Source organism: Streptomyces sp. WZ-12 (genome assembly GCF_028898845.1).
Taxonomy (GTDB): domain Bacteria; phylum Actinomycetota; class Actinomycetes; order Streptomycetales; family Streptomycetaceae; genus Streptomyces.
The window spans coordinates 1199877-1256769 of record NZ_CP118574.1 but is presented as its reverse complement, the minus strand read 5'-3'; the positions used below and the strand labels follow the sequence as shown (position 1 = coordinate 1256769).

50 protein-coding genes and 1 pseudogene (2 of these 51 only partly in view) are annotated in these 56893 nt (G+C 73.4%); 23 read left to right on the top strand and 28 right to left on the bottom strand.

The features are described from left to right. A protein-coding gene (locus tag PV796_RS05135; RefSeq protein WP_274911709.1) for an aminotransferase class V-fold PLP-dependent enzyme crosses the window boundary here: on the top strand, positions 1-809 show its 3' portion. The gene continues 406 nt to the left of window position 1, outside the view; 809 of the gene's 1215 nt are visible here — the last part of the coding sequence; its start codon lies beyond the left edge, outside the window; its stop codon occupies positions 807-809. Positions 810-971: 162 nt separating this feature from the next. Then, positions 972-1748 carry a class I SAM-dependent methyltransferase gene (locus tag PV796_RS05130; RefSeq protein ID WP_274911708.1) on the top strand — a complete coding sequence of 259 codons (777 nt, stop codon included), beginning with the start codon at positions 972-974 and terminating at the stop codon, positions 1746-1748. Between the two features lie 33 nt (positions 1749-1781). Here the strand turns inward: PV796_RS05130 and PV796_RS05125 are convergent, their stop codons facing one another. Then, positions 1782-2603 (bottom strand): COG4705 family protein, encoded by an 822-nt coding sequence (locus PV796_RS05125; RefSeq protein WP_274911707.1) that lies wholly within the window; start codon positions 2601-2603, stop codon positions 1782-1784. A 354-nt stretch (positions 2604-2957) separates the two neighbouring features. Here PV796_RS05125 and PV796_RS05120 point away from each other — a divergent pair, with 354 nt between their 5' ends. From PV796_RS05120 to PV796_RS05105, 4 genes are all read left to right on the top strand, one after another. Beyond that, on the top strand, positions 2958-4166 hold the full coding sequence (locus PV796_RS05120; protein WP_274911706.1) for an EfeM/EfeO family lipoprotein: 1209 nt from the start codon (positions 2958-2960) through the stop codon (positions 4164-4166). Next, positions 4163-5515: an iron uptake transporter deferrochelatase/peroxidase subunit gene (efeB, locus tag PV796_RS05115; RefSeq protein WP_274911705.1), complete on the top strand. Its 1353-nt coding sequence runs from the start codon at positions 4163-4165 to the stop codon at positions 5513-5515. Before PV796_RS05120 ends, efeB (PV796_RS05115) begins: the two co-directional genes overlap by 4 nt. 216 nt (positions 5516-5731) lie before the next feature. Continuing rightward, entirely contained in the window at positions 5732-7576 is a 1845-nt protein-coding gene (locus PV796_RS05110; RefSeq protein ID WP_274911704.1) for a phospholipase C, read from the top strand. Positions 7577-7812: 236 nt separating this feature from the next. After that, entirely contained in the window at positions 7813-8733 is a 921-nt protein-coding gene (locus PV796_RS05105) for a hypothetical protein (protein ID WP_274911703.1), read from the top strand. A gap of 102 nt (positions 8734-8835) precedes the next feature. Here PV796_RS05105 and PV796_RS05100 read toward each other — a convergent pair whose 3' ends face one another. Then, complete coding sequence (locus PV796_RS05100; protein WP_274911702.1) at positions 8836-9897, bottom strand: PucR family transcriptional regulator; 1062 nt, start codon at positions 9895-9897, stop codon at positions 8836-8838. Positions 9898-10223: 326 nt separating this feature from the next. Then, positions 10224-10658, bottom strand: a complete 435-nt coding sequence (locus tag PV796_RS05095; protein WP_274911701.1) for a PepSY domain-containing protein — start codon at positions 10656-10658, stop codon at positions 10224-10226. Between the two features lie 140 nt (positions 10659-10798). Between PV796_RS05095 and PV796_RS05090 the strand changes: the two genes are divergently transcribed. The 3 genes and pseudogenes from PV796_RS05090 to PV796_RS05080 all read left to right on the top strand — a co-directional run. Then, positions 10799-11476, top strand: coding sequence for a response regulator (locus PV796_RS05090; RefSeq protein ID WP_274911700.1), 678 nt, complete (start codon positions 10799-10801; stop codon positions 11474-11476). A gap of 175 nt (positions 11477-11651) precedes the next feature. Continuing rightward, positions 11652-13046: a sensor histidine kinase gene (locus PV796_RS05085; RefSeq protein ID WP_274918869.1), complete on the top strand. Its 1395-nt coding sequence runs from the start codon at positions 11652-11654 to the stop codon at positions 13044-13046. After that, positions 12985-13596: pseudogene (locus tag PV796_RS05080) on the top strand (carbonic anhydrase); the annotation flags it as partial. The gene PV796_RS05085 and the pseudogene PV796_RS05080, both read left to right, overlap by 62 nt. A gap of 117 nt (positions 13597-13713) precedes the next feature. On the opposite strand, the gene PV796_RS05075 reads toward PV796_RS05080, so the two are convergent. Further along, a complete protein-coding gene (locus PV796_RS05075; RefSeq protein WP_274911699.1) occupies positions 13714-15138 on the bottom strand; it encodes an amidase in 1425 nt (474 codons plus the stop codon). A 225-nt stretch (positions 15139-15363) separates the two neighbouring features. Between PV796_RS05075 and PV796_RS05070 the strand changes: the two genes are divergently transcribed. Both PV796_RS05070 and PV796_RS05065 read left to right on the top strand, forming a co-directional pair. Next, positions 15364-15993 (top strand): TetR/AcrR family transcriptional regulator, encoded by a 630-nt coding sequence (locus PV796_RS05070; RefSeq protein ID WP_274911698.1) that lies wholly within the window; start codon positions 15364-15366, stop codon positions 15991-15993. Continuing rightward, the gene (locus PV796_RS05065; RefSeq protein ID WP_274911697.1) at positions 15990-16697 is read left to right on the top strand and encodes a VC0807 family protein; all 708 of its coding nucleotides are present in this window, start codon (positions 15990-15992) and stop codon (positions 16695-16697) included. Before PV796_RS05070 ends, PV796_RS05065 begins: the two co-directional genes overlap by 4 nt. 60 nt (positions 16698-16757) lie before the next feature. Here the strand turns inward: PV796_RS05065 and PV796_RS05060 are convergent, their stop codons facing one another. From PV796_RS05060 to PV796_RS05045, 4 genes are all read right to left on the bottom strand, one after another. Beyond that, positions 16758-17438 (bottom strand): DUF5701 family protein, encoded by a 681-nt coding sequence (locus tag PV796_RS05060; RefSeq protein ID WP_274911696.1) that lies wholly within the window; start codon positions 17436-17438, stop codon positions 16758-16760. Positions 17439-17633: 195 nt separating this feature from the next. Further along, positions 17634-18509: a geranyl diphosphate 2-C-methyltransferase gene (locus PV796_RS05055; protein ID WP_274911695.1), complete on the bottom strand. Its 876-nt coding sequence runs from the start codon at positions 18507-18509 to the stop codon at positions 17634-17636. A 32-nt stretch (positions 18510-18541) separates the two neighbouring features. Continuing rightward, positions 18542-19597: a family 2 encapsulin nanocompartment cargo protein terpene cyclase gene (locus PV796_RS05050; protein WP_274911694.1), complete on the bottom strand. Its 1056-nt coding sequence runs from the start codon at positions 19595-19597 to the stop codon at positions 18542-18544. A 29-nt stretch (positions 19598-19626) separates the two neighbouring features. Continuing rightward, positions 19627-21069, bottom strand: a complete 1443-nt coding sequence (locus tag PV796_RS05045; RefSeq protein ID WP_274911693.1) for a family 2B encapsulin nanocompartment shell protein — start codon at positions 21067-21069, stop codon at positions 19627-19629. A 332-nt stretch (positions 21070-21401) separates the two neighbouring features. Between PV796_RS05045 and PV796_RS05040 the strand changes: the two genes are divergently transcribed. After that, positions 21402-21920: a MarR family winged helix-turn-helix transcriptional regulator gene (locus PV796_RS05040; protein WP_274911692.1), complete on the top strand. Its 519-nt coding sequence runs from the start codon at positions 21402-21404 to the stop codon at positions 21918-21920. Between the two features lie 81 nt (positions 21921-22001). On the opposite strand, the gene PV796_RS05035 is transcribed toward PV796_RS05040, so the two are convergent. Beyond that, positions 22002-23906, bottom strand: coding sequence for a chloride channel protein (locus PV796_RS05035; RefSeq protein ID WP_446750557.1), 1905 nt, complete (start codon positions 23904-23906; stop codon positions 22002-22004). Between the two features lie 278 nt (positions 23907-24184). Here PV796_RS05035 and PV796_RS05030 point away from each other — a divergent pair, with 278 nt between their 5' ends. Further along, complete coding sequence (locus PV796_RS05030) at positions 24185-24874, top strand: GntR family transcriptional regulator (protein ID WP_274911691.1); 690 nt, start codon at positions 24185-24187, stop codon at positions 24872-24874. 23 nt (positions 24875-24897) lie between these two features. On the opposite strand, the gene PV796_RS05025 is transcribed toward PV796_RS05030, so the two are convergent. From PV796_RS05025 to PV796_RS05000, 6 genes are all read right to left on the bottom strand, one after another. Beyond that, positions 24898-25608, bottom strand: coding sequence for a molybdate ABC transporter substrate-binding protein (locus tag PV796_RS05025; protein ID WP_274911690.1), 711 nt, complete (start codon positions 25606-25608; stop codon positions 24898-24900). Further along, positions 25605-26879, bottom strand: a complete 1275-nt coding sequence (otnK, locus tag PV796_RS05020; RefSeq protein WP_342456884.1) for a 3-oxo-tetronate kinase — start codon at positions 26877-26879, stop codon at positions 25605-25607. Before otnK ends, PV796_RS05025 begins: the two co-directional genes overlap by 4 nt. 78 nt (positions 26880-26957) lie before the next feature. After that, positions 26958-28349 (bottom strand): GntT/GntP/DsdX family permease, encoded by a 1392-nt coding sequence (locus PV796_RS05015; protein WP_274911689.1) that lies wholly within the window; start codon positions 28347-28349, stop codon positions 26958-26960. A gap of 85 nt (positions 28350-28434) precedes the next feature. Next, positions 28435-29097, bottom strand: coding sequence for a hypothetical protein (locus tag PV796_RS05010; protein WP_274911688.1), 663 nt, complete (start codon positions 29095-29097; stop codon positions 28435-28437). Then, entirely contained in the window at positions 29094-29882 is a 789-nt protein-coding gene (locus PV796_RS05005) for a hydroxypyruvate isomerase family protein (RefSeq protein ID WP_274911687.1), read from the bottom strand. The genes PV796_RS05010 and PV796_RS05005 overlap by 4 nt, the downstream gene beginning before the upstream one ends. Beyond that, complete coding sequence (locus PV796_RS05000) at positions 29879-30886, bottom strand: phosphoglycerate dehydrogenase (protein ID WP_274911686.1); 1008 nt, start codon at positions 30884-30886, stop codon at positions 29879-29881. The genes PV796_RS05005 and PV796_RS05000 overlap by 4 nt, the downstream gene beginning before the upstream one ends. 480 nt (positions 30887-31366) lie before the next feature. On the opposite strand from PV796_RS05000, the gene PV796_RS04995 reads away from it, so the two are divergent. From PV796_RS04995 to PV796_RS04980, 4 genes are all read left to right on the top strand, one after another. Further along, the gene (locus tag PV796_RS04995) at positions 31367-32140 is read left to right on the top strand and encodes a hypothetical protein (RefSeq protein ID WP_274911685.1); all 774 of its coding nucleotides are present in this window, start codon (positions 31367-31369) and stop codon (positions 32138-32140) included. Positions 32141-32254: 114 nt separating this feature from the next. Beyond that, complete coding sequence (locus PV796_RS04990; RefSeq protein ID WP_274911684.1) at positions 32255-32872, top strand: class F sortase; 618 nt, start codon at positions 32255-32257, stop codon at positions 32870-32872. 25 nt (positions 32873-32897) lie between these two features. Continuing rightward, complete coding sequence (locus tag PV796_RS04985; RefSeq protein WP_274911683.1) at positions 32898-33623, top strand: hypothetical protein; 726 nt, start codon at positions 32898-32900, stop codon at positions 33621-33623. Next, a complete protein-coding gene (locus tag PV796_RS04980) occupies positions 33620-34912 on the top strand; it encodes a sensor histidine kinase (RefSeq protein WP_274911682.1) in 1293 nt (430 codons plus the stop codon). The genes PV796_RS04985 and PV796_RS04980 overlap by 4 nt, the downstream gene beginning before the upstream one ends. Positions 34913-35133: 221 nt before the next feature. Here PV796_RS04980 and PV796_RS04975 read toward each other — a convergent pair whose 3' ends face one another. The 5 genes from PV796_RS04975 to PV796_RS04955 all read right to left on the bottom strand — a co-directional run bounded on the left by PV796_RS04975 (position 35134) and on the right by PV796_RS04955 (position 40499). Beyond that, positions 35134-35799, bottom strand: a complete 666-nt coding sequence (locus PV796_RS04975) for a class I SAM-dependent methyltransferase (protein WP_274911681.1) — start codon at positions 35797-35799, stop codon at positions 35134-35136. Positions 35800-36234: 435 nt separating this feature from the next. Next, the gene (locus PV796_RS04970) at positions 36235-37722 is read right to left on the bottom strand and encodes a CoA transferase (protein WP_274911680.1); all 1488 of its coding nucleotides are present in this window, start codon (positions 37720-37722) and stop codon (positions 36235-36237) included. A 38-nt stretch (positions 37723-37760) separates the two neighbouring features. Further along, a complete protein-coding gene (locus tag PV796_RS04965; RefSeq protein ID WP_274911679.1) occupies positions 37761-38783 on the bottom strand; it encodes a 3-hydroxyacyl-CoA dehydrogenase NAD-binding domain-containing protein in 1023 nt (340 codons plus the stop codon). Between the two features lie 116 nt (positions 38784-38899). Beyond that, complete coding sequence (locus PV796_RS04960) at positions 38900-39637, bottom strand: acetoacetate decarboxylase (protein WP_274911678.1); 738 nt, start codon at positions 39635-39637, stop codon at positions 38900-38902. Positions 39638-39950: 313 nt separating this feature from the next. Continuing rightward, positions 39951-40499 (bottom strand): SDR family NAD(P)-dependent oxidoreductase, encoded by a 549-nt coding sequence (locus tag PV796_RS04955; RefSeq protein WP_274911677.1) that lies wholly within the window; start codon positions 40497-40499, stop codon positions 39951-39953. A gap of 373 nt (positions 40500-40872) precedes the next feature. On the opposite strand from PV796_RS04955, the gene PV796_RS04950 reads away from it, so the two are divergent. Next, positions 40873-41331, top strand: coding sequence for a DUF4334 domain-containing protein (locus tag PV796_RS04950; protein WP_274911676.1), 459 nt, complete (start codon positions 40873-40875; stop codon positions 41329-41331). 184 nt (positions 41332-41515) lie between these two features. Here the strand turns inward: PV796_RS04950 and PV796_RS04945 are convergent, their stop codons facing one another. The 3 genes from PV796_RS04945 to PV796_RS04935 form a co-directional block, all read right to left on the bottom strand. Then, complete coding sequence (locus PV796_RS04945; protein WP_274911675.1) at positions 41516-42979, bottom strand: flotillin family protein; 1464 nt, start codon at positions 42977-42979, stop codon at positions 41516-41518. Between the two features lie 147 nt (positions 42980-43126). Continuing rightward, positions 43127-43636 (bottom strand): hypothetical protein, encoded by a 510-nt coding sequence (locus PV796_RS04940; protein ID WP_274911674.1) that lies wholly within the window; start codon positions 43634-43636, stop codon positions 43127-43129. Positions 43637-44106: 470 nt separating this feature from the next. Next, entirely contained in the window at positions 44107-44487 is a 381-nt protein-coding gene (locus PV796_RS04935; protein WP_274911673.1) for a PASTA domain-containing protein, read from the bottom strand. 175 nt (positions 44488-44662) lie between these two features. Here PV796_RS04935 and efeU point away from each other — a divergent pair, with 175 nt between their 5' ends. Continuing rightward, positions 44663-46852 carry an iron uptake transporter permease EfeU gene (efeU, locus tag PV796_RS04930; RefSeq protein ID WP_274911672.1) on the top strand — a complete coding sequence of 730 codons (2190 nt, stop codon included), beginning with the start codon at positions 44663-44665 and terminating at the stop codon, positions 46850-46852. 140 nt (positions 46853-46992) lie between these two features. After that, positions 46993-48267: an iron uptake transporter deferrochelatase/peroxidase subunit gene (gene efeB / locus PV796_RS04925; RefSeq protein WP_274911671.1), complete on the top strand. Its 1275-nt coding sequence runs from the start codon at positions 46993-46995 to the stop codon at positions 48265-48267. Between the two features lie 41 nt (positions 48268-48308). Here efeB (PV796_RS04925) and PV796_RS04920 read toward each other — a convergent pair whose 3' ends face one another. Together PV796_RS04920 and PV796_RS04915 are read right to left on the bottom strand one after the other, a co-directional pair. Next, entirely contained in the window at positions 48309-49592 is a 1284-nt protein-coding gene (locus PV796_RS04920) for an acyl-CoA dehydrogenase (RefSeq protein WP_274911670.1), read from the bottom strand. Between the two features lie 228 nt (positions 49593-49820). Beyond that, positions 49821-50279 carry an RrF2 family transcriptional regulator gene (locus PV796_RS04915; protein WP_274911669.1) on the bottom strand — a complete coding sequence of 153 codons (459 nt, stop codon included), beginning with the start codon at positions 50277-50279 and terminating at the stop codon, positions 49821-49823. Positions 50280-50467: 188 nt separating this feature from the next. Here PV796_RS04915 and PV796_RS41980 point away from each other — a divergent pair, with 188 nt between their 5' ends. Next, positions 50468-50578 carry a putative leader peptide gene (locus tag PV796_RS41980; RefSeq protein ID WP_342456883.1) on the top strand — a complete coding sequence of 37 codons (111 nt, stop codon included), beginning with the start codon at positions 50468-50470 and terminating at the stop codon, positions 50576-50578. Between the two features lie 158 nt (positions 50579-50736). Next, complete coding sequence (locus tag PV796_RS04910) at positions 50737-51615, top strand: glutathione S-transferase C-terminal domain-containing protein (protein WP_274911668.1); 879 nt, start codon at positions 50737-50739, stop codon at positions 51613-51615. 9 nt (positions 51616-51624) lie between these two features. Here the strand turns inward: PV796_RS04910 and PV796_RS04905 are convergent, their stop codons facing one another. The 3 genes from PV796_RS04905 to PV796_RS04895 all read right to left on the bottom strand — a co-directional run bounded on the left by PV796_RS04905 (position 51625) and on the right by PV796_RS04895 (position 55119). Then, positions 51625-52980, bottom strand: a complete 1356-nt coding sequence (locus PV796_RS04905) for a cytochrome P450 (protein ID WP_274918865.1) — start codon at positions 52978-52980, stop codon at positions 51625-51627. 130 nt (positions 52981-53110) lie between these two features. Then, on the bottom strand, positions 53111-53845 hold the full coding sequence (locus PV796_RS04900; RefSeq protein WP_274911667.1) for a response regulator transcription factor: 735 nt from the start codon (positions 53843-53845) through the stop codon (positions 53111-53113). Beyond that, positions 53842-55119, bottom strand: a complete 1278-nt coding sequence (locus PV796_RS04895) for a sensor histidine kinase (RefSeq protein WP_274911666.1) — start codon at positions 55117-55119, stop codon at positions 53842-53844. The genes PV796_RS04900 and PV796_RS04895 overlap by 4 nt, the downstream gene beginning before the upstream one ends. A gap of 237 nt (positions 55120-55356) precedes the next feature. Between PV796_RS04895 and PV796_RS04890 the strand changes: the two genes are divergently transcribed. Then, positions 55357-56893: the 5' portion of a nitrilase-related carbon-nitrogen hydrolase gene (locus PV796_RS04890; RefSeq protein ID WP_274911665.1), read on the top strand. The gene runs 2 nt beyond the window's last position; 1537 of the gene's 1539 nt are visible here — the first part of the coding sequence; the start codon lies at positions 55357-55359; the stop codon is cut by the window's right edge — 1 of its three bases falls inside, at position 56893.

The following is a 56893-nucleotide window of genomic DNA, read 5'->3' as shown; positions in this document are numbered from 1 at the left end:
ACCACGAGGCCAACCTCGCACCGTGGCTGGAGGCGCAGCACCTGCTCGACCGGCAGGGCGTGCGGATCCGGGTGCGGGAGCTGCCGTACCAGACCTCGTCCGGGGACTACGATCCGGCGGCACTGGCCCAACTGGTCGGCCCCCGGACCCGTTTCGTGGCCGCCACCCACGTCCACCACGTCTACGGCGGCAACATGAACGTCCACCTGCTGCGCCGGGTGCTCGGGCCGGAGGTGCCGATCTGCCTGGACGCCGCGCAGAGCGTCGGCCATCTGCCGGTCTCGGTCGCCGAACTCGACGTGGATTTCGTGGCGTTCTCCGGCCACAAGGCGCTGGCGCTGCCCGGTTCGGGTGCGGTCTGGGCCCGGCAGACCCGCGGCCCGGAGCTGCACCCCGGCGGCTGGTCCGGCAGCCCCAACACCACCGGGATCGCCGGCCTGGCGGCCGCGTTGGACTGGTTGGACGCCGCGGGCACCGAACGGATCGGGCGCTGGACGGTCGCGCTGGCCGCCCGGCTGACCGAGGGGCTGCGCCATCTCGACGCCTACGAGGTCGTGGGGTGCCAACGCAGCCTGGCAGTCGCCTCGCCGGTCCAACAGCGCTGCGGGATCGTCACGTTCCGGCACCGCGACATCGGCGCGAGCGACCTCGGCTTCATCCTCTTCGACCACGGCTTCATGGTGCGGACGGACGGGCACTGTCAGGCGGGCGTGGGGGAGCGCGCCAGCTCGGTGCGGGTGAGCCTGCACGTCTACAACACCCCCGAGGAGATCGACCGGTTGCTGGCCGTGCTCGCCTCCCTGACATGACCGCCGAACCCCGTCCGTTCCGCACCGCTGTGCGTCCGCTCCCCGCCGGTCGGTGCCCCTCCGGAGTGAAAGGGGGACCCTATGGCTAATGGAAACCGTTTCCACCTGTAGCCTCGTGGTGATCGTGCGGCGCGCGGGAAACGGTAGGGGTGGTGCGTCCAGATGGGGCTGAGCATGGCCGTCGCGGAGTGGTGGGTGGAGCGTTGGGAGCGCCAACAGCGGCGCTACGCCATCGACCGCGAGGAGCGGTTCACGGTGATCGCCGACGTCGTCGAGCATGTGACGACGGGTCGGCGGAGGCCGCTGGTCGTCGATCTCGGCTGCGGCCCGGGCTCGTTGGCCGCCCGGCTCGTGGAGCGGCTGCCCGGCGCCGAGGTCATCGGGGTCGACATGGACCCGCTGCTGCTGGAGTTGGCCCGCACCCACCACTCCTCCGCCGCCCGGTACGTCGACGCGGTGATCGGCGCGGACGGTTGGATCGAGGCGCTGTCCCTGGGGCGCCCCCTGGACGCCGCGGTCTCCACCACCGCGCTGCACTACCTCACGGTGCCCGCGCTGCGCCGCACCTACGCCCAACTCGCCGCCCTGCTAAGGCCCGGTGGCGCGCTCGTCAACGGCGACCACCTGCCGCAAGCGGGGGCGGTCGCCGGTGCGCTCGCCGCCCACGTCGGCCGGTGCCGCGCGCGGCGGCTGCGGGACGGCGACCACGAGGACTGGGAGTCGTGGTGGGCGGGGGTGGCGACCGAGCCGGAGCTGGCCGAGCCGCTGGCCGAGCGCCGCCGCCGGTTGAGCGCGCCGGTCGTCGGCGACGGGGACGGCGCCGCGGACAACGGGCTGTCGGTGAGCGATCACGCGGCGCTGCTGCGCGAGGCCGGCTTCGCACATGTCGTCCCCGTCTGGCAGTTCGGCGACAGTTGCGTGCTGGTGGGGATCCGTTAACGCCGGACCTGGGACGGAATGTGCGGATATGCCCTAGGGGTGGCGCGCGTCCGCGGGGGTGTCCTTGCGGCTCACCGCCAGGTAGCCGATGAGCAGGGCGATGGGCACGGTCAGGGCCAGCGTGACCGGCCCGGTGCCCCAGCCGAGGCCGCCGCGGGTGACCGGGACGCCCATCCAGTCGGCGAAGGAGGCCCCCAGCGGGCGGGTCAGGATGTAGGCGCCCCAGAAGGCGGCGACCGCGTGGAGGCCGAGGAACCGCCCGCCGAGCGCGGGCAGCAGGATGAGCGCGCCGAAGGCGACGCCCGAGGTCAGATAGCCGAGGTCCAGGGTGCCGGCGGTGAGGTCGCCGACGGCGGTGCCCAGGGCGAAGGTGGCCAGCACGGTGGCCCAGTAGAACGTCTCCCGGCGGCGGGTACGGACGCTGTGCAGGGAGAGCGTGCCCTCGCTGGCGTACCAGGCGGTCAGGACGGCGGCCAGGGCCAGTGCGAAGCCGATCGTGGAGACGAGGTACGGGACCCCGAGGATGACGTGGACGACGTCGGCGGCCATCGTCCCGAAGACGCTCACCGCGACGATCGCGGACCAGTAGAGCGCGGCCCGGTAGCGGGTCGCGCGGAACTGCGCCACCAACAGGACGGCGAACAGGGTGAATCCCAGGGCTCCGGCCGGTATCGGTCCGAGCGTCCGGCCCAGGTAGTCCGAGGCGGTCTCGCCCATGCCGGTGGTGAGGATCTTCACCACCCAGAACAGCGCGGTGACTTCGGGGACCTTGGTCCGCAGCGGGGTGCCGCCGCGGTACCGTCCGGTGGCCTCCGGCGTCGCCACCGCCGTGCCGTTCGGCTGTCCGATCGTCATGTTCCGCCCTTCCGGCGCGCGGGAGCGCGCGTTGCCCGACCAGCGAGTGTCTACAGGACTGTAGACGATGATGCGGAGGGCGAGGTTCACTGCCCGGTGAGGCGCATCTCGCGCGGGATCTTGTGCGGGGCCTCGCCGCGGGGCGCGGAGTGGAGCGCGCCGTGGGTCGTGCGGAGCCGGTCGGTCCGCCGCCCGGCCGCGCCGCCCTACGGGACGGTGAAGGCAGCGGAAACTCTTGGTTTACGGCCCCCCGGAAGGATGTTCGGGGGTGCCGCGGCTGCCTAGCATGTGGGGCGGAGCGGCCGCCGGCCCTCCCATCCGCAGCCACCGCTCCCGAACGCCCCAGGAGGCCCCGTGCCACGAGCCGACCTGCGGCGGCTGCGGTCGCCGCGCGTCTGGGGCCCTGGCGGCGCGCTGTTGATCGCCGGCGCGGTGACCGCGGTCGCGCTGACCACCGGCGCCGGCCCCGGCGTCGGCACGGCCGCCGCCGACGGCCTCCCGCACACCACCGTCGAGGTCGATCCGGGCGCCTGCGGCCGCGGTTGGCGGCACCCCCACCCCGGCCTCCAGGTCTTCGACCTCCACAACGGCTCCAGCCAGCCGGCCGAGAGCTACCTCCGCGGCGCCGGCGGCGGGCCCGTCTACGGCGAGGTGGAGGGCATCGGCCCTGGCACCACCCGCCACCTTCAGGTCCGACTCGGCCCGGGCGCCTACGCCTTCACCTGCCTGCCCGACGACGCCAGCGCGGTCACCGGCCCCACCGTCCGCATCGTCGGCCCCGGCCGCGACGGTCCGGCCGCGGCGCCGATCACCCAACACGACCTGATCGGCCCGGCGCTCGACTACCAGAAGTGGGTAGCCGGCGGCCTCGACACCCTCGTCCGGCAGACCGCCGCCCTCCGTACCGCCGTCGCCACCGGCGACCCGGCCGCGGCCCGCTCCGCCTGGCTGCCCGCCCATCTGACCTACGAGCGACTGGGCGCCGCCTACGGGGAGTTCGGCGACGCGGACAAGAGGATCAACGGGACCACCGCCGGGCTCGCCGGCGGCGTCCACGACCCCGCCTTCGCCGGCTTCCACCGCCTCGAATACGGCCTGTGGCACGGCGAGTCCGTCACCGGGCTGCGGGCGCCGGCCGCCGCGCTCGCCGACGCGGTGCGCGCGCTGCGCGACGACTGGGCCCAGGCCCGGATGGACCCGGCGGCGCTCGGCCTGCGCGCCCACGAAATCCTGGAGAACACCGCGCAGTTCGAGCTGACCGGCCGCACCGACTACGGCAGCGGCAGCAACCTCGCCACCGCCCGCGCCAACCTCGACGGCACCCGCGCGGTGCTCGCCCGGCTGCGCCCCCTGCTCGCCCCGCGCTACCCCGAACTTCCCTACCTTCAGGCCGCGTTGGACCGCACCGGGCGGCTCCTCGACGGCTTCCGGCGCGGAGGCCGCTGGACCCCGCTGGACGGCCTCAGCCGCCCCGAGCGGCAGCGGACCAACGCGGCCGTGGGCGACCTGGTGGAACGGCTGGCCCCGGTGGCCACTTTGTGCGATCCGCGGAGGACGGTGTGAGCAAGGCCGGACACGGTGCCAACGGAGCCCACGGCACCGGCGACGACGGTACGCAGGACGCGCGGCGCTCCGGCGTCGGCCGGCGCGGCTTCCTGCGCGGGGCCGCCCTGGCCGGCGCCGGGGGACTCGTGGCCGGCGGGGCGTCACTCGCCGCCGGCGGCGCCGCATCGGCCCGCGCGCCCCACGCCGAGGGCCCCGTCCCGCAGCCGCCGCTGCCGGGCGCCGGTCAACTCCTGGGCGCCGCGCCCCCCGTCCCGTTCCACGGCCCGCACCAGGCGGCCGTCCTCACCCCGCCCCGCCGGGTCACCGCGTTCATCGCCCTCGACGTCACCACCGAGGGCCGCCGGGACCTCGCCGACCTGCTGCGCACCCTCACCGAGCGGGCCCGCTTCCTGACCGGCGGCGGCACCCCCGAGCCGCTCGGCGTCACCGGACCGCCCGCCGACTCCGGCATCCTCGGCCCCCAACTCCCGCCCGGCGCACTGGCGGTGACCGTCGGCGTCGGCTCCTCGCTCTTCGACGACCGGTTCGGCCTGTGCCCCCGCGCCCCCCGCCGGCTGACCGCCATGCCCACCTTCCCCGACGACGACCTCCAGGCGGACTGGTGCCACGGCGACCTCAGCCTCCAACTCTGCGCCGAGGACACCGACACCGTGCTGCACGCGCTGCGCGACCTCACCCGGCACACCCGCGGCGCCCTCCAGGTCCGTTGGCGGCTGGACGGCTTCGCCAGCCCGCCCCGGCCCACCGGCACCCCCCGCAACCTCTTCGGCTTCAAGGACGGCACCGCCAACCCCGACCCCGGATCGGCCCGTGCGATGCGGGACCTGGTCTGGGTCGGCAGGGGCGGTGGTGAGCCGGACTGGGCGGTCGGCGGCAGCTACCAGGTTGTCCGGCTGATCCGGATGTTGGTGGAGTTCTGGGACCGGGTCTCGCTGACCGAACAGGAGCGGATGTTCGGCCGCGCCCGGGAGACCGGTGCCCCGCTCGACGGCAACGACGAGCACGACGCCCCCGATTACCCCGGTGACCCCAAGGGCGACGTCATCCCCCTGGACAGCCACATCCGCAAGGCCAACCCCCGCACCACCGACACCGCCGACCAGCGCCTGCTGCGCCGCGCCTACAACTACGACCGCGGCACCGACGCCAACGGCAACCTCGACATGGGCCTGCTCTTCTGCTGCTACCAACAGGACCTGGCCCGCCAGTTCGAGACCGTCCAGCGCCGGCTGGCCGGGGAGCCGCTGGTCGACTACGTCACGCCGTTCGGCGGCGGCTACTTCTTCGCGCTGCCGGGCGTACAGGACCGCGACGACTGGTACGGCCGGGCCCTCCTCGCGCCGTAGCCCGGCCCCGCCACCCGGCGAACCACCCGCCGCTCGCGTACAACTGGGGCACCGACGGAGCCCGGGCCAACGGTCAACACACGGTCAAGGTTTGCCCCGGGATACCTGACCCGGTGTTCACCCCCGCGCCATCATGGCTCTGCCCCGCCGCCGCCCGCCCGGCACACCATCCGGCCGTACGCAGCGACCACGAACAGCCCGGAGGATGAGGACCAGATGGCCAAAAGGGGAAAGACGAGAGCGATACGGACCCTGGGGGCCGTCACCGGAGCCATGGCGCTCGCCGCGCTCGGCGGGGGAGCACCCGCCCTGGCCGCCGGCGGCCCGCACCCCGGTCCCACCGGAACCGCCACCCCCATCAAGCACGTGGTGGTCCTCTTCGACGAGAACATCTCGTTCGACCACTACTTCGCCACCTACCCCCAGGCCACCAACGCCGACGGGACGAAGTTCACCCCCTCCCCGAAGACCCCGCGGGACGTCGACAACCTGCGCACCGCCGGGCTGCTCAAGCACAACCCCAACCAGTACCTCCCCAAGCGGCTCACCCCGCAGCAGGCCATGACCTGCGACCAGAACCACGAGTACGGCCCCGAGCAGTACGCCTACGACGCCGGCAAGGCCGACAAGTTCGTCCAGAACACCGACTCCGGCAAGTGCTCCGGCGGCCTCTTCGGCGAGCCCGGACTGGTGATGGACTACTACGACGGCAACACCGTCACCGGCCTGTGGAACTACGCCCAGCACTACGCCCTCAACGACCACTCCTTCGGCTCGGTCTACGGCCCCTCCTCGCCCGGCGCGATCAACCTGGCCTCCGGCAACACCCACGGCGTGATCTCCACCGACCCGACCTCGGGCACCGAGAACCCCAAGCAGACGCCCAAGCCGGACGGTTCCGTCGTCCACTCGCCCGACGCCAAGGGTGTCGGCACGATGATCAGCGACCCGGACCCGGCCTACGACGACTGCTCCAGCAAGGACCACACCGGCAAGAACGCGCTCGCCGCCATGCAGGGCCGCAACATCGGCGACCTGCTCAACTCCCGCAACGTGAGCTGGGGTTGGTTCCAGGGCGGCTTCCGTCCCAGCACCCCCTGGGACGGCAAGCAGGGCCACTTCGCCAAGTGCGGCGGCACCACCCACGCCAACGTCGGGGGAGCGGCGGTCGTCGACTACAGCCCGCACCACGCCCCGTTCCAGTACTACAAGTCCACGGCCAACCCGCACCACCTGCCGCCCAAGAGCGTCGACGAGGTCGGCCACGCCGGACCGGCCAACCACAACTACGACCTGACCGACTTCGACGCCGCGCTGCGCGCCGGCAAGCTGCCGGCCGTCAGCTTCCTCAAGGCCCCCGCCTACCAGGACGGCCACGCCGGCAACTCCGACCCGATCGACGAACAGCACTTCCTCGTCGACCAGATCAACCGCATCCAGCAGGCGCCGCAGTGGAAGGACACCGCCGTCGTCGTCGCCTACGACGACTCCGACGGCTGGTACGACCACGTCTTCGCCAAGCCCACCAACGGCTCCAAGGACACCGCCACCGGGTCCAACGGCAAGTCCACCGACGGCCCGGCCTGCCAGTCGGGCCCGGCGCCCGCCGGCGGCTACCAGGACCGCTGCGGCCCGGGCACCCGCCAGCCGCTGCTCGTCATCTCCCCGTACAGCAAGACCAACCACATCGACCACACCGCCACCGAGCAGACCTCGATCATCAGGTTCGTCGAGGACAACTGGCACCTCGGCCGGATCGGTGACGCCTCCTTCGACGCCCGCGCCGGCGCGCTGAGCGGGATGTTCGACTTCCGGCACCCCAACGGCAAGCAGGTGCTGCTCAACTCCGACGGCTCGGTCAAGTCCGTCGGCCCGATCCGCCCGGTCAAGCCGGTCCACACCAGCATCACGCCCGGCCCGGCGATGCAGAACACCGCGGCCGTGGACGGCGGTTCCGGCTTCCCCGTGCTGCCCGTCGGGATCGCCGCGGCCGCGGTCGCGGCCGGCGCCACCGGCACCTTCTTCGCCCTCCGGCGCCGCAAGGAGCACGGCGCGGCCTGAACCCCGGCCTGAACCGCCCGCCCAGCAGGACCCGTTGACGCGCCCGGTCGGACCACCGCCTCCCGTGGTGGCCCGGCCGGGCGCGGCGGTACGCCCGCCCGGGTACGCCGTTGTGCCCAGCCGCCTGGACCCATCGGCGCAGCGCCGGGCGGGGCGACTCCTCCCGCGGAACGATTTCGCCGCGCGGCCGGGGTAACCCCGAGTGCGCCCCCGGGAGCCACGGGCACATGTGGGCCGTGACCACCACGACCTCCCGCGACAGCACCCGCACATCCACCGCCGGCCCCGCGCGCCAGGCATGCGGCCGGGCGCTCCTCGGCGGCGCGCTGATGGCCAGCGCCCTGGGCGCCGGCAACGCCGCCGGCCCGGAACTCGCCCGCCTCCTGGGCGCCGACGGGTACGCCGGAGAGCTGCTCCGCGCCGCCCTGGTGAGCGCCCTGGCGGTCCCCGCGGTGCTCGCCGTGCACGCCCGCCAGCGGACCGTAACTGCCCTGCCCGAGCTGGGACTTGGCCCCGGACGCGGCGCGCTCCGGGCCTTCCTGCGCGGGCTGATCGTCACCACCTGCTGCGCCGCGGCGGTCCTCGGGGCGGGCACCGCGGCCGGGTGGGTCCGCTGGGCCGCGCCGGATCCGCCGGCGCTGCTCGCCTTCCTCGTCCGCAACGCCCCCGTCGCGCTGCTGCTGGAGGCGTTGCCGGAGGAGACCGCCCTGCGCGGCTACACCTGGGCGGCGCTGCGCGCCCGGTTCGGCGGTGCGCTCCCGGCGCTGGGCACGACCCTGGTCTTCCTGGCCGTCCCGGTGGCCGTCACCGTCGTCCAGGCCGGGGTCGCCCCGCTGTTCGGCGACCCGCCCCCGCCCCTGGGCCTCGCCCCCGGTGGCCGGGACCCCGTCGGATACCTCGTCCAACTCGGCGCCTTCGGCCTCACCTTGGTCGCCGCCCGGACCGTCCCGGGCCCCGCGCCGCTCTGGACGGCGATCGGCACCCACCTCGCCTTCCTGAGCGTCAACCGCGTGGTCTTCGAGGGCGTGGCCCGCGGCGCCGGCTGGTCGGCGACGATCGCCCCGGCGCATGCCGCGGTGCTCGAACTGGGCTGGTTGGCGGCCACGTCCGCGGTCTTCGGCCTGGCTCGTGGGCGGTGGGGCGCGGCCCTGCGGTAACCGGCGACGGCCAGCGTCGCCGCCGGCCGCCGCCCCGGCCGGCGCCGCCCTGCTGCTCCTCGACGTCCTCCACCGCCCCTGCTCCCCCGGCGGTCGCCGCGGTCACAACTCCTGGGCCGGCCAGTCCAGCAGCCGGGCGCCGATCACGGCGGTGTGCAGGGTGTAGCGGTGCACCGGATCGGCCGGATCGGCCCCGGTGAGCTGGTGCACCCGCGCCAGCCGGTACGTCAGCGCCCGCACGCTCAGCGACAGCCGTCGCGCGGCCTCCGCCGCTATGCACCCCGAGTCGAAGTACACCGCCAGCGTCCCCAACAGCGGCCCGGCCCCGCCGCGCGCCTCCCGCAGCGGGCCCAGCGTGCTGCGCACCAGATCGGCCATGGCCTGCCGGTCCCGCGTGAGCACCGGATAGACCAGCAGGTCCGCGGCGTACAGCACGGGGTCGCCCAGTCCCATCCGTTCGGCCAGTTCCAGCGCGTTGAGCGCCTCCTCGTAGGACTGCACGATGCCCCCGGCGCCGGCGTGCGTCCGGCCCACCGCCACCCGCACCCCGCCGATGGCCTGCTGCGCCTCGCGCGCGAAGCAGTCCAGCACCTCGGCCGCGTCGCCCGGCGCGATGCAGATCAGCCGGCCCTCCTTGGTGGTGAGCAGCAACTGCCGGTCCCCGAACCGCCCCACCAGGGCCTGCTGCACCCGCCGGGCCACCGGATCCGCCTCCGCGTACGCCTCGGACCCCTCGGCCACCGCGACGGCATGGGCGTGCGACAGCCGCAGCCCGAAGCGTTCCGCCCGCTCCGCCAGCCGCCCCAGATCGCTGCCCCCGTAGAGCAGGTCGTCGATGAACTCCCGGCGCGTGGCCTCCTCCTGCCGCACCGCGAGGTGCTGCGCCCGCTCGTAGCCGCCGGCCAGCGCGTCCACGGCCTGGGCGAGCGCGGCCAGGACGCTGTCGGTCGGCGCCGAGGCGGACCGCGGCCAGGCCGCCCGGGTCACCGCGAGGTGCGCATTGACCAGGGCCCGCAGGCTGTGCCCGGCCTCGGCGGCCCGCTCACCGGCGGCACGGCGCGCCTGGAGCTCATCGCGGTTCAGCCGCCGGCCGGTCTGCGCGACATCGGAGAGGACCCCCGCATACCCGTCCAAAAACTCCTCGGGCAGCTTTCGCCCCGTCACGCGTTCTCCACCCCTCGGTGTGCTCTTCCGGCGTCCTTATTGACGCTTTCTTAACACACCGGGGGTGTGGCCCGTCCAGGCGGGACGACCGTCCCCGGTGGGGCCCCGGGCACGGTCTCCCCTCAACTCCGAAGACGGCAGCGGGGATTGGCTCCCCCGCCGCGACTTCGCCCGCTGCCCGCTCCTCGGCCGAGGCCGCGGGACGGGGCCCGGCCGGCGCACCGCGCCCGTGGCGCGCCGGCCGGGCGGTCGTTCCGGCCACCGTACGGCCGTCATCCGGCCGTCATGCCGGTGGCCTTTTCAGCCGTCGCAGCGTCGCAGCCGTCTCAGTCGTCGTCGTGGTCGACGGAGTGGCTGACCACCGTGCCGTTGGCCCGGCTGACGTCGACCTCGTGCTCGACGCCGTTGCCGGTGCGCAGCTCCACCTCCCAGACGCGGACGCCGTGCTCGTGATCCGGCTCCACCGAGACGACGCGGCCGCCCGGCACGGTGCGGCGCGCGACGTCGACGGCCCGCTGCTGGCCGTCGTCCGGGGCGGTGGACGCCGTACCGGAGCCGTTGCCGGCCGTGTTGTCGGCGGTGGTGCCGGTCGCCGTATCGGCCGCCGTGCTGGCCGCGTTCTGAGTGGCGGGGGTGGTCGCGCCGTCGGTGGCGGCGACCGCGGCCGCGGTGCCGCCCGCGGCGAGCACGGCCACGGCTGCGCCGGCCGCGAGCCAGCGGCGGCGGCCGGTGAGCGCGCGGTGGAAGCGGGTGGGAGCCATGGGAAACCTCCTGAGTACGGCGGCCGGTCCGGGCCGGCCGGACGGCGGGTCGGAACGTCCACCACCGTGCCGTGCGGTGGCTGAAGCGGGCCTGAAGGTTGCTGAAGAGCGCTTCAGGAAGCGTCTGGCAGGCTGGCGGCATGCGCTTGCTGATCGTGGAGGACGAGAAGCGCCTCGCCACCACCCTGGCCAAGGGGCTGGCTGCCGAGGGCTTCGCCGTGGACGTGGCACACGACGGCCGCGAGGGGCTGCACCTGGCCACCAACCAGGGCTACGACCTGCTCATCCTGGACATCATGCTGCCCGGCATGAACGGCTACCGTCTCTGCGCGGCCCTGCGGGCGGCCGGTGACGAGACGCCGATCCTGATGCTGACCGCCAAGGACGGCGAGTACGACGAGGCGGAGGGCCTGGACACCGGCGCCGACGACTACCTCACTAAGCCGTTCTCCTACGTGGTCCTGCTCGCCCGCGTCCGGGCGTTGCTGCGCCGCCGGACCCGCGGCGGCAGCCCCGTGATCCGGATCGGCGACCTCGCCCTGGATCCGAACCGCCACCGCTGCACCCGCGGCGAGACCGAGATCACCCTCACCGCCAAGGAGTTCGCGGTCCTTCAGTACCTGGCGTCGCGCTCCGGCCATGTGGTCTCCAAGGCGGAAATACTGGAGCACGTCTGGGACTTCGCGTACGACGGCGACCCGAACATCATCGAGGTCTACATCAGCGCGCTGCGGCGGAAGATCGACGCGCCGTTCGGCCGGCGCTCGATCACCACGGTGCGCGGGGCCGGTTACCGGCTGGCGGTGGACCGTGGCTGAGCGCACGACGGAGCCGGCGTCCGAAACCGCTGAGGCGGCCGGTTCCGGCTCCGGCTCCGGCTCCGGGCCCGCGACGGTGCCCGGGCCGGACCGCCCCGCCGCCCCGCCGACCGACGCCCACCCGCCCCGCTGGTGGGGATCGGTCCGGGCCCGCACGACCCTGGCGTCCACGCTCGTGGTGGCGCTGGCCCTGGTCGCCGCCGGCGTCGGGGTGCTCGCCGTGCTCCAGCGCAACCTCGTCGACAGCGCGGGCCTCCAGGCGGAGGTGGCCGCCCGCGAGGTCGCCACCCAGGTCGCGGTCGGCACGCCCGTCGACCACCTCGACCTGCCCGACGAGGACGACCGGCCGGTGCAGGTGGTCGACGCCGACCGCAAGGTGCTCTCCGCCGACGACGACCTCCACCACGCCCCGCCCATGGCCGACTTCGCCCGCGCCCCGCACCCCGAGGGCAAGCCCGACGACGACCACCGGGACCGCGGCGACGACGATGACGACGCCCCGGCCCGCGGGTCCGTGGCCGATCATGCCGGGTTCCGCACCGTCACCCTGTGGCTGCACCACGACCACCCCGCCGGCCAGGACTTCCGAGTGGCCGGGCTGCTCGCCACCACCCCGGAGGGCCGGACCGTCACCGTCTACGCGGGCTCCTCCCTCGACACCGAACGGCAGGCGGTGGGCGGGGTGCGCGACGCCATGCTCCTCGGGCTGCCGGCGCTGCTGCTGGTGGTGGCCCTGGTGACCTGGTTGGTGACCCGCCGTGCCCTGCGCCCCGTTGAGGGCATCAGGGCCGAGCTCGCCGAGATCATGGGCGGCGACCTCTCCCGCCGGGTCCCCCAACCCGCCTCGCGCGACGAGGTCGCCCGCCTCGCCCGGACCACCAACGCCACCCTCGCCGCCCTGGAGACCTCGGTGGAGCGGCAGCGGCAGTTCGTCGCCGACGCCTCCCACGAGCTGCGCAGCCCGATCGCCAGCCTCCGCACCCAACTGGAGGTCGCCCGCGCCCACCCCGAACTGCTGGAGCTGGACGGCCTGATCGAGGACACCGTCCGTCTGGAACGGGTCGCCTCCGACCTGCTGCTGCTGGCCCGCCTGGACGCCGGCGAACGGCCCCGCGCCGAGCGCCTGGACCTGGCCGAACTCGTCCGGGACGAGCTGGCGCACCGGATCGGCGACCGGTTGCCGACCGCCGTGTCCCTGCCCGACGCGGCGGTACCGGTCGAGGGCAGCCGGACCCAACTCGCCCGCGTACTGGGCAACTTGCTCGACAACGCCCAGCGCCACGCCGGCTCCACGGTCCGCGTCGCGGTGCGGCCCGGCGCGGCCGGCACCGTCGCCCTGGACGTCACCGACGACGGCCCCGGCGTCCCGCCCGACGACCGCGCGCGCATCTTCACCCGCTTCATCCGCCTCGACGACGCCCGCACCCGCGACGAGGGCGGCGCCGGCCTGGGCCTGGCGATCGTCCGCGACGTCGTCCAGCGACACGGCGGCCACATCGAGGTCGGCGATGCGGAGCGCGGCGGCGCCCGCTTCACGGTCACCCTGCCGGGCGCGCCGCCAACTCCCTGACTGTTACTGCTTCTTGTGCCCTACGGGACCCGCACGAGCCCACCCCCACCCACCCCACTGGAGTGCCGCCATGCCCTTTTCCGCCCAGGACCCGGCCGCCCGCCCCACTCCCCGGGCGCTGTTCATCACCTGCTCCGACTCCCGCGTCGTGCCCACCCTCCTCACCGGTACCGCCCCCGGCGAACTCCACGAGCTCCGCACCGCGGCCCATGTCGTCCCCCGCTACCGGCCCGACGCCCGGTGCGGGACCGCCGCCACCCTCGAATTCGCCCTCGGCGCCCTCCAGGTCCCCGACGTCATCCTGTGCGGCCACACCGACTGCGCGGCCCTGAGCGCCCTCCGGAACGACCCGGCCCCGCCCGAACTCCCGTTGACCCGCAACTGGTTCACCCGCGCCGCCCACCAGCCCGACCCCGACGCCCGCCCCGCCGGCGGCCACACTCCGCAAGAGCGGCACCTGCTCACCCAGCTCCACCACCTGCGCACCTACCCCTGCGTGACCCGCCGCCTCGCCACCCGCCGACTCCGCCTGCACGCCTGGCACTACGACGACCGCACCGCCGAGTTCCGCACCTGGGACGCCATCGCCCGCGCCTTCCGCCCGCTCGGCGCCGCGGCGACCCAGTTCGCCTGGGGCCTGACCCATCGGGCGGGTTCTGGCCCCGGCTCAGATCAGCTCGGGACGGCGGTTGCGGACCGGGCTGACGGCTTCCAGCGCGGCGCCCAGGCGCAGGACGGTGGTCTCGGCGTACCAGCGGGAGACGAGTTGGACGCCGATGGGCAGGCCGTCGGCGGTGGTGCCGAACGGCAGTGAGAGCGCCGGGAGGCCGGTGAGGTTGAACGGCACGGTCGCCCGCATGATGCCGCGCGCCGGGACGGTGGCCCCGCCGATGCGGAGCGTGGAGCGGGCGTGCGGGGGCGCGGGGACCGGACACACCGGGCACAGCAGGGCGTCGTACCGCTCGAAGTAGCCGGCGAACAGGGCGTCGAGCGCCTCGACCTGCCGTTGGGCGGCGAGGTAGTCGGCCAGCGCGATGTCGGGTGCGTCGAGGGCCCGTTGGGTGACCCGGTGCAGTTCGTGCTCGCGGCCGGCCGCCGCCCGTCGGAAGTACGGCACCGCCTCGGCGGTGAACAGCACCGTGCTCAGCTCGGTCGCGTCGATCTCCGCCAGCCCCTGCGGTGCGGCGGCCTCGACCGTGCAGCCCAGCTCGCGCAGCGCGTCGGCGGCGGCCGCGACGGTGCCGGCGACCGCACCGTCCACCGGGCCGAATGTCGGCTCGCAGGCCCAGCCCACCCGCAACCCGGTCAGGTCCCGCGGCCGTTGGCCCGGGGACCGGTCGTCCAGGGGAGGGGAGTGCCGCACCTGACCGTCGACGCCGTCGGGTCCGGCGAGGACCCGCAACGCGGTGGCGATGTCCCGCACGCTGCGGGCCATCGGGCCGACGTGCCAGAAGCGGTGCGGCACTTCGGGCCAGTGCCCGGTGATCGGGATCCGCCCCCGGGTGGCCTTCAGCGCGACGATGCCGGTGTCGTGGGCGGGGCCGCGCACCGAGATGGCCACGTCGCTGCCGAGCCCCAACGGCGACAACCCGGCGGCGATCGCGGCCGATTCGCCGCCGCTGGACCCGCCCGGGGTCCGCTCGCCGTCCCACGGATTGCGCGACCTGCCGACGAGCAGGTTGTCGGTCTCGGTCCAGTAGGAGAACTCCGGCAGGTTCGTCTTGCCCAGCACGATGCCGCCGGCCCGCCGCAGCCGGGCCACCGCGGTCGCGTCCGCGGCGGGCACCCGGTCCCGGAAGAGCAACGAGCCGCGGGTGGTCACCGCGCCCGCCACGTCCAGCGAGTCCTTGACGGTGAACGGCACGCCGTGCAGCGGGCCCACCGCCTGGCCCGCCGCCACCGCCGCGTCCGCGGCGCGGGCCGCCGCGAGCCCCCGCTCGGCGAGCACCGTCACCATCGCGGTGACCTTCGGGTCGATCGCCGCGATGCGTTCCAGGTGGGCCCGCATCACCTCCGCGGCGGACACCCGCCGGGCGCGGATCAATCCCGCCAACCCGGTCCCGTCGAGCCAGCAGAGCGCGTTGTCGTCCACGGATACCTCCCCACCCTGGCGCACCGAGACCGACCTGACCTCGGCACTCGTAGTCCGTACGTCGTCATCAAACCAACTTCCGCTGGCCGAAAGGGTATTGCGGCGCGCTTCGCGACGTCGCGTTGGGGTGCGCACCGGGCGGGAGTGGTGACCGTCGCGCCGCGCGCCCTCTTGCTCGGGTGAGCAAACCGCCCTATCGTCTTGCTCATGCAAGCAAGAAATAGCATGGACAAGCAAGAGGGGGCCGGGCGCAAGGCCAGGCCCTCCTTCACGGAGACCGGGCGCCGGGCCCAGATCGTCGCCGCGGCGATCGACGTGATCGCCGAAGTCGGTTACCACGGCGCCTCGTTCGCGAAGATCGCGCAGCGCGCCGGGCTGAGCAGCACGGGGATGATCTCCTACCACTTCGACGGGCGGGACGACCTGATGCGCGAGGTCGTCACCGAGGTGATGCGGCTCGGCGAGGCGTACATCCGTCCCCGCATCGAGGCGCACGAGGCCTATGCGGATCGCCTGCGCGCCTCCATCGAGGGCAACCTCGACCTGCTCGCCGAGTACCCCAACCACCTCGCGGCGATGGTCGAGGTCCTCTCCCACCTGCGCGGCGACGCCCCCGGCGTGGTCGCCTTCCTCGGCCACACGGAGTCGATCCTCGCCCTCCAAGTGGAGCAGCTCCGCAAGGCGCAGCGCGCCGGCGAGTTCTGCGACTTCGACCCGTGGGTGATGATCCGGGCGATCCGCGCCGCCATCGACGACGTGGTGCGCCGCGCCACCCGAGATCCCGAGCTCGATGTGCGGGCCGCCGGCCGGGAGTTGGCGGACCTCTTCGACCGCGCCACCAGGAGGACGTCATGACCGCAGCGGATGCGCCCTCACCCACCATGGGCCCCGGCCCGGCACCACAGGCCGATCCGGACGCCGCGGCGGCCGCCTTACGCCGCACGGCCAGGCTGCGCCGACGGCTCGTGGCGCAGGTGCTCTTCGAGCTCGTCGTCCCGCTCGGCTCCTACTACGGGCTGCGCGCGCTCGGCGCCGGCCAGTGGCTCTCGATGGTCGCCGGCGGCCTGCTGACGCTGCCGTGGATCGTCCACGGCATCGTGCGGCAGCGGCGCGTGGAGGCGATGGCGGTGTTCACGCTGTGCCTGGTGGTGGTCGGCGCGCTGCTGTCGGCGATCACCGGCAGCCCGCGGGTGTTGATGGTCCGGGACAGTTGGCTGACCGCCGCGATCGGATTCTGGGTGCTCGGCACGCTGCTCACCCGGCGTCCGTTCATCATGACGGCCTCGCGCGGCATCGTCATCGCCAAGGTCGGCGAGGCCGGGCTGGTCGCATGGGAGGCGCGCTGGGACGTGGAGCCGACGTTCCGTCACCACCTGCGGCTGGTCACGGCGGTGTGGGGCGCGGTCTTCCTGCTCGACGCGGCGCTGCGGGTGGTGCTGGCCTACACGATCCCGGTGGACTCCTTCCCGCTCGTCAGCACCGTGCTGTGGCTGGCGCTGCTCGGCGGACTGCTCACCTTCCACAACTGGTACATCACCCGGAACGGGCTGAAGTTGTAGGGAGCCGCGGCGGACACCTTCGGGTGCGCCGCGACTCCCCGCTACGCGATGCCCGCCCCGTTACGCGTCCTGGGTCCGTCGGCCGGACGCGGAGGCGAAGCCCAGCCAGGTGTGGCGGTTGCCCGCCCAACACCAGCCCACCTTGGGGGCGTTGCGGCGCTCGCGGCCGTCCCGCCCGGTGCCGTTGCTGAGCCAGAGGGCCGGGGTGCGGGCGTCCAGGGTGCCGTTGGGCTTGGGGAGTCGGGAGCCGATGGTCATGAAGCAGTGGTTGCGCTCAAGGACGGCGGGCTGCTGGAGGACCCAGTGGATGCCCTCGGTGAGCAGCAGCGGCGTGCGGGCGTCCGCGGTGAGTGCGGGCAGCGCCTCGTTCGGGCTCCAGTTGGCCAGGTGGTCGCCGCGGTCGGGGTTGGTGAGGAGGTAGAGCGGGGCGTCGGGCAGGGGGAGGGTGGCGAGCGGGGCGAAGTGGTCGACGTCGGGCATGTCGACGACGACGAAGCCGGGTTTGCCGCCGTGGCGGAGCAGCGGCGCGAGGGCGGAGGCGGGGGCGCGGTCCGGGTGGACGGCGAGCAGCGCGCCCTCGTCGCCCGCCCGGGAGGCGACGGTGGCGGCGAACGCGCGGACCTCGGCCGCCGGCAGCCCGGCGATCTCGTGCACCCCCAGCCCGATCAGCCGCTCGGCCTGGGCGTCGAGGGCGGGAAGGGCGGGGGAGAGGGCGTCGACGGGCGGCGTGGTGTGGGGCACGGTTCTCCCGGGGTCGTGAGGCGGTCGGGCCCTGGGCCAACGTGGCCGCCGGTCGGAATGTTCCCGTGGTCCCGGAATTGCCGAGGGCGCGACGCCCCCGGCGCCGAGCGCGGTGCGCATGAGCGCACGGTAGGGACGGCCGCCCCCGGTCGTCGGGTGATGGGGCCGCGCAAGGGACGGCGCGGCCCCATCACCTCACACCCGGTCGGCGACGATCAGCAGGTACTGGAAGCTGCCGTTGCGGTAGGCGTTGAGGAAGGTGTCCTCGATGCCGGTGACCAAGTGGTCCGCCTCCCGGCGCAGTTCCCAGTACGGCAGCGCGGACTGGGTGAGGTCCTCGACGTGCACCGGGACGAGCCGGTTGTTGGCCATGGCCCGGAAGTACTCCGAGCGGGGGTGGATGTCGCAGATGTAATGGGCGTTGATCAACGACACCTCGCGGGAGGCGCGCCCGTAGGCGTCGTTGTAGCAGCCGGTGATCGTGACGTACCGGCCCCCGCGCCGCAGCAGCCGGGCGTGCTCCCTGAAGAGCAGGTCCAGCTCGACGTACATGGTCGACTCGTTGTTCCACGACGCCGCGTACGCGCCGGACTCGAAACCGGTGTCGAGCATGTTGCGGTGGTGGTAGCGCACCTTGTCGTCGATGCCCCGCTTGCGGGCCTGCTCGTTGGCGAACTCGGCCTGCTTGGTGGAGATGGTGACCCCGTCGGCGTGGCAGCCGTAGCGCAGGTGCGCGGTGACGCTGCCGCCACCGCGGCCACAACCGGCGTCGAAGACCCGGTCGGTGGGCGAGAGGTCACCGAGGTGCGAGGCGAGCAGCTCAGCCTGGGTGTGCTCCAGGCGGTGCAGCTCGGCGGTGGTCCGCTCGCGGCGCAGGGCGAGGTCCGGCTCGTCCAGTACCGACCGGTCGGCGTCCCCGATGCCGTAGTGGTGGTGGTACAGGTCGTCGATCTTCCCCAGTTCGAGGTTGACCGGGTTCTCCTCGGTGTTCCAGTAGTCCGCGACCCGCGACTGGTACGTGGACTGGGTCGGCACCGGTGTACGGGCGGTGTCGGCGTGGGCAATGGTCAAAGCTGACTCCTTGCGGCGGTGCGCTGTTCGGTCTACCAGTAGTCGGGCAACTGGTAGCGATCGGTGTTGGTGGCGTGCCACTCGTGATTGCCGGCGACCCAGTCGGACAGGCCCCGGACGTACTGTGCGAGGAGGGGTGAGCTGGCGGCCAGCGGTGCTGACTCCGTCTCGAACGCCTCCATGACCTCGTTGTGGATCTCCACGCTCTTCAAGTAGGCGGCCCTCAGGCCGCGTTGGTCGTTGGCGGCCACCACCTGCGGGAGGTTCAGGTGGGTGGGGTCGCTGGCCAGCTCCTTGGTGAAGGAGTAGAGGTCGTTGACGATGGTCGTGGCGTTGCTGGCCAGCGCCGTGACCCGCTGGACCTCCGGGCGGGCGTAGAGCGCCTCGGGCAGTTCGTAGCCGTCGACGGTGTCGACCACGGACAGGCAGGGGCGGAAGTTGTTGAACTGCCGCATCACCAAGTACTCCCAGACCCGCGGCACGTGCCGGGTCTGGGCCCAGGACGCCTCGGCCAGATAGCCCAGGTGCAGCCGGGCCATGTCGTGGACGAAACGGTCCGTCTGGCTGGGCGTGGCGACGGCCGCGAAGTCCTGCATCGCCGCCTGGTAGGAGCGCAGGGGGCCGTCGGCCTGCATGCCCCGGCGCCACTCCGCCTCTTGCGTGGCAGCGCCGTGGAACGGGTCGAGCGCCGACTGCGCCAGGACCAGCCGGCCGCCCAGGCGGTCGCGCACGGCGCCGCGACCCTCGTCCTTCTCGCAGTAGCAACTGTCGACGATGTTCTCGGCCAGCAGGAACTTGCCCGCGACGGTGAGGCGTTCGAGGTCGGCCGCGGCGGGGTGCTGGAGGACGACGGCCCGGCCGCACTGGAACTCCGCGAAGTCCCCGGACCACTGGGCTGGGAAGAGGTCCAACTCGCGGGCCCAGGCTTCCAACCGGCGGTCTACCTCCGCGGCCTTCTCCGGATCGGCCGGCGCGGCGGGACGGTACCTCAGCCCGGGGACCGCCCCGGTGCGGCGGGACCGCAGCGAGCTGACGAGGTTCGGCGGGCCGGGCAGCGAGAACCCGGCGGCGGTGGGGGGCGTGCTCATGGTTGGTGCTCCCTAGGTGCTGCCACCGGTCAGTCGGTGCTCCGGCCGATCTGGACGTTCTCCAGGACGCCGACGGCGTCGGGCACGAGGATGGCCATCGAGTAGTAGGCGGTGACGAGGTACTTGACGATCGCGGCGTCGTCGATGCCCATGAAGCGGACGTTCAGGCCGGGTTGGAACTCGTCGGGGATACCGGTCTGGTGCAGGCCGACCACGCCCTGGTCCGCCTCGCCGGTGCGCAGCGCGATGATGCTGCTGGTGTGCACGTCGCTGATCGGGATCTTGCCGCACGGGAAGATCGGGACGCCCCGCCAGGCGGGCACCTCGTGCCCGTCGACGCTGGCCGAACCGGGCACCAGACCGCGCTTGTTGCACTGCCGGAAGAAGGCCGCGATCGCCTTGGGGTGGGCCAGGAAGAGCTTTGTCTTGCGGCGCATGGACAGCAGCTCGTCCATGTCGTCGGGGGTCGGCGGGCCGGTGTAGGTGCTGATCCGCTGGCCGTAGTCGGCGCTGTGCAACAGCCCGAACTCCCGGTTGTTGACCAGCTCCCACTCCTGGCGCTCGCGGATCTCCTCGACGGTGAGCCGGAGTTGCTGCTGGGTCTGGTCCATCGGGTGGTTGTAGAGGTCGGCGACGCGGCTGTGGACCCGCAGCACGGTCTGGGTCAGGGAGAGCGGGTACTCGCGCGGGGCGAGGTCGTAGTCGACGAAGCCGCCGGGCAGCGTCGGCTCGCCGACGTGCCCCGCCTGCACGGGGACGTCCGCCTCGCCCTTGCGGTTCATCGGGAGCTGCTGGCGCTCCGCGTAGGCCGTCAGGTGCGCGGCCAGGGACGGCACGCGGTCGGTGAACTCCCGGAGCACGTCCCAGGGCAGCACCATGAGCACGCCCGGGGTCTCCGCCCGGACCGAGCTGCGCCACTGCGGGTCGGCCTGGCCGAGCGCCTCCTCCCCGATCTGGTCGCCGTCGGTGATGACGCCGGTGACCTCTTCCCCGCCGTACTTGCCGGTGGTGTACCGGGCGAACCGCCCGTGGACGATGAGGTACGCCTCGGTGGCGGGCTGACCGGTCTCGAAGAGCACCTGCCCGGCGCGGACCTCCCGGACGCTGAAGCGGCCGGCGAGCTCCCGGAGGACGTCCGGCTCGTCGTAGCCGCGCAGCACCGGCAGTTCGGTGAGGGTCTCGGGAATCACCTTGATGTCGTCCGCGCCGTTGTGCTCGAACTGGACCCGGCCGCGACCGATCCGGAGCGTAAGGCGCCGGTTGACCCGGTAGGTGCCACCCTTGACGTCCACCCACGGCAGCGACTTGAGCAGCCACCGCGAGGTGATGCCCTGCATCTGGGGCTCGGACTTGGTGGTGGTCGCGAGCTGCCGCGCGGCCTGGGTGCTGAGGCTGGTGAGCGCACTGTCTGTGGGCGGCACGAGGTCGGGCTCGTCGGTAGCGGAACCGGTGGCGTTGTCCGGCACGGGCACTTTCCCTCCCGGGACGTGAACAGAAGTGAGCAAAGACGGCCGGCGGTACGGGGGTTGGCCGTGGCAGCTACCAGCGAAACAGGCTGGAGATCATCTCGGTACGGCGCGAAGGGGGGCGGCTTCGCAAAGGAAAGTCATAAACCCCGAGTGGTTGCGTTATGGAGCGCGAGTTCACAACTACGCGCCCCCACTTGTGACATGGGACGGAACGGGCGTCGCGGGAGGTGGTGTCCGCGCCCCCATCGTGCGCGGTCGCTCCGCCCGGCTCCCCCGCACCCGTCCGCCGGTCACCCGCCGTTCGTCACCACCCAACAGAACGGTATAAAAGCAGTGTGGCGCGACAAAGCGAAGACGACGGACAGCGGCGGCCCGCGAGTCGGCCGGCGGACGAGCTGCACGAGACCGTGGAGGAGGTCGCCGCCACGGTCATGACCGCGTCCCGGCTCTTCGTCGCGCTCTCCGCACGGGCGCTGGCCGAGACCGAGCCGGCGTTGACGCTGCCCCAACTGCGCACCCTGGTGGGCCTGCACGGCGAGGGCCCGGTGAATCTCGCCGCGCTCGCCGCCGGGTTGGACGTGAACGCCTCGACGGCGATGCGGATGGTCGACAAGCTGGCGGCCCGCGGCTTCGTGGACCGCCAGTTGAACCCCGGCAACCGCCGCGAGGTCATCCTCGACCTCACCCCGCCGGGCCGGCAGTTGGTCGAGCAGGTCATGGCCCATCGCCACCGGGAGATCCGGGCCATCGTCGCCAGTCTCCCGGTCGACCGGCGCGCCGAGTTGGTGCGCGGGCTGCGCGCCCTGACCGACGCCTCCGGCGAGCGGGCCGTCGACTCGCTGACGGAGCGCTGACGGGGCTCTCCCGGGACGGGGCACCCCTGGGGCGGGGTCTTCGCGGTGGCGCGGGCCCCGTCCCGGGAGTTCGGGGTCGGCTCAGAGGGGCACCACGTCCGGTTCGCGCCGCCGCTTGGCGGGGATGAGGCGCTGCCGGTGGTGTTCTTCCGTCAGGTCGTGCCGGCGCGCGTGCAGCAGATGGTGGAGGGTGACGGTTCCCACCACCCGCCCGCCGGGGCCGTGGGCGACCACCGGGGCCTGGGTGACGCCGTGTTCGGCGAAGAGGTAGGCGGCCCGGCGCAGGGTGTCGTCGGGCCGGAGCGTCACCGGCGATGGCCCGCAGACGTCGGCCACCGTGCTGCTCCCCGGCCCGTCGGCGTCCCGGGCGGCCGCCTCCAGCAGGTCGCCCGTGGTCGTCACCAGGCCCGTCGCCCCCTCGTCGGTGACCACGGGAATCAGCCGCCGCTCGCCACCGGGTGCGCCGTCGGCATCCCTGGTGAGCCGGATCGCCGTCGCCACGCCGTCCCCACCCTCCAGGAGCAACGGCCGGCGTTCCATGACCTCTTCGACGAAGAAGGTCTCCAACGGGTCGGTGGAGTACTCCCGGGTCAGGTGCAGACCGCGGCGGGCGATCTTCTCGGTGAGCACCGAGCGCTTGAGCAGCAGCGCCGAGAGGGCGTAGGCGGCGGTGGAGGAGAGCAGCAGCGGCAGCACCGCACCCCAGGCGTGGGTGAGTTCGAGGGTGAAGACCACGCCGGTGAGCGGGGACCGCATCACCCCGCCCACCACGGCGGCCAGCCCCATCATCGCCCAGAAACCGGGGACGACATGGGGGAAGAGCAGCCCCTCGGCCGCGCCGACCGCCCCGCCGATCATGAAGACCGGGGCGAGCACCCCGCCCGAGGTCCCCGAGCCCAGCGAGAGCGACCAGATCAGGGTCTTGACGACCAGGATGCCGACGATGAGGGACACCGTGGCGCGCCCGGTCAGCAGTTGGTCGATGACGTCGTAGCCGACGCCCAGGGCGCGCGGTTCGACCAGGCCGCCCAGGCCGACGACGAGCCCCCCGATGGCGGGCCACCACATCCAGTGGAACGGCAGCCGCGCGAAGCCGTCCTCGGCCCGGTATACCAACCAGGTCGCGGCCACCGCGAGCGCCCCGCCGAGCAGCCCGGCCACGGCGCAGAGCACCATGACGACCGGGGTGGCGTGCAGGTCGGCGGCGGAGACCGGGAAGAGGGGCGCCGTCCCCAGCAGGAAGCCGCGGACCACGGTGCTGACCCCGACCGCCGCGACGACCGGCACGAAGCTGCGCGGCCGCCATTCGAAGAGCAGCAGCTCCACGGCCAACAGCACGGCCGCCAACGGGGAGTTGAAGGTCGCCGCCATGCCGGCCGCCGCGCCGGACACCAGCAGCGTCTTGCGTTCGTCGGCGCTCAACCGCAGCCCCTGCGCCAGTATCGAGCCGATCGCGCCACCGGTCATGATGATCGGCCCCTCGGCGCCGAACGGGCCGCCGGTCCCTATGCTGACCGCCGCCGACAGCGGCTTGAGCACCGCCACCCGCGGCGCGACCCGGCTGCCGCCGGTCAGTATCGCCTCGATCGCCTCGGGCATGCCGTGCCCGCGGATCTTCTCCGACCCGTAGCGCGCCATCAAGCCGATCACCAGGCCGCCGACCACCGGCGCGCCCAGCACCAACCACCACGGCCGGTGCTCCAACCCCGGGGCGACCAGCGCCGTCGACCACCGTTGGTAGAACACCACGTTGGTGACCAGTCCGATCAGCCGCAACAGCGCCAGGGCCGCGACCGCACCGGCCCCGCCCACGAGCAGCGCCCAACCGCAGATCACCAACATCCGCGGCTGGACCGTGAAATCGCCGAGGTGCGCACCACGGTGCCGCACCCCTTGCTCGCGCGCCCCGCTCACCGCGGCGCCCCACCGCATCGCGGAGCGACACCGCTCCCGGTTATCGACGACCGCCCGTCCGGACTCGGGCATGCACATATTCCTCGCATGGCTTCCATGGCCGAAGTATTGCAGTGGGCAATAGTTGCGAGCAGGGGGTGTCCAGGGCTCGGACAGGTCGGTGGTTGGCTCCCGGGGGCGGTTTTGCACCGATGGCGCGCCCGAGTGCGCCGCTCGGCGCCCGCGCCGTGCGCGCCGCTCGGGTCGCGATCGACGAAGGGCCGGCTCCGGGAACGTCGTACAGTACGTAACGCCCTCGTGTACGCCGTGCACGACGGGTACGAACCGAAGTCCCCGCAGGGAGGAGGGCCGTGTCGCCCAGGCCACGTTCCACGCGCGAGCCCCTCGCGGACCGCATGTACGACGTGCTGCTCCGACAGCTGTTCGCGGGGGAGCGCGGCGCCGGTTCGCCGCTCAACATCGGCGCGCTCGCCCGCGAACTCGACGTCAGCCAGACCCCGTTGCGGGAGGCGCTGGCGCGGCTGGAGCACACCGGGCTGGTCCGGCGGGAGGCCCTGAAGGGGTACCGGGTCGCGGACGCGCTGACCGACCGCGAGGTCGGCAAGCTCTTCGAGGCACGGATGGTGCTGGAGCCCGCCCTCACGCTGGAGGCCGGGCACCGGACGACACCGGAGTTCCTGGCCACCCTGCGCGGGGCGGTGGACGAGCTGGCGGAGTCGGCCACCAGCGCGGACGACCGGCCGGACGGGTTCCAGCACTACTGGACGTCCGACGACGCCTTCCACCGCCTGATCGCCGCCCAGAGCGACAACCCCTTCCTGGAGCAGGCGTTCCTCTCGCTCGGCGGCCAGATGCACCGCTTCCGGCTCTTCACCAAGCGCGGCCACACCGGCGTCCCGCACGCCGTCAAGGAACACCGGGCGATCTGCGCGGCCCTGGAACAGCGGAAACCCGAGCGCGCCGCGGAGCTGATGCGCCGCCACCTCACCAACGCGCGCACCCGCATCCTCGGCACGGAGGGGACGGCCCGGACCGTCTGAACGGCCCGGACCGCCCCGGCCGTTCAGAGCGCTTCGAGCCGGGTGCGGGCGTAGCAGGCGGCCGCGCGGGGGCCGCTGAGGTGGGCCAGCAGCGACCGGGCCCGCGGATCGGCCGACGCGCCGGGGCTCAGCGCGACCGCGAACTCCGTGGTGTGCTGCACCTCTTGGGGAAGCGGGGCGACGATCTCGGCCTCCGGGACGAAGAGCAGCTCGCTGAGCTGCTGGATCGCGAGGTCGGCGCGGCCGTCCACGACGGCCTCGGCGACGAAGCCCTTGTCGATCACGGTCGCCCGGGAGTTGACCTCCTGGGCGATGCCCAGCTCCTCCAGGAGCCGCGCGAAGTAGATGCCGCTCGCGCCGGTCCGCGAGTAGGCGACGCTGCGGGCCGCGCGCAGCGCCGCGATCAGCGCGGCGCGGCTGCCGAGGTCCGGGTGCGGCGCGCCCGGCGGCACGGCGACGCCGATGCGGGTCCGGGCGAGGGGAGTTCGGGTCGCGGGGTCGATGAGGCCGCGCTCGGCGAGCGGGCCCAGGGAACCGGCCACCGCGACCAGCGCGTCGAACGCCTCGCCCGCGTCGATGCGGCGGAGTAATGGGACGGTCGGGTCGAAGACGGCGGTGACCGGCGTCCCGGACCCGGCAGTGAAGGCGTCGAGGAGGCCGTCGTCGAACGCCTTCCGCACCGCCAGCGCGCTGAACAGGGTGAGGGGACGGGAGTCGGTGGCGCCGGCGCTCATGCCTCCCCCTCCGCCGCCGAGGCGGTCAACAGCAGCCGCCGGTCACCGAAGTTCCCGGACTTCAGCAACAGGCACGGCCCGGCCGCGGGATGGATCCACGGCACGCCGCGGGCCGCCTCGACGCCCACCTCGCCGCCCGCGATCCCGAGCGCGGCCACCACCGCGCCGGACGTCTCACCGCCGGCGACGACCAGCCGCGCCACACCCCGGCGGGCCAGGCCGACGGCGATCGCGCCGATCGCCGCCTCCAGAATCCGGGCCGAGCGGGCGACGCCCAACACCCGCTGCGCGGTGCGCAGTTCGTCGGGGCGGCGGGAGGCGTGGATCAGCACCCCGGCCCCGGCGTCGACGGTGTCGTACCAGCGCAGTGCGCGGGTGGCGAGCGCGTCCGGGTCCGGCACGGCGAGCGGGTCGAGGAGATGGGCGGGGCGGCCGGCGGCCCGCAGCGCGTCGATCTGCTCCAGGGTGCGGCGCGCGCAACTGCCGGCCAGTACGGCGGCGCGCCCGCCGGGTGGCCTCAACGGGCCGGCCCCTTCCGGGTGTTGGGGCAGGCCGCGCTCGGCCCGGACGGCGCCGAGCGCCCCGACGAGCCCGGCGGCGCCGGCGACCAGTGGCGCATCGACCACCGCGCGGGCGACCGCCAACAGGTCGCCGTCGTCGAGCGCATCGGGGAAGACATAGCGGGCCCGCCCGGCGAGCGCGTCGAGCGCGGCCCGGATGCGCACCGGGCCGGCGGCGACCGTCCGGTGGTCCAGAACGGCGCTGCCGGGGTGGGCGCTCTGGGCGTCCAGGAGCCGGGGGAGCAGGGAATCGGTCATGGGCGTCAACGGGTGGTGGCGCATCGAGGACTCGGCCAACAGCCGCTCGTGGACGAAGAGATGGCCCAGGTACTGGGTGCGGCCGTGCTCGGGGGTGGCCGGGGCGGTGACGACCGGACGGGCCCCGGTGCGCGCGCTCAGCGCGTCCAGGACCGGGCCGATGGTGCCGCGCGGCGTCGAGTCGAAGGTGGAGCAGAACTTGAAGTAGAGCTGGCCGGCGCCGGCGGCGGTGAGGTGGTCGGCGGCCGCGAGGGCGTCGCGGACGGCGTCCGCGGCCGGGGCGGTGCGGGTCTTGAGGGCGAGGACGGCGGCGTCCGCGGGGAGCCGCTCGGCGGGCCCGGTCGGGACGCCGAAGCCGAGCCGGGTCCGCAGGCCCCGGCGCCGGAGGGCGGCCGCGGCGTCCGTGCCGCCGGTGACGTCGTCGGCGATCACACCGATCATGGGACATCTCACGGGACATCGTTCCTTCGTTGATGGTCGGAAGAGCGCCAAGTGGCGCCCGATGCAAGGAAGTTGGTGGTCCGGGAAGCGTCAAAGGAGCGCGGAGGCGGCGAGCACGCAGCCGAAGCCGAGCACCGAGACGGTGGTCTCGATGACGGTGAAGGACCGGAACATCTCCCCGAGCGACATTCCGAAGCTCTCCTTGACCTGCCAGGAGGCCGCGTTGTTGAGGTGCGGGAAGATGATCGAGCCGCAGCCGAGGGCCAGCACGACCAGCGCCGGGTGCACCCCGGGCGTGGTGGTCACCACCGGCGCGACGATCCCGGAGGCGGTGATCACCGCGACCGTCGCGGAGCCGACCGCGAGCCGGATGAGCACCGCGATGAGCCACGCCAGGACCAGCGGGGAGATCCCGAGCGCGTGCGTGGCGTGCGCGATCGCCCGCCCGATGCCGGAATCCACCATCACCCCGCTGAGTGCGCCGCCGCCCCCGATGATCAGCAGGATCGGAGCAATGGCCGCAATGCCGTCCTGCACCTGGGAGTTGAACCGACCGGCGCCCCGCCCCCGGCCGAGGCCGATCCTCGCGACGAGGACGGCGACCAGCAGCGCCACCACCGGCCGGCCGATGAATCCGAACACCGCGGCCCAGGCCCCTGACCCATGGGTCACGGTCACCACCGACTGCGCCAACACCAGTACCAGCGGCAGCACCACCGGCACGATCGCGGCGGCCAGGCGCGGCGGGGTGCCGCCGTCGTGGGGGCGGGTGAACTGCTCGACGAGCCGGGGCGGCGGCACCGGGAACATCCGGCGCGCCATCGGCCCGGCGAGGAGCTGGCCCGCCACCACGGTGGTCAGCACGGCGACCGGCAGACCGAGGCCGATGACGGCGCCGACGTCCGCGTGCAGGGCGCCGGCCGCGGCCGTCGGCCCGGGGTGCGGCGGCACCAGGGCGTGCACCGAGGCGACGGTGGCCAACGCCGGTACGCCGACCAGGAGATGGGGCGAGGTCCTCCGCCCCCTGGGGTCCCGGCCCTCGCTGTCGAGCATCGTGGTCGCCACCCGTTGGGCGATGCCGAACAGCAGGGGCAGCAGTACCGCCAGCGCCACCTCGAAGAAGAGCGGCAGGGCGACGACGAAGGACAGCAGGCTCACCGTCAACGGCACGCTGCGGAGGGTGCGGCCGCGGGTCAGCGCCGCCGCGAGCCGCCCGGTCGCGCCGGACTCGGCGAGGACGGTGCCGAGGACCGTGCCCAACACCAGGATCAGACCGGTCCCGCCGAGCGTGGTGCCCGCGCCGGCGGTGACCGAATCGACCAGCGCCGCGGGCCGTTCGCCCGCGACCAGGCCGATCCCGAGCGAGCCGATGAGCAGGGCCAGGAACGGATGGACCCGCAGCGGCGTCGTGATCATCAGGACCACGGCGATGATGCCGAGGAGGCCGGTGGCGAGCAGGCCGGCCTCGGAAGCTGCGACCACGCTGCACCTCTTCTGTTCGGGTGGGGGAGGCTGACGGGCGAAGTCCGGTGGAGGGGAGGGGCGTTGGCGGTGTGCACCGGGTCGGTCAGAAGCGCCCCAGCGCCGAGCGCAGGGCCCGCGCCGCGCTCGCCGGGCCGGACACCACCGGCACGCCCAGGGCGTAGGCGAGTCCCCGGGCCGCGGGAGCCAGCGAGAACTGGGCGAGGAAGACCGCGTCGACGCCGGCCAACCGACCGGCGCAGCCGCCGGCGAGCGCGGTGACCAGCCCGGCCGCGTCACCGGCCCCCGCGGCGGCCGCCGCGTCCGGCACCGCCACGCCGAGGACCTCCACCGCCGCGCCGGCCGCGCGCAGTGCCGCGCGCAGCCGGGCCGTCGAGTCGTCCCGCGCCCCCGCGAACGACGCCACCACCAGCACCCGCCCGAAGCGGCCCGCGCCCAGCTCGGCGAAGGCCGCCTGATCGGGCGCCAGGACCGGTACCCCGGCCGCCGCGCGCCCCGCCACCGGCCCGTAGAGCGAGCAGGTCAGCAGCACGGCAGCGGCGCCCCCGCGCACGGCATGGGCGATCAGCCGCTCCATGCGCGCCGCCAACTCCGCGTCCGGACCGCCCCGTTCGGTGGCGTCCGCCAGCAGCCGGTCGTCGAGCAGGTTCCAGGCCACGGCCTCGGGGAAGCCCTCGCGCAGCGCGTCCACCGCGGGCGCGATCGCCGCCGGTACGGCGCTGATCAGTGCGATCCGGGGGCCGTTCACTCCGCCACCGCCGACATCCAGCCCAGGCCCGGCACCGTCCCGGCGAGCGGCGCGTACTCGCAGCCGATCCAGCCGTCGTAGCCGGAGTCGCGGACCGCGCGGAACACCGCCCGCCAGCAGATCTCCCCGGTGCCGGGCTCGTGCCGGCACGGCGGGTCGGCGATCTGGAGGTGGAACACCCGGTCGGCGAGGCGCCGGTAGGTGCGGACCAGATCGCCCTCGGCGACCTGGAGGTGGTAGAAGTCCAGCAGCAGCCCGAGGTGGTCAGCGCCGACCGCCTCGACCACTGCGGCCGCCTGCGCCTGGGAGTTGAGGACGAACCCGGGGGCGTCCCGCCCGTTCTGCGCTTCGACGACCAGGCGGACCCCGGTGCCGGCCGCCCGCTCCGCCGCCCACGCGAGGTTGGTGACGTAACGCGCGAACGCCCGGTCGCGGCCGACGCCCTGCGGCACGATCCCGCCGACGACGTGCAACAGCCCGCAGCCGAGGGCGTCCGCGTAGGCGAGGCCGCGCTCGATGCCCGCGCGGAACTCCGCCTCCAGGCCCGGTATGCAGGCCAGGCCCGCGCGGGCGGGCGAACCGGGCGAGCCCTTCGGGGAGTTGAGCAACACCTGGGTCAGCCCCGCATCGGCCAGCCGTCGCCGCAGCCGGGCCGCCGGGTAGTCGTAGGGGGAGGAGTACTCGACGCCGGCGAACCCGGCGGCGGCCGCGGCCTCGAAGCGGGCCTCGAAGTCGACCTCGGTGAACAGCCACGTGAGGTTGGCGGCGAAGCGCGGGCCGGTCATGCCGCACCGCCCCGCCGCGGTGCGGTGGCGCGTGCGGCGAACGCGGGGTTGATGACGTGCTCCGGGACGGAGCCGTTCAGGACCGCCACGACCGAGCGCGCGGCCGCCAGGCCGGACCGGGCCCGCGCCTCCCTGGTGGCCGCCCCGATGTGCGCGGTCACCAGCACGTTGTCGAACCCGCGCAGGCGGTGGCCGTTCGGCAGCGGCTCGGTCTCGACGGTGTCCAGCGCGGCGCCGGCCAGGGCACCCGCGGCGAGCGCGTCGGCCAGCGCGTCCTCGTCGACGATGCCGCCGCGCGCGGTGTTGACGAGACGGGCGCCGGGCTTCATCCGGGCGAGGGCGGCGGCGTCGAGGAGGTGGCGCGTCGCGGGGCTCAGCGCGAGGTGCAGGGTGACGAAGTCGGCCGCGGCGAGCAACCGCTCCAGCGGCAGCAGCCGGATGCCGTGGGCGTCCGCGAACTCCCGGTCCGCCAGCGGGTCGTGGGCGACGACGACCATGCCGATGGCCCGGGCCATGGTGGCCACCCGGCGGCCGATGGCGCCGAGGCCGACGACGCCGAGCACCGCGCCGCCGAGCTCGCGCCCGCTGTGCTGTTCCCAGCGGCCCGCCCGGACGGCCGCGACGCTCTGCGGGATCGCCCGGGCGACGCTCAGCAGCAGCCCGAGGGTGTGCTCGGCCACGGACTGGCCGTTGACGCCGGGGGTGGGGCACACCGCGATGCCGCGGGCGGTCGCCGCGTCGACGTCGATGTTGTCGTATCCGGCGCCGGTCCGGGCGATCACCTTCAGCCGCGGGGCGCGGGCGAGGAACGGGGCGTCGAAGCGGGCGGTGCCGGCGATGACCGCGTCGCAGCGGGCGAGGGCCTCCCGGAGCGGGCCGTCGTCGGCGGTCCGATCGGGTAAGGGCCGGTAGGAGACCGAAAGGCCGGCGTCGACGAGGAGTTGGTGCACCTCGTCATCCGGGCCGAGCCAGCTCGTCGTCACCAGGACGTGCGCGTCCGTCACGTTGCTCTCCTCGTCCGCCTCGGATCCGCGTCGATTCGTATCGGTTGAGCAGCATCAGTCGAGCGAGGAGGAACATACTATAGAATTGCACCCCGTAGTCCAGGGGTCGGAGCGGACGGGTTTCGGTGGGCGGCGAGGTGGGCCCCCGCGGGCGCCGGGCGGTCGCCCCCCGGGGTCGCGGCGCCTCGGTCCTCCGGCGTTCCCGCGCGGGTAATCCACGGGCAAATTAGGTCAATTATCAATCGTTGCCCATTCAATAATAGGGGTGCCTTTGGGGTTCCTCCTCCTTTTGGCCCAGGGAATTCCGGGAAGCCCCGGGACCAAAGTCCCGTGAAGTGTCTTGATTGTGTCACCGCGGCCTTTCTTCGATCTGCTGTTACAAACCCGACGGATTGCCGTGATGTGGGCTGAATAACTTCCGAGACGTCGCCGCTCAACGGGGCGGATGACGACCGACTCGGACCTGCAAAGGAACTCCCGATGACTTCCTCCCAGCGCACGACCATGCGTCGCCGCAACCTCGTCCGTACTTCCGCGATAGCCGCCGTCGCGGGCTCGGCGCTGCTGTTCCCGGCCGCCGCCGCGTTCGCCGACAATCCGGCGTCCGAGAACTCGGCGACCCCGAATGCCGAGCAGGACAAGAAGCAGGACGACGCCCAGCAGCAGGACAAGGGCGGCCAGGAGAAGGACGGCCAGAAGGACAGCCAGGACAAGAGCGGCCAGGACAAGGGCAGCCAGGACAAGGGCAAGGACAAGAAGGCGGAGCGGAAGCTGATCCGCACCCAGAACCTGGCCGGCGGCTTCACCGCCAAGGTCTACCAGTTGGGCCAGAACCACTACCAGGCCGACATGTACGCCAAGGCCCCCGACACCGGAAAGCTGGTCAAGTACGACACGTTGGAGACCAAGGGCGGTAAGCCCGCCTACGGTCAGCACAACGGCGCCCACTTCGTGCTCCAGCCCGACGGTTCGATGAACTCCTGGATCGAGGGCGGAAAGAAGCAGGACCACAAGAAGTCCGACCACGACAAGTCCGGCCACAAGGACGCCAAGGGCAAGAACGGCAACGACGCGAAGAGCAACCAGGGCAAAGTCATCCCCAAGGGTGGCGTCAAGGCCGGTGCCGAAGGCGTCGAGCCCGCCGACCACACCATGCTCGCCGCCGGTGGCGGTGCCGCCGCGGCCGCCGCGGGCCTCGGCTTCACCGTGCTGTACCGCCGCCGGGTCGCCGGCCGGTCCGGCGCCAACGGCTGAACCGCCCCGATAACGCACGGGAGTTGAGGTGGCCCGCTCCTCCCTCACCGGAGCGGGCTACCGCCCTCCCGCCCACTCCCCGCACCGCTCGTCCCGCCTGCACCTGGAGTCGTCGTGAACCCCACCCCCATCCCCCGCCTCGGCCGCATCGCGACCTGTGCCGCGCTCGCCCTCGCCGTCGCCGGCGGGCTGACGGCCTGCGGCAGCGGCGGCGCTCCCGGTCCCGACGTCAACGTCAAGAACGCCGCGACCACACCGGCCAAGGAGACCGCCCCGCCCATGGCACCCTCCAAGCCCAAGCGGTTGGAGATCCCCTCCGCGGGCGTGAACGCCGGACCGTTCGTACCGCTGGAGGTCGGCGACGACGGGGAGTTGGGCGTGCCGCCGGTGAACAAGGCCGAGCAGCCCGGCTGGTGGACCAAGAGCCCCACCCCGGGCGAGAAGGGCGCCTCGGTCATCGTCGCCCACTACGACACCAAGAACGGCCCGGCCCTGATGCGCAACGTCAAGAACATCAAGGTCGGCGACGAGATCAAGGTGCAGCGCGAGGACGGCTCCACCGCCACCTTCACGATCCGCGAACGCCAGCAGGTCAAGAAGGACGCCTTCCCCACCCAGAAGGTCTACGGCGACACCGACCGCGCCGAGCTGCGCCTGCTCACCTGCGGCGGCGAGATCGTGGGCGGCCACCGCTCCGCCAACATCATCTTCTACGCCGACCTCGTGAAGTGAGCCGCAGTGCACCACGCGCCCGAACATGCCCGGTAGTGAAGTGACCCGTACGCACCCGATCGTCCGCGCCCTGGCCCTGACCGCGACCGTCGCGGCTCTGGCCGCCTGCGCCGCCTGGCTGCTCACCGGCTGCGGCACCCCCGGCGAGGCGCGTAGCGCCGGTCCCGCCCCGACCGCCTCCGCCCCGGTGCGGCTGTGGCCGGGCCAGAAGGCCGCCACCACCCCGCCGGTCGAACCGGGCCCGCAGGCCGGCGAGCGCGTCCCCGGCATCCCCGCCCACCCCGACGGGAACATCCACGCGCTCTCCGCCCTCGACATCGTCAAGGCGGAGATCACGGCGCGGCCGCACACCTACAGCGGCGCCGACGGGATGGACGACGACACCGCCCGCAAGATCCTGGCCTGCACCGAGCCCGGTCCCCACTGCCCGCTGCGCGCACCGCAGTACCACGACCTGACCGGCAACGGCCGGGACGACCTGGTCGTGGGCTTCGACATGGCGGAGGGCTCGGTCGGCCTGCGCGCCTACACCCTCGACGCCGAGGGGCGCCTGATCCGCATCCTCGCCACCTCCGACGTCCCGTTCTCGGTGGAGGTCGCCGGCCGCGAGCTGATCGTGCGCAGCCCGGCCCAACTCGCCGGCTACGAAACCCGCTACGTGTGGGCCTGGGACGCGGCCCTGCACAGCATGCGACTGGCCCGACAGGAGATCCGCAAGATCCACCCCACCCCTGCGGACCGCAACTCATGATCCGCATCCTGCTGCGCCGCGCCAACCGCCTGCTGCGGCTGGTGCGCCCCGGCCTGCCCGGCTGGACGGCCAGCCTCTACGGCAGGTTCGCGCTCTTCATCACCGTCATGTGCTGCGGACTGGCCCTGGTCCTCGGCCTGTTGGTGCACACCTCGGTCACCCGGCAGACCGTCCACCAGGCCCAGAAGGAGGCCCTCGCCGGCCTCGCCCGCGCCACCGACGCCTATGTCGCGGGCGAGTCGATCGGCAAGGACGCCCGCGTCGACCCCGCCGAACTGCCTGAATCCCTGCGTCGGATCGTCCTCAGCGGCCGCCGCGGCACCCAACTCGGCACCTACCGCGGCATGCCCACCATGTGGGCGGCCGGCCCCGCCGACGCCCGGGTGCTCGCCTACGCGCTCGACTACAGCGCCCAGGAACGCAACAGCACCGCCCTGACCCGCTCCATCATGGGCTCCTCCGCCCTGGCCATCGCCCTGACCCTGCTCATCGGCTTCTTCGCGGTCTCCCGGATCACCCGCCGGCTGCACTCCACCGCCCGCGTCGCCCGCCGGATCAGCGCCGGCGACCTCGACGCCCGCGTCGACGACCAGCGCGCCGGGTGCCCCGCCCGCTCCCACGACGAGGTCACCGTCGTCTCCAACGCCCTGGACACCATGGCCGCCGCCCTCCAGAGCCGCCTCCAGGTCGAACAGCGCTTCACCGCGGACGTCGCCCACGAACTGCGGACCCCGCTGACCGGACTGCACGCCGCCGCCGAACTGCTGCCGCCGTCCCGCCCCACCCAACTCGTCCAGGACCGCGTCCGGGCACTGTGCCGCCTGACCGAGGACCTGTTGGAGATCTCCCGCCTGGACGCCGACGCCGAACGGGCCGATCTGGACGCCTGCGACCTCGGCCCGATCGCCCAACGGGCCGTCCTGGCCTCGGGGTTGGCGATCGAGGTCACCGTCCTGGGCGAGGCGCTCGTCAGGACCGACCGCCGCCGCCTGGAACGCGTCCTGTGCAATCTGATCGCCAACGCCCACAAGCACGGCACCGCCCCGGTCGTCCTCACCGTCGACGGCCCGACCGTGACCGTGCGCGACCACGGTGGCGGCTATCCCGCCTACCTCCTGGAACACGGCCCCCAACGCTTCCGCACCCACACCACCCGCGCCGGCCGCAGCGGGCACGGCCTGGGCCTGACCATCGCCCTCGGCCAGGCACGCACCCTCAGCGCCACGCTGACCTTCGCCAACGCCCCGGACGGCGGCGCCCTCGCCACCCTCGACCTCCCCACCGCCTGAACCAGCCGTCAACGCACCGCAGTTGGAGCCCCGACCGTTCGCGCGGCTCACCCCCGACCGCGAAGGCCCCCGGGCACGGCCGCTGCCTGACGCACCGGCCACGGGCTCATACACCTGAGGGTTCTCGGCCCCGCCCCGGGCACCGACGCGCGTTCCGGTGGGGTGCCCGGGGCAGGGGTGGCCGGTCTCGGGCCGTACTGCGGGCGGGAGTCGCTCTGCGCTCAGGAAGCGGACTTGCCGCAGGCGCAGGCGCTCACCCGCTCGGGCTGCGCCGGCGGGCTGATCGGCGCCAGATGGTGGACCCGGGCCGGCGGCAGGTTTCCCAACACCGTCTCCGTACGGAAGGTGTGCCGGCGCAGGATGCGGCGCAGTGCGCCGAGGCCGGCGAGGGTGCGCTCGCGGTCGTCCCCGTCGGCGAGCGTCCGGCGCAGGGTTTCGCCGCCCACGTAGCCGAAGAAGGACAGCGTGCCGCCGGGCCGCAGGGACCCGAGGAGCCGGGCGAAGATGTCCTCCGTCGTCCGCGCGTCGAAGTTGGCGAACGGCAGGCCGCACACGATGGTGTCGTAGGAGCCGAGGTCGTGCTCCTGGAGCAGGCCCGTCCGGATGCGCAGCCGCGGGTCGTCGGCATAGGTGTGCCGCAACAGGGTGGCGAAGCGCGGGTTGGCCTCGATCAGGTCCAGGGTGTCCTGGCCGCCGAGCGAGCCGGTGATGTACCGCGTCACCGCCCCGGTACCGGGCCCCACCTCAAGGACCGCGCGGGAGCGGCCCGGGTTGGGGATCATGTACCGGGTGAGGGCCCTGCAGAGCCGGGAGCTGCTGGGGGCGATGGCCCCCACGTCCCGACGGCTCTTCGCGTATTCCCGCAGGAACAGCGTTACTTCAGTCACGCCGCCAGCCATCCGTCTCTCTAGTTGCTTGCGAAATCGTCGAGGTGTGAGTGATGACACCTGCTTAGACGCCGTGCCGGGCGACAGGGTGCCCTTGAACTGGTAAAGCAACTGGCGAATGACCGGGGAGACGTGGTGAAGGTGGTGTGTCGGTGCCTCCATTCCGTGGTCACGCGGTCCGATGTGGGCCGGAAGATCGCCTGATGGGCGCAAGGCCGGATTTCGCCGCGTCGTCGATGCTGGGACAGGCTTCGGAGGATCTCTGCCAAGGTGTGCGGATTTACGCCGACTTGGCACGCTCTGCGGCGCCCGCGATGCGGGGCGACATGACGCGTTGCGACGCGACGTGACGTGATGCGACGTGATGCGCGAACGAACGCGCCGTGCCCGGCACCGTTGTCGGTGCCGGGCACGGCGCGGGCACGTGCGACAGGTTCAGGCGGTCGGCAGCCACTCCGCGCGTTGGGAGCCGCGGGGCACCAGGATCTGCCGGTAGGCACCGGGGGTGTCCGACATCCTCACCTGGTCGGTGATGCCCTGGTAGTGGCCGAGCGGGGTCTCGGCGGTGAAGACCTCGGGGTCGGGGTAGGCGTGGCGGTCACCGGTGCCGGCCACCTGCTGGGCGTAGGACTTGTCGAAGATGCCCATCGACAGGATCCACAGGGCGACGCGGGAGAGCGAGACGTGCACCCGGTAGCTGCCGCCGTCGACGGCGCGGCGCCGCAGCGCCTCGGTGATGCCGGCGGTCAGGAACCACGAGACGAGGTAGTCGTTGACGACCGTGATGGGCGGCAGGGCGGGCTCGTCGCCGTCGCCTTCCAGGTGCAGCAGACCGGTGAGCGCACCGGCGGTCTGGTCGAAGCCGAGGTAGTCACGCCACGGTCCGGTCTGGCCGTTGAGCGAGACGGTGGCGTGGATCAGTCCGGGGCGCCGGGCGATCGCCTCTTCCTCGGACAGGCCGATGGAGTCGAGGAACCCGGGGCGGCGGTTGGCGTAGAACACGTCGGCGCCGGCCTGGAGTTGGTGGATGCGGGCCAGTCCCTCCGACGTGTAGGGGCTGATCGTCGCGGAGCGGACGCCGACGCTGGTCGTCAGGTAGGTGACGTCGTGCTCCAACTCGTAGGGTCGCCAGAGGTTGAGCACATCGGCGCCGTGCAGGGCCATCGCGCGGCCGGCGCCGGCGCCGGCGATGATGTGGCCCATGCCCAGCGCGCGCACCCCGTCCAGCGGGGCACTCGCGCCCGCGGGCAGCGGCTCGGGGGCGCTGTCACCGACCCGGGTGATCTCCACCAAGGGCATGTCGGCCAGTACCTCGGTGTATTGACGTTCCGTCAGAAGTTCGCTGGGGGTGCGGACCATCGGCATGACGCAGCCGGCCTCCGCGCCGGCCTGCTCCAGCTCGCGGGCGTTCCACTTGCCGATCGCGGCCGCGACGTGCTCGGGGACCTCGCCAACGCCGAGCAGCCGCTGTGCGGCGACCTTGATGTTGGGGTAGATGTTGAAGGGCATCATCCAACGGCCGTCGGCGGTCCGGTAGAAGTTGTTGGCGAGCGCCATGTTGATGACGGAGGGGTGGCCGCCGGTGTAGCCGTTGAGGAGTTCCCACTTCTGCTCGTAGAACGGGCAGAGGCGGTGCGGGCCCACCCGCAGGTCCATGTGGATGTCCTGGCCGCGGCCGGTGCGGTCCTTCCAAAGGGCCGCGAGCGCCGCGGACTTGGCGACCAGGGCGATGCCGGAGGCCGCGCCCAGGCGCAGCGTGCTGGGCACCACCGGGTCCGCGCCCTCGAAGGTGATCGCGCCGCCGGTGTCCTGCGGAGCCAGCCCGATGCCGGCGAGCACCTCGGCCGTTTCCGCCTGGACGTCGAACGCGTCGTCGGTGGCCGGGTTGGCGATCGCGCGGTTGATCTTTTCGGTGAGGGACATGGCCTCTTCGTTTCTCGCGTGGGTGCGGATGACGGGGATCAAGAGCGGTCGGTGGAGCCGGAGTTGGCGTCCGGCGTCTCGCCCAGGGCGCGCATCAGGGCGATCTGGGCGCGGTCGCGAACGGCGGCGAGCCGCGCGACGGTCTCGTCGCCGAAGGCTTCGCGCGCCTGGCCGACGAGGGTGGCGACGGTGGCGTCGTCGAAGCTGGGGTTGCCCAGCGCGGGCCACATGTCGGCCGCCATGGCGCGGCCGAGGTGTTCGATGAAGTGCGGCAGTCCCTCGGGCCCGCCGCCGAGGTGGAAGGTGCGGAACGGCCCGCCGACGGCCCACCGCAGCCCGATCGAGGCGGTGACGATGTCGTCGAGCTCCTGCTCGGTCACCACGCCCTGGGCGACGAGGGAGACGGCCTCGCGGAAGAGCGCGGACTGGAGGCGGTTGGCGACGAAGCCGGGGATCTCCTTGCGCAGCACCTGCGGCCGCTTGCCCAGCGCGGCGTAGAACGCCCGGGCCTGTTCGACGACGGCCGGGGAGGTCTGCCGGCCGGGCACCACCTCCACCAGCGGTACCAGGTGCGGCGGGTTGAACGGATGGCCCACCACCAGCCGTTCGGGATGGAGCAGCGCCGCGGCGATCGCGGTGGCCGGGATGCTGGAGGTCGAGGTGGCGAGCAGCGCGTGCGCGGGGGCGGACCGCTCGATGGTCCCCCAGATCTGCTGCTTGAGCTCCAGCCGCTCGGGGCCGTTCTCCTGCACGATGTCCACGTCCGCGACGGCGGTCGCCAGGTCGGCCTCGAAGCCGAGGCCGTCGGCGAGGCGGTCGGTGGGCAGGCCGAGGGCGGCGAGGGCGGGGGTGATCTCGTCCAGGCCGGCGCGGACGAGGTCCTCGATGTCGGGGCGGGGGTCGTTGATGACGACATCGATGCCGCGGGCGAGGAAGAGGCCGGCCCAGGAGATGCCGATCACGCCGCCGCCGATGATCGCGGCACGTCGGTAGGAGTCCAGCGCGGCAGTTCCGTCCCGGCCGGGAGTGGCGGCCGGGGCGGGCGCAGGGGTGGAGTTCATGGTTGCGCAGCTTTCTCGAATGTCGTGAACTTCTCGAAGCGGATGTGCCTGGCGCGGTGGCGCACCGGGCGTGCGGCAGGCGGACGGGGTGGCTACCGACTGGCCCGCGGGCGTCCTCAGGCGGCGAGGTAGTCGTAGACCGGCTCGACGGGGTTGAGGCTCAGGTCGGTGACGAGGTGACTGGCGCGGACGACTTCGAGCACCGGCAGGTCCGCGAGCGGGGCGAGCGCGTGGGCGAAGAGTTCCAGGCGGGCCGGGCCGGTGAAGGCGCTCTTGACGGTGACGTCGCTGATCCGGGTGCGGACCAACTCGCAGATGCGGGGCGTGCCGTCGTAGTGGGGCACGGTCTTGAGCATGAAGGTGGGGGCGCAGACTTCGGCGCGGGCCGCGTCCAGGTCCACGGCGTGGTGCCGGTAGCCCATGGTGGCGGTGGCCACCCGCAGGGTTCCGTAGTCGAGCGTGCCGACGAGGGTGTCGGAGTCGACGTAGAGGCGGGGCGAACCGGACTTCTTCGGGTACGCGCTGAACTCGCGCCCGCTGGAGATCGCCGGGACGCTGTCCACGTACATCGCCAGGTTGAACTCGCCCGCCTCACCGTCGTGTTCGACGGCGATGAGCTGGCCCGCCTCGGTGTAGTCGCCCAGCCCGGTGGTGTCGGGCATCCGCATGACCTCGAAGCGGACCACCGGCTCGGCGACGGTCAGCGGCTCGGGAACAAGGCGGCGCAGCGCCTCGGGGTCGGTGCGGTAGTAGATGTTGAGGTACTCGCGGTGGGTGAAGCGGTACCGGGTGGGCGGGTAGGCGGGGGAGTCCAGCGGGGTGGTGACCAGCCGCGCGACGTCTTCCTTCTGCATCTTGGCCTCCAGGGAGAGCGGCGTGCCGCCGGACCGCCCGAGTCCGTGGCTCAGGGCGCCCGAGGGGTCGCGCCGGCCTCTCCCGCATTCGGTTGTCGAGAGGGAGGGCGCCAGGCTCGCTCGCGAAGCGCCCGAGATCCAGTGGACGCCTGGAGACGCATGTCTGTCCAATATATGGACACGTCATGATCGATATTATTTAAAGTATGTACGGCTCAATGTGCCTGTTCAGAAGGGGAGTTGACACCTCCCGTAGTCGGGTCGTCACGGGGATTGGGTCGCGCGGGCTTCGCGCTGCCGGGCGGTTGCACGGCTACTTGGCCAGGTAGCCGCCGTCGACCACGTGGTCGCTGCCCGTCAGGTACGAGGCGTCGTCGGACACCAGGAACGCCACCAGCGCCGCGACCTCGGCGGGCTCGGCGGCGCGCCCCAGGGGGACGGTGGACAGCAGCCCGTCGGTGGCGCCGGGCGGCAGCGTCGCCACCATCGGCGTGTCGACGACGCCCGGCGATACGGACAGGACCCGGATGCCCCGCTCGGCGTACTCGCGGGCCGCGGTGCGGGTCAGTGCGAGTACCCCCTGCTTGGCGGCGGCGTAGGCGGCGTGGTGGCGGAAGCCCGAACGGGCCGCGATGGAGGCGAGGTTGACGATGACGCCGCCGGTGTCGGCCATCGCGGGGAGTTGGCTGCGCATCGCGTGGAAGACGCCGTAGAGATTCACCTTCAGCACGGTGTCGAAGTCGGCGGGCGGGAGTTCGGCCAGCGGGCTGAGCGGGCCGTTGACGCCCGCGCAGTTGACCGCGATCCGCAGGCCGCCGCGCAGGTCGGCGGCCTCCGCCACGACCCGGGCGACGCCAGCCATCCGCCTCCTCAACGACCTGCGCGGACACCACCGCGAACGGGACGAGGGGAAGGTCGACGCACTCACCCTCGGCCTGTCCGAACAGGAGGCGCACGACAGGGCGCAGGCGGCGATCGGCGACTGCCGGCGGGCCCTGGCTCCGCTCACCGCCGCCGGGTATGGTTCCGCGGTGGCGGTGGCGGTGGAGCGGGTGGTCCTCTGGCACGCCCGCATGTACCACCGGTTCGACCCCGTACGCCCCGACCGGTCGGCCCCCGCCCCCCTCCCGGGTGGACCAACCGCCACCACAACCACCGCGACAGACACCGCCCCAAGCACCACCACAGGCACCCGATCCACCCCGCTCATCCGTCGGTCGAAGGAGGCCCCGCCCGTGGGTACCGAGCAGGAAGTCCTGGACGCCATCGCATCCGGAGGGGAGTGCGACGACGCGGAACTGGCCGCACTCTTCGACCGGCTCGAACCGGTCGACACCGCCCTCCTGATCGGCACTTGGCGGGGCGGCGGCTTCGAGCGGAGCAGCGAGAGCGCCAGGCTGCTGACGCGGATGAGGTGGTACGGCAAGCGGTTCGTGGACGCCGACCATGTGGAGCCCCTGCTGTGCCGGGACGAGCAGGGGGCGGTGTTCTCGTTCGAGGAGATGGGCCTGGCGACACTGCGCGAGGTGGTCTTCCGCGGCAAGTCGTCCACGGCGATGGTCTACGACCAACTGCCCGTCGTCGACCACTTCCGCCGGCTCACCGACGATGTCCTCCTGTGCGTGATGGACAAGAAGGGCGAACCCGCGGACTTCTTCTTCCACCTGACCCGCGTCCAGGCACCGACCCCCTGACCGCCGCGCGCCGGCGGGTGACCGGCCCACGACGCGGCGCCCGTACGCCCCCAATGGGGCTGCCCGGACGGAAGTCGTTCCGTCCGGGCAGCCCGGTGAGGGGGGAAGGTTCAGCTCGCCGATCGCGAGTCGATCACTGGGTCAGTGCGCTCATGACGCCACATCAACTTCCTTGCCCCGTACGCTAGTCGGTCACCTCGATCTTTCCGTTTCCCTTGACGGACGCCGCAGCGGATACGGGTCCCGCGGCGACGGCGGTGTCCGAGGCGGCGTGGCCGTTGACGCCCCCGGTCACCCGCTTCAGCATGCCCGCCAGGTCGACGCCCGAGACCGAGTTGAGCAGTTCCACGCCCTGGGCGACGTTGTTGGCGACCGCACGGGGCAACTGGCCGGCGCCGTCGGTGGAGATGACCGTCATCTTGTCCACCGCGCCCAGTGGTTCGGATGCCTTGGCGACGACCTGCGGGAGGACCTCCATCAGCATCTGGAGCACGGCCGCGTCGCCGTACTGGGCGAAGGAGTCGGCCTTCTTCTGCATGGCCTCGGCCTCGGCGGCGCCCTTCGCGGCGAGGGCCGCCGCCTCCGACTCGCCCTCCAGACGCACCGCTTCGGCGAGCGCGGCGCGGCGCAGCTTCTCGCCCTCACCGGTCAGGCGGGCCCGTTCGGCGGTCGCCTCGGCCTCCTTGACCTCGGCGATCCGGCGGGCCTCGGCCTCCTGCTCGGCCTGGTAACGGGCGGCGTCCGCGGGCTTGCGGACCTTGGTGTCCAACTCCCGGTCGGTGAGCGCGGCCTGGCGCTCGGCGACCTTCTCCTGCTCGGTCAGCACCTCCTGTTGGCGCGCGGCATCGGCGAGCGGGCCGGCCGCGTTCGCCTTGGCGGCCGCCGCCTCGGTCTCGACGCGGATCTCGGCCTGCTTGAGGTAGAGCGTGCGCTCCGCGATCGCGATCTCCTCGGTGGCCTTGAGCCGCGCCTGCTCCGACACCCGCTTGGCGTTGGCCTCGGCGATGTCGGCCTCCTGGCGGGCCCGTGCGGCCTCCGGCCGGCCCAGGTCCTCCAGGTAGGAACCCTCGGTGGTGATGTCCTGGATCTGGAACGCGTCCAGGATGAGGCCCTGCCCGGAGAGGCTGGCCTCCGCCTCCTCGGCGACCTGCCCGGCGAACGCGGCCCGGTCGCGGATGATGTCCTCGACGGCCATCCGGCCGACGATCGCCCGCAGCGCGCCCGACAGCACCTCCTGCGTGAACCCGACGATGCCGTCCTGCTGTTGGAGGAAGCGTTGGGCCGCGGCCCGGATGGCGTCCTCGCTGCCGCCGACCTTGACGATCGCGACGCCGTCGAGGTTGGCCTTCACCCCGCGCAGGGTGACCGCGCCGCGCACCGCCACCGGCAGGTGCCGGCTGGACAGGTCCAACGAGAACCGCTGCTGCACGAACGGGACGACGAAGACGCCGCCGCCGACCACGACCTTCTGGCCGCTGTTGTCGACGCTGACCTGACCGGTCTCCGGATCGGTGGACTTCTTGCCCCGGCGGCCGGTGATGATGAACGCCTCATTCGGTCCGGCGACCTTGTAGCGCGTGATCACCGCGAGGGCGAGCAGCACGACGAGGACGACGGCACCTATGACGGCGATAACAACTGAACTCATGAAAAATCCCCCCTGCCTCCCTGGGGGTAGGCAGATCAAGATGGTGGTTGTGCGGGATCGGTCCCGCGGCGCGGAGCGCGCCGGGGGACCGGGCGAGCGGGGGCGGGTGCCGACCCGCATCGGCGTCCGGGTCCGGGCCGCCCCCGCTCAGCGTTCGACGGGGCGGACCGCGACCGCGGTGGACGACAGCGACGCCTCCACCCAGATCTCGGCACCCCGGGCCACCGGGACCGCGCTCCGGGCCGACAGCTTCACGGGATGCCCCGCGAGTTGCAGCAGCACCTCGCCGTACCCGTCCGTGGGGATCGGGGTGATCACCGAGCCCGCGGTGCCGACCAGGTCCTCGCGGCGCGGTGCCGGGTCGGTCCGGTCGTCCATCAGGGTCCGGCTGAACCGCCAGGTGGCCGCCCCGGCCGCGGTGCCGGCCGCCAGCCCGACGCCGACGGCGGCCGCGGTGCCGAGTCCGGCGCCGCCGTGCACGATCGCGCCGGCGAACCCGAACATCGACAGGAACCCGGCGATGACCGGCAGCGACAGCAGTCCGTCGAAGGGCCCCGCCAGCACGCCGCCGAACAGGCCCTCCAGTACGCCGTCGAAGATCAGTGACAGCGCGAGCACGACGATCCCGCCGATGCCGAGACCAAGAAACCAGGCCATGTGTCAGCCCTCCCGCACTCGCTCATTCCGCCTGAACGAGGATGATCGTGACACGAGGCCCGGCCGGCGCACATTGCCGCATCCCGGCAATCTTTACGCGTCCTTGATGTGCAGCACCGCGCGCCGGTGCTTGCGCCGCGGGCTTTTTACCCGGCCTCCCTGACATACCCCTTGACTGTGTGCAAATCGGGAGGAAACTGGTCTGTAACCAGATAAGCGGAGAGCCGCACCGCCGACGAAGACGTTCGTGGGCAGGAGACCCTTAAAGTGGCTCTGGCTAGGCCCCCGGAAGCCCCGCGAACCGGAGCCTCAGCGACGACTGAGGTAGATGGTGGCGATGTGGACTCCCGGGGACTGTGTTGTTCGAGATGGTTGTTGTTGGGGATCGATTGATGAGGCGGCCCGGGAGTTCTTCCCGGGCCTGAAGTGTGTCTGAGGGCGTGACGGTGGGGCGCGGGGCGCCCGGTGGGCTATCGGCCGTTGTCGCAGCGTTCGCGGGACTTGACCACGGTGAGCGTCACCTTCTGGTGCCGCAACGGGGCGCCGGCCTTGGGGTGTTGGGCGCACACCTTCCAGTTGCCGGGCCACAGCACGTGGCGCCCGGCGCCCCTGCCGTCCTGGAGTTGCACGTCCTTGTTGTTGTGGAGCGCCTGGTAGGCGAGGGAGAGGGACTTGCCGTTGACGTTGGGCATGGTGCCGTCGGCGGCGCGTGCCGGGGCGGTCGCGGCGAGGGTGGCGAGGGCGGTCAGGGCGAGGGCCGCGGCGGTGCGCGGTGCTCGGCGTGCGCGCGGGGCGTGGGGGGTGAGCTTGTTGGTCATGCCTGGAGAACGCGCGGTGCGGGTGGGAGTCACGACGGGATGGTCGGGGGCCCCGTCGGGGGCGTGTGGGGCCTGGACTAGGGTCGTTATCCGCTCGTGACCACGTGACTACAGCTGTGTAGACATCTTCAGACGGTCTGACTAAGGTATGCCTTCGCTAACTGAGGTAAGGCATACCGGTGCGGTGATGCGGCCGGAGAGGACGACTATGTGGGACGACGCGTTTCCGAGTTTCTTGATCGGCTTGAGAGAAGGTCTGGAAGCCGGACTGATCGTTTCGATCCTCGTCGCCACGCTCGTCCGGGCCGGGGCCAAGTCCCGTCTCCCGCAGGTGTGGACCGGCGTGCTGGCCGCCATCGCGATGTCGTTGAGCTTCGGTGCGGTCCTCACGTTCACCGCCGCCTCGCTCTCGGCCACCGCGCAGGAGGCGTTCGGCGGCACGCTGAGCGTCATCGCGGTCGCGTTCGTCACCGCGATGGTGTTCTGGATGCGGCGCTCCGCGCGCAGCCTCTCCGGTGAGATCAAGGAGAAGGTCACCGGGGCGCTCGCGATGGGCGCGGGCATGTTGATCGTCACCTCCTTCCTGGCCGTGGGCCGCGAGGGGTTGGAGACCGCGCTGTTCCTGTGGACCACGGCGCGGGCGGCCGGCGAATCCGTCGGGCCGATGATCGGCGCCGGGATCGGCCTGGTCATCGCGGCGGGGCTCTGCTGGGGCCTCTACCGCCGGGTGCTCAAGATCAACCTCACCAAGTTCTTCACCGCGACCGGGGCCGTGCTGATCGTCATAGCCGCCGGCGTCCTGGGGTACGGCCTGCGGGACCTCCAGGAGGGCGGGGTGCTGCCCGGCAAGACCGCGTTCGCCTTCGACCTCAGCCAGAGCATCGACCCGAGCGCCTGGTACACCACGTTGGTGCAGGGCGTCTTCAACCTGATGCCGGCCATGACGTGGTTGCAGGTCGTCGGGTACGCGGCGTACCTCGCCGTCGTGATGACGCTGTTCGTCCGCGGGGTGCGGACGGCCGCGAAGCCGGCGCCGGCGCCGCGTGCGACCGAGGCGAAGGCGGCAGCGGCACAGCCGGTCGAGGCGGAGTCGGCCGAAGTGGGGCCGGCTGAGGGGGAGTCGGCCGAGGAGCAGGCCGCGTCCACGCCCGAGTCCACCCCTGAGTCGCAACCCGAACCCGAGCCGCAAAAGGAAGCCGCGCCGGCTGCCGCCGCGCCGGTCGCCGCCGCGACCGGCCGGAAGCGCCCCGCCTGGGTGTTGCCCGTCGCCGTGGTCGCCGTGCCCGCCGTCGTCGCGGGCGGGATCGTCGCCTTCGGCAAGTCCAAGCCGGCCGGGGCGCCGACCATCGCGGTGTCCGAGAAGGAGTGCGGCAAGGGCTTCACCGCGCCCAAGACGGGCCGGCAGACCTTCCAGATGCAGAACACCGGCGACAAGACCTCCGAGGTGTACCTCGTCGACCCGACGAGCAACGCGGTCTACGGCGAGATCGAGGGCCTGGCCCCCGGCACCACCCGCGACCTGGTCGCCACCGTCGCCGGCGGCTCGTACGCCTGGCGCTGCGTCCCCACCGGCGGCAAGGCCGTCACCTCGGCCGCCGTCCGGGTCAGCGGCGGGGGCGGTGCCAAGGCCGTCGTGCCGGTCTCCGAGGAGGACCTGGCCGGGCCGCTGCGCGCGTACAAGAAGTACGTCGACGCGGGGTTGGCCACGCTGACCGACCAGACCCAGCGGCTCAGCGACGACCTCGCCGGCGGCGACCTGGACGCGGCCCGCGCCGACTGGCTCACCGCGCACCGGACCTACTCCTCGCTCGGCGCCGCCTACGGCACGTTCCAGGACTTCGACAAGAAGATCAACGGGCGGGCCGACGGGCTCCCGGGCGGCGTGCACGACAAGGAATTCAGCGGTTTCCACCGGATCGAGTACGGGCTCTGGCACGGGGCGCCCGCCGACGAGCTGACCGGGCCGGCGGAGCAACTGCACGGCGAGGTGATGGGGTTGCGGAAGGCGTTCCCCACCCAGGACTTCGCCCCCGGTGACCTGCCGCTGCGCACCCACGAGATCCTGGAGAACACCCTCCAGTTCGAGCTGACCGGCGACACCGACGAGGGCAGCGGCAGCAACCTCGCCACCGCCGACGCCAACCTCACCGGCACCCGTGAACTCCTCGACGTGCTGCGCCCGCTGATCGCCAAGCGCGACCCGCAGTTGCTGACCACCATCGACGACGACATCGCCCGGCTCCAGAAGATGCTCGACGCGGCGCACCACGGCGATGCCTGGACGCCGGTCGAGAAGCTGGACGCCGCCACCCGCCAGCGGTTGAACGGGGTCACCGGGCAACTGCTGGAACACCTGGCGCCGGTGCCGGACCTCCTGGAGATCCGCAAGTCCGCCTGACCGCCCCGGGATCGGGGCGCCCGGACCGCGCACGCGAGCACCGCCGCCGACCACCGGGCCCCCGCCCGTATCACTCCCCACCACCCAGCCACCCCGCAACCGACGCACCACCCCGCGCACGCTCCGAAGGGATCCACGAGATGTCCGCCGAAACGCCCGGCCCGCAGGGCCGCTGTCCCGCCGACCGGCGCTCGTTCGTGAAGACCGCGCTGGGCGCCGGCGCGGCCGGTGCGGTGCTGGCCGGCGGCGGCTTCGCCCTGGCCCAGGGCCAGACCGGTACCGCGCGCGCCGCCGACACCGCCGACGCCGGCAAGGTGTCGTTCCACGGCGTCCACCAGGCGGGCATCCTCACCCCGCAGCCCGCCGCCGCGGCGTTCGTCTCGCTCAACGTCATCGCGGAGAACCGCAAGGAACTCACCGACCTGCTGCGGACGATCACCGAGCGGTCCCGCTTCCTGACCGCCGGCGGCGCGCCGCAGGACCTCGGCGTCGGCGCCCCGCCGTCCGACAACGGGATCCTCGGCCCGGTCGTCCCGGCCGACGCGCTGACCGTCACGCTCGGGGTGGGCGCCTCGCTCTTCGACGGCCGCTACGGCCTCGCCAAGGCCAAGCCGCGCGGGCTGGCCCCGATGCGGACCTTCCCCAACGACAACCTCCAGGCCGCCGAGTGCCACGGTGACCTGTCGTTGCAGATCTGCGCGGAGCGCCAGGACACCGTGCTGCACGCGCTGCGCGACATCGCCCGGCACACCCGCGGCGGCATGCAGATCAAGTGGCGCATCGACGGCTTCCAGAACGCGCCCCGACCCAGCGGCACCCAGCGCAACCTGCTCGGCTTCAAGGACGGGATAGCCAACCCCGACGTGAAGTCGGGGCGGGAGATGGACCACTTGGTGTGGGTCCGCGACGGCCAGGGCGAGCCGGCCTGGGCGACCGGCGGCAGCTACCAGGTCATCCGGATCATCCGGATGCTGGTGGAGTTCTGGGACCGGGTCTCGCTGGCCGAGCAGGAGAAGATGTTCGGCCGCCGCAAGGACACCGGCGCCCCGCTGGACGGTGCAGGCGAGTTCGACGTGCCCGCCTACCACAAGGACCCGCACGGCACCGCGATCCCGTTGGACTCGCACATCCGGCTCGCCAACCCGCGCACCGCCAAGACCGACGACTCCCGCATCCTGCGCCGCGGTTACAACTACGACCGGGGCGTGGACAACGTCGGCAACCTGGACATGGGGTTGGCCTTCTGCTGCTACCAGCAGGACGTCCGCCGCCAGTTCGAGGCCACCCAGGAGCGGCTGATCGACGAGCCGTTGGTGGACTACATCTCGCCGACCGGCGGCGGCTACTTCTACGCCCTGCCGGGCGTGCGGGACGGCTCGGACTGGCTCGGCCGGAGCCTGCTGGCCGCCGTCTGATACGACTTCAGGAGCCGCGGAGGGGCGCGGCGGCCGCTGGCTCAGATCCGTAGGGTCAGCGGCGGGTGCGTCCCGTTCAAGTAGTGGTCGCCGATGGCCCGGAGGCTGTGCGCGGGCGAGCGCTGGGCGGTCAGCACGCGGGCGTTGCGCCAGAACCGGTCGAACCCCGGGTCGCCGGCGGAAGAGTCGGCGGTGCCCGTCAACTCCAGGATGCGGGTGGTGATCTGGAGCGCGGACTGGTTGGTCACCGCCTCGGCGGCGGCGACCAGCACCGCGATGTCGGCGCGCTCGTTGGAGCCCAGCTCCCGGCCCATCAGCAGGCCCCTGGCCAACGCCTCGGTGGCCGGTTCCGCGACGGCCGCTGCGGTGTGCGCGGCGGCGACCAGTTCTCCGTAGGCGAGCAGCAAGTAGGGGTCGCCGCCCGGCCGTTCGGCGTACGGGGCCGGGTCGGGGTCGGCGGTCGGCCAGCCGCCGGGCGCGGCGCGGCTGAGGTCGCGGGCCTCGGCGAGCGCGCCCTCGGCGATGCCCAGCGCGACGTGCACCAGGGCCAGCCGCAGCGCGAGCGGGGCCAGGGTGGCGTAGGGGGTGAGGTGTTGCTCGTCGTGGGAGGCGGTGCCGAGGAGTTGCTCGGGCAGCACCGGTACCCCGTCGAAGGCGACGCTGCCGGCGCCGGCGAGGCGCTGGCCCAGGCGGTCGTGGGCCGGGTCGGTGGTGACGCCGGGGTGGGCCGGGTCGACCAGTGCGGTCAGCCAGTCGCCGGTCTCGGTACAGGTGGCGCCGACGACCAGGCGGTCCGCGACGGTGACGCCGGCGGCGAACGACCGGCGGCCGTGCAGGAGATAGCCGTTCCCGTTCGGGGTGAGGGTCAGGGTGAGGTCGGGGGCGGCGCCCGAGGACGCGGGCTCGGCGTCGGCCGGTGAGTTGCCGGTGTCGCCGGCCAGCAGCCACTGCTCCGCCGCCACCCGGCGCTCGAACCCGTCGGCCTGGTCCGGGCCGCCGAAGAACCGGGTGTTCCAGGTCAACGCGTAGTGGCGGGCGAGGAGTTCCCCGATGGAGCTGTCGGCCGCCGCGATCTCGCGGATGACGGCGCAGGCGGTGCGCCAGTCGCTGCCGCCGCGGAGCGGGCTGGGCGGGGTCAGCAGGGCCGGCAGGCCGGCCTCGCGCAGCCGGGCGAGTTCGTCGGCGGGCGGCTTGCCGGACCGGTCGCGGGCCAGCGCGTCGACGGCGAGGTCGTCGGCGACCTCGCGGGTGACGCGGGGCCAGATCTCCTCCTCCGCGGGGCGGGACTGCGGGGCGGCAGGACGTGTTGCGGACCTTTTCGGCATGCGCCGTTCACCGTCCTCGTCGGCTGGAACCGGGCTGTGGGGGTGGCCCCCGGTCGGGCTTCCCTAGTTTTCCCACTGGATTGGTAGGGAATAGCTGCATGATGCGGCCTGAACTTCTGGACGGGCAAGGGGTGTTCGAGGGGTGGACGGATCGTGGTCGCATTCCGGACACGGGGTCGGTCGCCCGACGGTCCGTCGCGGGCCGTCCGCAGGTCAGCCGGGTTCGCCCTAGGGGTTCATCCAGGAGGCCGGGTCGCGGGCCAATGCCGAGACCTGATGGGGGAGTTCAGCCGACGCCACGTCGGCCAGCGAGACGCCGTCGAGGATCTGACGGACGTTGGCCCGCAGCGCGATCCACAGCGGAAGCAGGGACTCCGCGGGGCCGCTGTACGACAACTCCGGCGGGCGCACGCCCCGTACGGACACCAGCGGACCGTCCACGACCCGGATCACATCGGCGATGCTGATCTCGTCGGCGGCCTTGGCGAGGCGGTAACCGCCGTTCCCGCCGCGCTGGCTGAGGACCAGCCCGCCGCGCCGCATGTCGCCCAGGATGCCCTCCAGGAACTTGTGGGGAATGTCCTGGGCGTCGGCGATCGCCTCCGCCTTGAGCGGGCCCCCGTCCGGGGCGTGCGCGAGTTGCAGTGCGGCGCGCACCGCATAGTCCGCTCTGGCTGAAATCCGCATGGTGGCATTATCCCCGAGCGGTCGGGCCCGGCCGTCGCCCCGCCCCCTGACGAGGAGCGCAACCCCGGTATTCCCGGCGCGCGCCGGCCGGTTCACCCCCGGCAGGGTGCCGGCGCACGACCCTTGACGCGGCCCGGCGGGGCCTTGAGACTCAAGGGCGGGAACCACGGCGAACAGGGTGGGAGTCGATGGGGCACACAGAGCGGGACGGCGACCGCGCGGCACGCGCGGACCGGCCGCGTCCCCTCCTCACCTCCCGCCGGCACATCGATCTGCTGCGCGTCTGCAGCGCCGCATAGTCCGCCGCCGGGCGCCGGCAGCCGTTTTCCGCTGACCCCGCGCCCCACTTGGGCCCCGCCCCGTGCCACCGTGCCGGCGCCCGTCCGCGTCCGCGCGCGACCGCCGACGGGTGCCCACCCGTACGACCCGCTACCGGACCTCGCACCCAGGGACTCGTATGACCACCTCCGCCTCCACCGCCACCGGGACGTCCGCCTTCCGAGGACGGATCGGCCCCGACCCGCGCAGCGGCCACTACCCGGTCCCGCACCGCTACCGCCTGCACCTCTCCCCGTCCTGTCCGCACTGTCTGGGCATCGCCCTCACCCACGCCCTGCTCGACCTCGACGACGTGCTCCCGCTGAACCTGCTGCCCGCCGTCCCCGACGCCCCGGAGTGCGGCTACACCGCGCTGCGCCCGCTCTACGAGGCCAGCGCGCACCAGTACCAGGGCCCCGCCACCGTCCCGGTGCTCAGCGACGACTGGACCGGACGGATCGTCAGCACCCATGCCCCGGACATCCTCCGCGACCTGGCCGAGCGGTTCGGCGGCCACGGACCCGCCCTCTACCCCGACCACGCGCGGGACGCGATCGACGCACTGGTCCGACGCTGCGAGCGGGACCTCAACCAGGCCGCCCAGCACGCCGGTTCGCTCGGCAGCGACCACCCCGGCTACGAGGCCGCCCTGACCACCCTGCTCGACGCGCTCGCCGCACTGGAGCGCCGCCTGACCGACCGCCGCTACCTCCTCGGTGACCGACTCACCGTCGCCGACGTGCAGTTGTGGGTCACCCTGGTGCAGCTCGACACCGTCCACCGCTGGCACCTGGACGCCGCGGCCGTGCACCGCATAGCCGACCACCGCGGCCTGTGGTCCTACGCCCGCCGGCTCGCCGCCCTCCCGGCCTTCGCCCGCCACCTCGACCTGGACGCCATCGCCCGCCGCCACCACGCCCGTTGCCGGGGCCAGGAGGCCGCGGGGGCGGCCGTGCAGATCGTCGACTGGACCACCGCACACGCCCCCGCGCCCCGGGTCACCCCGGCCCCGCGCTGACCGCCCGCCTCATGTCGCCACCCGTAGGGGCAGCGACTTCAACCCGTGGATGAAGTTCGACACCAGCCGCTGTGGCGGTCCGGCGACCGCCACAGCGGGCAACAGCGCGCAGGTCTCCTCGTACAGCACGCGTAGTTGGAGGCGGGCGAGGTGCGCGCCCAGGCAGACGTGTGGGCCGTCCCCGAAGGACACATGGGGGTTCGGGGTGCGGGCGAGGTCCAGTCGGCCCGGGGCGGCGAAGGCCCGCTCGTCGTGGTTGGCCGCGCCGTGGAAGACCACGACCTTGTCGCCGGCGCGGATCCGGGTGCCGGCCAGTTCGGTGTCCTCGGCGGCGGTCCGGCGGAAGCTCAGCACCGGCGTGTGCCAGCGCAGCAGCTCCTCCACCGCCGTGCCCACCGCCACCGCGCCGGTGCGCAAGCCTGCGTAGGCGTCCGGGTGGCGCGCCAGCGCCAGCAGCCCGCCGGGGGCGGCGCTGCGGACCGTGTCGTTGCCCGCGATGGTCAGCAGGAAGAAGAACATCTCCAGTTCGGGCACGGTCAGTTCGGGGTCGGCGGCGAGCGCGGTCAGCACGTCGTCGGCAGGGTGCCGCCGCTTGTGCGCGGCCAGTTCGCGGGCGAACGCGAACATGTCCTGGAGCAGCGCGGGGGAGCGGGGGTTGGCGGGCCGGCCGTCCGCGCCGGCCACCGCCGGGCCGGCCTCGTCCGGGTCCTGGTAGCCGATCACCCGTCGGGTCCAGTCCAGCATCAGCCCCCGCTCGCCCGGCGGCACGCCCAGCAGGTCGGCGAGGTTGAGCAGCGCGTAGTCGTCGGTGACGGCGGTGACGAGGTCGCACACCCCGTCGCCCCCGGTGCGCGCGCCCTCGACCGCGGCGCCCAACAGGGCGCGGGCCCGCTCCCGTACGACTCCCGCGAAGCGGTCCACCCGGCGCGGGGTGAAGGCCCGACTGACCAGGCGGCGCAGCCGGTTGTGGTCGTTGGGGTCTCCCCCGCTCGAACGGGGTCGAGAGCTTGGGGACGGGTCCTGGTTGAGCATCATCCGCCGGATGAACGGCAGGTCGTCCGGGTCGGGGTCGCGGATCTGGGTGGCGCCCAGGTGGGACGAGAAGGTCCGGGCGTCCTTGAGGACCCGGACCACGTCCCGGTGCCGGGTCACCGCCCAGAAGCCGGGACCGGCCGGCCAGCCCAGCACCTCGGGCTCGTTCTGCCAGGCCACCGGGTGGTGGTCGCGCAGGAGCCGGTAGGCGTCGAGCGGCAGCCCCTCGGCGTAGCGGCGCGGATCGAAGACGTCGGGAATCGCCGGTGCGTCGGGCGCGTTGGCCGTGGTGGGGTCGGGGTGCGGCGCGCTCGCGCCGTTCCCGTTGGTCATGCGGCCGCCGGGGGATGCCACGCGCCCTCCACTGGTTTGCGGGCCGGGCGCTCCCGGCGGGGACGGGACCACCCTCGCCGCCACCACCCCGCCCGCGCAAGGGCACCGCGCCCCCCCCGGGGGGCGGTCGTCACGGCCGGTCGGGCGCGCCGTCGGCGTCGTGGGTCCGGGCCGCGGCGGGGCCGAGGAGCCCCGCCTCATGGGCCAGGAGCGCCGCCTGGACGCGGTTGTCCAGGCCCAGGCGGGTCAGAATGCGGTTGACCCGGCTCTTGACGGTCGGCTGGGACAGCCCGAGGTCCTCGGCGATCTGGAGGTTGGACCGGCCGCGGGCCACCAGGAGCAGCACCTCCAACTCGCGGGCGGTGAGGGCGTCCAGGCGCCGGCCGGCGGCGGTGGACGGGGCCGGGGCGCCCGGCAGCAGGCCCGCGGGGAGCGCGGTGAAGGCGCCGATCAGCCGCTGGGTGACGCTCGGCGCGAGCATCGCCTCCCCGTCGGCCACCACCCGTAGGGCGTGGGCGAGTTGGTCCGGCGGGCTGTTCTTCAGCAGGAAGCCGCAGGCGCCGGCGCGCAGCGCCGCGTGCACGTACGCGTCCAGGTCGAAGGTGGTCAGGACCAGCACGCGGGGCGGCGGCCCGGGGTGCGGCCAGTCGGCGAGCAGCCGGCGGGTGGCCTCGATGCCGTTGGTGCCGGGCATCCGGACGTCCATCACGACGACGTCCGGGCGGAGTTCGCGGGCCCGGGCGACCGCCTCCGCACCGTCGGCGGCGGCGCCCACGACCTCGAAGTCCGGGCGGCGGTCGATCACCGCCCGCAGGGCGTCGCGGACCATCTCCTGGTCGTCGGCGAGGAGCACCCGGATGGTCATGCGAGGGCCTCCAGGGGGAGCGTGGCGGAGAGCCGCCAACCGCCGTGCGGGCGCGGGCCGGTGTGCACCGTACCGCCGAACGCCGCCACGCGCTCGCGGACGCCGAGCAGGCCCCGGCCCGATCCGGGCGGCGGCTGGTGCCCGGTGGCCGCCGGCCCGTTCTCGACGGCTATGGTCAGCGCCGTCGCGCCGCGGCGCAGCGCGACCCGCACGTCCGTGGCGCCGGCGTGCTTGAGGACGTTGGTGAGGGCCTCCTGGACGATGCGGTAGGCCGACACCTGGAGCGCGGGCGGCAGCGCGCCGAGGGCGTCGTCCAGCTCCGCGGTCATCCGGCAGCCGGCCGCCTCCACCGCCGCGAACAGCGCCCGGACGTGGCCGAGGGACGGCTCGGGCGCGGGGCCGACAGCGCCGTCCCGGTCCTCGCCGGCGGTCAACAGGCCCAGGATCCGGCGCATTTCGACCAGCGCGGTGTCGGCGGTCTCCGCGATCCGCGCCACGCCCCGCCGGCCGTCCGCCACGTCGTCCTGGAGCACCTCGTCGGTGGCGCGCGCCTGGACGGCGATGGCGCTGACGTGGTGGGCGACCACGTCGTGCAGATCGCGGGCGATCCGGGCGCGTTCGGTGACCACGGCCTGACGGGCGTTGCGCTCCCGCGCGGCGCGCAGGTCCTCGTTGGCCTCCCGCAGGCGGGAGTTGGCCTCCTTCAGGCGCCCGTTGGCCTCGCCGAGCCGGAGGTTGAGGTCGCGCAGCCGGTCCGCCTGGAGCGCGATCCGCCGCCGCCCGTAGCCCAGGAGCCAGGCGACGCCGTAGAAGACCACGAAGGTGGTGGCGGTGACCGGCTCCAGCGAGCCGAGCTGCGGCGGGTCGGTCCGGCCGGTGAGCAGATCCGTCCCCACGGCCGTGAGCAGCGACAGCGCCGTCCACAGGAGCCCGGAGCGGGCCGGCGTGCGGCGAGCCACCGTGTACCCGGCGAAGATCAGCAGATACGGGCCGGGGATCTTGCCCGGCACCGGATCGACGACCTCGAAGACCACGAACGCGGCGGTCATCGCGCACAGCACCGTCCGCGGCCACCGGCGGCGCCAGATCAGCGGCAGGGTCTGCAGCCCCCAGAGCAGCACCCCGACCGGGCTCGGAGCCGGGTGCCGGGCGAGCAGGGTCAGCATGTCGAACGCGGTCAGCCCGCCGCCGAGCGCGAGATCGCCGAGCCAGGGCCGCCGGTCGGTGAGTTGGCGGTGGGCGCCCCGGAGGGCGGCCGTGAGGTGCGTGTCCATAACGGGTCGCAAGGCTAACCAGCCGTCCCCGGGGCGGGGATCGTCCGCGGGGAGGGAAACGGGCCGCCCAGCGACGCAACCAAAGGTGCGCGTCCCGGCGGCGGATCGGCAACCAGGACGACGCCGCGGCCGCCCCCGCCTTTTAGCGTCAAAACCCCACGGAATCCGACCGGACGGCGCGCCGCGCACCGCCCGGTCGCCGACCCACCGACCCATCGAAGGGATCGATGAAACCCCGTGAACACCACGAGTACCGCCGGGCGTCCGGGACGCGACGGCCCCCGGACGACCTCGGCCCGCGCCCGCTGGACGCTGCTGCTCCTGGGCACCGCGGCCCACCTGCTCGCCGTCGGCGGCCGGTGGGACATCGCCGCCGCGGCCTGGCTCTGCCCCGTACTGCTGCTCCGCTTCGCCCGCACCGGTCGCCCCTGGACCGGCGCCCTGGTGCTGTGGGCGGCCAACACCGCGGCGGCGGTCTTCTGGGTCGCCGAGTCGGCGCTGGGCCTCAACCCGGTCGTCCTGCTGGGTGTGACCGGGCTCGCCGCGCTGCTCACCCTGCCGTTCCTCCTGGACCGCTTGCTCATAGGGCGGTTGCGCCCCTGGGCGGCGCTGTTGACGTTCCCGGCCGCGACGGCCGCCGCCGAGTTCCTGATCACCGTGCTCAGCCCGTTCGGCACCGTCTACGGCTCGCTGGCGGCCACCCAGACCGGCGCGCTGCCGCTGCTGCAACTCGTCTCCGTCACCGGCTCCTACGGGATCGGCTTCCTCGTCGCCTGGTGCGCCTCGACCCTCAACCACCTCTGGGAGGCGGGCTCTTGGGCCAGCGCCCGGCGCGCGGTGTTCACCTGCGCCGCGGCGCTGCTCGCCGTCGTCCTCGCCGGCGGCGCCCGGCTCGCCCTCGCCTCGCCCACCGGGCCGACGGTCCGAATCGCCGGCGTCACCGCGGACGCGGCCCTGGTACGGACCCAGAAGGCGCAGTACGCGCGCGCCACCGGCGGGCCGGCCGGCCTGGTCGCCCACCCGCCGCCGGGCCTCCGGCCGGCCCAGCGCGCCGTGCTCGACGGCCTGTTGGCCGCCACCCGGCGGGAGGCCGCAGCCGGCGCCGAGATCGTGGTCTGGCCCGAGGAGGGCGCGCGGGTGCTGGTCGGCGACGAGCCCGCGGCCCTCGCCGCGGCCCGCGAACAGGCCCGCCGCTCGCGGATCTACCTGGAGGTCGGCCTGCGCGTCCACACCGCACGGGCACCGTCCTACGGCCGCAACGAGGCGCTCCTCATCGACCCCCGCGGCACCGTGCGCTGGACGTACCAGAAGGCCCACCCCATCCCCGGCTCGGAGACCTACACCCCCGGCGACGGCCGCGTCCCGACCGCCGCCACCCCGTACGGCCGGATTGCCAACGTCATCTGCTACGACGCCGACTTCCCCGGCCTGATGCGGGTCCCGGCCGACCTCATGCTCGTCCCGGCCCACGACTGGCCGGAGTTCGGGCGGGTGCACACCGCCAAGGCCGCGGTCCGGGCCGTCGAGTCCGGCTACGCGCTGTTCCGCCAGGACGCCGAGGGCGTCTCGGCCGCCTTCGACGACCAGGGCCGGACGCTGGCCACCACGGACTACTTCGGCACCGACCGGCAGGCCACCGTCGCCCACGTCCCGCTGCACGGCACCACCACGGTCTACGACCGGATCGGGGACACCTTCGCCTGGCTGTGCCTGGCGGCCGTCGGGGCGCTGCTGGCGGCCGGCGCACTCACCCGGCGCCGGCCGCCCGCGTCGT

Coding starts and splice junctions, on each gene's coding strand:
- PV796_RS04970 (WP_274911680.1), bottom strand. CDS start 37,722: ATGTCCCTCACCGAAAAGATCAACCGCGCGATCGCCAACCCGGCCACC.
- PV796_RS04980 (WP_274911682.1), top strand. CDS start 33,620: ATGATCCGCATCCTGCTGCGCCGCGCCAACCGCCTGCTGCGGCTGGTG.
- PV796_RS04985 (WP_274911683.1), top strand. CDS start 32,898: ATGCCCGGTAGTGAAGTGACCCGTACGCACCCGATCGTCCGCGCCCTG.
- efeB (WP_274911671.1), top strand. CDS start 46,993: ATGTCCGCCGAAACGCCCGGCCCGCAGGGCCGCTGTCCCGCCGACCGG.
- PV796_RS05035 (WP_446750557.1), bottom strand. CDS start 23,906: ATGCCCGAGTCCGGACGGGCGGTCGTCGATAACCGGGAGCGGTGTCGC.
- efeU (WP_274911672.1), top strand. CDS start 44,663: ATGTGGGACGACGCGTTTCCGAGTTTCTTGATCGGCTTGAGAGAAGGT.
- PV796_RS04910 (WP_274911668.1), top strand. CDS start 50,737: ATGACCACCTCCGCCTCCACCGCCACCGGGACGTCCGCCTTCCGAGGA.
- PV796_RS05005 (WP_274911687.1), bottom strand. CDS start 29,882: ATGACCGGCCCGCGCTTCGCCGCCAACCTCACGTGGCTGTTCACCGAG.
- PV796_RS04955 (WP_274911677.1), bottom strand. CDS start 40,499: ATGGCTGGCGTCGCCCGGGTCGTGGCGGAGGCCGCCGACCTGCGCGGC.
- PV796_RS04945 (WP_274911675.1), bottom strand. CDS start 42,979: ATGAGTTCAGTTGTTATCGCCGTCATAGGTGCCGTCGTCCTCGTCGTG.
- PV796_RS04895 (WP_274911666.1), bottom strand. CDS start 55,119: ATGGACACGCACCTCACGGCCGCCCTCCGGGGCGCCCACCGCCAACTC.
- PV796_RS05110 (WP_274911704.1), top strand. CDS start 5,732: ATGGCCAAAAGGGGAAAGACGAGAGCGATACGGACCCTGGGGGCCGTC.
- PV796_RS05130 (WP_274911708.1), top strand. CDS start 972: ATGGGGCTGAGCATGGCCGTCGCGGAGTGGTGGGTGGAGCGTTGGGAG.
- PV796_RS05125 (WP_274911707.1), bottom strand. CDS start 2,603: ATGACGATCGGACAGCCGAACGGCACGGCGGTGGCGACGCCGGAGGCC.
- PV796_RS04995 (WP_274911685.1), top strand. CDS start 31,367: ATGACTTCCTCCCAGCGCACGACCATGCGTCGCCGCAACCTCGTCCGT.
- PV796_RS04965 (WP_274911679.1), bottom strand. CDS start 38,783: ATGAACTCCACCCCTGCGCCCGCCCCGGCCGCCACTCCCGGCCGGGAC.
- PV796_RS05065 (WP_274911697.1), top strand. CDS start 15,990: ATGACCGCAGCGGATGCGCCCTCACCCACCATGGGCCCCGGCCCGGCA.
- PV796_RS04940 (WP_274911674.1), bottom strand. CDS start 43,636: ATGGCCTGGTTTCTTGGTCTCGGCATCGGCGGGATCGTCGTGCTCGCG.
- PV796_RS04920 (WP_274911670.1), bottom strand. CDS start 49,592: ATGCCGAAAAGGTCCGCAACACGTCCTGCCGCCCCGCAGTCCCGCCCC.
- PV796_RS41980 (WP_342456883.1), top strand. CDS start 50,468: ATGGGGCACACAGAGCGGGACGGCGACCGCGCGGCACGCGCGGACCGG.
- PV796_RS04905 (WP_274918865.1), bottom strand. CDS start 52,980: ATGACCAACGGGAACGGCGCGAGCGCGCCGCACCCCGACCCCACCACG.
- PV796_RS04960 (WP_274911678.1), bottom strand. CDS start 39,637: ATGCAGAAGGAAGACGTCGCGCGGCTGGTCACCACCCCGCTGGACTCC.
- PV796_RS05070 (WP_274911698.1), top strand. CDS start 15,364: ATGGACAAGCAAGAGGGGGCCGGGCGCAAGGCCAGGCCCTCCTTCACG.
- PV796_RS05050 (WP_274911694.1), bottom strand. CDS start 19,597: ATGAGCACGCCCCCCACCGCCGCCGGGTTCTCGCTGCCCGGCCCGCCG.
- PV796_RS05090 (WP_274911700.1), top strand. CDS start 10,799: ATGCGCTTGCTGATCGTGGAGGACGAGAAGCGCCTCGCCACCACCCTG.
- PV796_RS05025 (WP_274911690.1), bottom strand. CDS start 25,608: ATGAGCGCCGGCGCCACCGACTCCCGTCCCCTCACCCTGTTCAGCGCG.
- PV796_RS04915 (WP_274911669.1), bottom strand. CDS start 50,279: ATGCGGATTTCAGCCAGAGCGGACTATGCGGTGCGCGCCGCACTGCAA.
- PV796_RS04900 (WP_274911667.1), bottom strand. CDS start 53,845: ATGACCATCCGGGTGCTCCTCGCCGACGACCAGGAGATGGTCCGCGAC.
- PV796_RS05095 (WP_274911701.1), bottom strand. CDS start 10,658: ATGGCTCCCACCCGCTTCCACCGCGCGCTCACCGGCCGCCGCCGCTGG.